General features: G+C 67.3%; 49 protein-coding genes, 4 tRNA genes, 1 other RNA gene, 1 pseudogene and 1 riboswitch (2 of these 56 running past the window's edge). Of the genes and pseudogenes, 32 read left to right on the forward strand and 23 right to left on the reverse strand.

The genetic code is table 11. The features are described from left to right. The 6 genes from aroA to gyrA form a co-directional block, all read right to left on the reverse strand. Positions 1-627 carry the start of a 3-phosphoshikimate 1-carboxyvinyltransferase gene (gene aroA, locus PL79_RS26885; protein WP_044844837.1) on the reverse strand. It extends 678 nt beyond the left edge of the window, so only the first 627 of its 1,305 coding nucleotides appear in the window; the start codon lies at positions 625-627; its stop codon lies off the left edge, out of view. Between the two features lie 20 nt (positions 628-647). After that, positions 648-1,574: a prephenate dehydrogenase/arogenate dehydrogenase family protein gene (locus PL79_RS26890; protein WP_044844838.1), complete on the reverse strand. Its 927-nt coding sequence runs from the start codon at positions 1,572-1,574 to the stop codon at positions 648-650. Between the two features lie 187 nt (positions 1,575-1,761). Then, positions 1,762-2,844, reverse strand: coding sequence for a prephenate dehydratase (gene pheA / locus PL79_RS26895; protein ID WP_044844839.1), 1,083 nt, complete (start codon positions 2,842-2,844; stop codon positions 1,762-1,764). A 33-nt stretch (positions 2,845-2,877) separates the two neighbouring features. Then, the gene (gene serC, locus PL79_RS26900; RefSeq protein ID WP_044844840.1) at positions 2,878-3,960 is read right to left on the reverse strand and encodes a 3-phosphoserine/phosphohydroxythreonine transaminase; all 1,083 of its coding nucleotides are present in this window, start codon (positions 3,958-3,960) and stop codon (positions 2,878-2,880) included. Between the two features lie 172 nt (positions 3,961-4,132). Further along, positions 4,133-4,732: a DUF2059 domain-containing protein gene (locus tag PL79_RS26905; protein ID WP_044844860.1), complete on the reverse strand. Its 600-nt coding sequence runs from the start codon at positions 4,730-4,732 to the stop codon at positions 4,133-4,135. An 83-nt stretch (positions 4,733-4,815) separates the two neighbouring features. Next, positions 4,816-7,419, reverse strand: a complete 2,604-nt coding sequence (gyrA, locus tag PL79_RS26910) for a DNA gyrase subunit A (protein ID WP_044844841.1) — start codon at positions 7,417-7,419, stop codon at positions 4,816-4,818. Positions 7,420-7,955: 536 nt separating this feature from the next. Here gyrA and ompA point away from each other — a divergent pair. The 4 genes from ompA to ssrA all read left to right on the forward strand — a co-directional run bounded on the left by ompA (position 7,956) and on the right by ssrA (position 10,595). Continuing rightward, entirely contained in the window at positions 7,956-8,627 is a 672-nt protein-coding gene (ompA, locus tag PL79_RS26915; protein ID WP_044844842.1) for an outer membrane protein OmpA, read from the forward strand. Positions 8,628-8,779: 152 nt separating this feature from the next. Continuing rightward, positions 8,780-9,478: a bifunctional 2-polyprenyl-6-hydroxyphenol methylase/3-demethylubiquinol 3-O-methyltransferase UbiG gene (gene ubiG, locus PL79_RS26920; RefSeq protein ID WP_044844843.1), complete on the forward strand. Its 699-nt coding sequence runs from the start codon at positions 8,780-8,782 to the stop codon at positions 9,476-9,478. 13 nt (positions 9,479-9,491) lie between these two features. Then, entirely contained in the window at positions 9,492-10,208 is a 717-nt protein-coding gene (gph, locus tag PL79_RS26925; RefSeq protein ID WP_044844844.1) for a phosphoglycolate phosphatase, read from the forward strand. Between the two features lie 17 nt (positions 10,209-10,225). Continuing rightward, positions 10,226-10,595, forward strand: a transfer-messenger RNA (tmRNA) gene (ssrA, locus tag PL79_RS26930). Positions 10,596-10,864: 269 nt separating this feature from the next. On the opposite strand, the gene PL79_RS26935 is transcribed toward ssrA, so the two are convergent. The 3 genes from PL79_RS26935 to PL79_RS26945 form a co-directional block, all read right to left on the reverse strand. After that, positions 10,865-11,218 (reverse strand): DUF4148 domain-containing protein, encoded by a 354-nt coding sequence (locus PL79_RS26935; RefSeq protein WP_044844845.1) that lies wholly within the window; start codon positions 11,216-11,218, stop codon positions 10,865-10,867. 308 nt (positions 11,219-11,526) lie between these two features. Beyond that, entirely contained in the window at positions 11,527-11,796 is a 270-nt protein-coding gene (locus PL79_RS26940; protein ID WP_044844846.1) for a hypothetical protein, read from the reverse strand. A 101-nt stretch (positions 11,797-11,897) separates the two neighbouring features. Continuing rightward, the gene (locus PL79_RS26945; RefSeq protein ID WP_044844847.1) at positions 11,898-13,004 is read right to left on the reverse strand and encodes a substrate-binding domain-containing protein; all 1,107 of its coding nucleotides are present in this window, start codon (positions 13,002-13,004) and stop codon (positions 11,898-11,900) included. 130 nt (positions 13,005-13,134) lie between these two features. Between PL79_RS26945 and PL79_RS26950 the strand changes: the two genes are divergently transcribed. Genes PL79_RS26950 through PL79_RS26965 form a run of 4 tightly spaced genes read left to right on the forward strand, consistent with a single transcriptional unit; the run spans position 13,135 to position 18,437 of the window. After that, positions 13,135-13,635 (forward strand): NAD(P)H-dependent oxidoreductase subunit E, encoded by a 501-nt coding sequence (locus tag PL79_RS26950; protein ID WP_044844848.1) that lies wholly within the window; start codon positions 13,135-13,137, stop codon positions 13,633-13,635. Further along, positions 13,632-15,209: a formate dehydrogenase beta subunit gene (locus tag PL79_RS26955; protein WP_044844849.1), complete on the forward strand. Its 1,578-nt coding sequence runs from the start codon at positions 13,632-13,634 to the stop codon at positions 15,207-15,209. Before PL79_RS26950 ends, PL79_RS26955 begins: the two co-directional genes overlap by 4 nt. 17 nt (positions 15,210-15,226) lie before the next feature. Continuing rightward, positions 15,227-18,178, forward strand: coding sequence for a formate dehydrogenase subunit alpha (gene fdhF / locus PL79_RS26960; protein ID WP_044844850.1), 2,952 nt, complete (start codon positions 15,227-15,229; stop codon positions 18,176-18,178). 7 nt (positions 18,179-18,185) lie between these two features. Beyond that, complete coding sequence (locus PL79_RS26965; RefSeq protein ID WP_044844851.1) at positions 18,186-18,437, forward strand: formate dehydrogenase subunit delta; 252 nt, start codon at positions 18,186-18,188, stop codon at positions 18,435-18,437. A gap of 8 nt (positions 18,438-18,445) precedes the next feature. On the opposite strand, the gene PL79_RS26970 is transcribed toward PL79_RS26965, so the two are convergent. Further along, positions 18,446-20,110 (reverse strand): FAD-dependent monooxygenase, encoded by a 1,665-nt coding sequence (locus tag PL79_RS26970; RefSeq protein WP_044844852.1) that lies wholly within the window; start codon positions 20,108-20,110, stop codon positions 18,446-18,448. Between the two features lie 130 nt (positions 20,111-20,240). Here PL79_RS26970 and PL79_RS26975 point away from each other — a divergent pair, with 130 nt between their 5' ends. Then, on the forward strand, positions 20,241-22,079 hold the full coding sequence (locus tag PL79_RS26975; RefSeq protein ID WP_442861573.1) for a tetratricopeptide repeat protein: 1,839 nt from the start codon (positions 20,241-20,243) through the stop codon (positions 22,077-22,079). A gap of 76 nt (positions 22,080-22,155) precedes the next feature. Here PL79_RS26975 and PL79_RS26980 read toward each other — a convergent pair whose 3' ends face one another. Beyond that, positions 22,156-23,451 (reverse strand): MFS transporter, encoded by a 1,296-nt coding sequence (locus PL79_RS26980; protein ID WP_044844854.1) that lies wholly within the window; start codon positions 23,449-23,451, stop codon positions 22,156-22,158. Between the two features lie 168 nt (positions 23,452-23,619). Between PL79_RS26980 and PL79_RS26985 the strand changes: the two genes are divergently transcribed. Further along, positions 23,620-24,771 (forward strand): hypothetical protein, encoded by a 1,152-nt coding sequence (locus PL79_RS26985; protein WP_052664644.1) that lies wholly within the window; start codon positions 23,620-23,622, stop codon positions 24,769-24,771. A 20-nt stretch (positions 24,772-24,791) separates the two neighbouring features. On the opposite strand, the gene PL79_RS26990 is transcribed toward PL79_RS26985, so the two are convergent. The 3 genes from PL79_RS26990 to PL79_RS27005 form a co-directional block, all read right to left on the reverse strand. Next, positions 24,792-26,012: an ISL3 family transposase gene (locus PL79_RS26990; protein ID WP_044844855.1), complete on the reverse strand. Its 1,221-nt coding sequence runs from the start codon at positions 26,010-26,012 to the stop codon at positions 24,792-24,794. 152 nt (positions 26,013-26,164) lie between these two features. After that, positions 26,165-26,878, reverse strand: coding sequence for a DUF2968 domain-containing protein (locus tag PL79_RS27000; protein WP_044849225.1), 714 nt, complete (start codon positions 26,876-26,878; stop codon positions 26,165-26,167). A 114-nt stretch (positions 26,879-26,992) separates the two neighbouring features. Next, positions 26,993-28,177: a gamma-glutamyl-gamma-aminobutyrate hydrolase family protein gene (locus tag PL79_RS27005; protein WP_044849226.1), complete on the reverse strand. Its 1,185-nt coding sequence runs from the start codon at positions 28,175-28,177 to the stop codon at positions 26,993-26,995. A 280-nt stretch (positions 28,178-28,457) separates the two neighbouring features. On the opposite strand from PL79_RS27005, the gene PL79_RS27010 reads away from it, so the two are divergent. The 8 genes from PL79_RS27010 to PL79_RS27050 all read left to right on the forward strand — a co-directional run bounded on the left by PL79_RS27010 (position 28,458) and on the right by PL79_RS27050 (position 36,498). Beyond that, positions 28,458-29,138 (forward strand): GntR family transcriptional regulator, encoded by a 681-nt coding sequence (locus tag PL79_RS27010; RefSeq protein WP_044849232.1) that lies wholly within the window; start codon positions 28,458-28,460, stop codon positions 29,136-29,138. Between the two features lie 7 nt (positions 29,139-29,145). Then, positions 29,146-30,522 (forward strand): amidase, encoded by a 1,377-nt coding sequence (locus tag PL79_RS27015; RefSeq protein WP_044849227.1) that lies wholly within the window; start codon positions 29,146-29,148, stop codon positions 30,520-30,522. Between the two features lie 149 nt (positions 30,523-30,671). Continuing rightward, positions 30,672-31,184, forward strand: coding sequence for a disulfide bond formation protein B (locus PL79_RS27020; protein ID WP_044849228.1), 513 nt, complete (start codon positions 30,672-30,674; stop codon positions 31,182-31,184). A 615-nt stretch (positions 31,185-31,799) separates the two neighbouring features. After that, complete coding sequence (xdhC, locus tag PL79_RS27025) at positions 31,800-32,804, forward strand: xanthine dehydrogenase accessory protein XdhC (protein WP_044849229.1); 1,005 nt, start codon at positions 31,800-31,802, stop codon at positions 32,802-32,804. Positions 32,805-32,822: 18 nt separating this feature from the next. Beyond that, entirely contained in the window at positions 32,823-33,848 is a 1,026-nt protein-coding gene (locus PL79_RS27030; RefSeq protein WP_044849230.1) for an adenosine deaminase, read from the forward strand. A gap of 133 nt (positions 33,849-33,981) precedes the next feature. Further along, positions 33,982-34,302 (forward strand): hypothetical protein, encoded by a 321-nt coding sequence (locus PL79_RS27035; RefSeq protein ID WP_235879339.1) that lies wholly within the window; start codon positions 33,982-33,984, stop codon positions 34,300-34,302. Beyond that, positions 34,299-35,615: a guanine deaminase gene (guaD, locus tag PL79_RS27040; RefSeq protein ID WP_044848552.1), complete on the forward strand. Its 1,317-nt coding sequence runs from the start codon at positions 34,299-34,301 to the stop codon at positions 35,613-35,615. Before PL79_RS27035 ends, guaD begins: the two co-directional genes overlap by 4 nt. 94 nt (positions 35,616-35,709) lie before the next feature. Then, positions 35,710-35,847: riboswitch (yybP-ykoY riboswitch) on the forward strand. Between the two features lie 78 nt (positions 35,848-35,925). Continuing rightward, positions 35,926-36,498, forward strand: a complete 573-nt coding sequence (locus tag PL79_RS27050; protein ID WP_044848551.1) for a TMEM165/GDT1 family protein — start codon at positions 35,926-35,928, stop codon at positions 36,496-36,498. Between the two features lie 52 nt (positions 36,499-36,550). Here the strand turns inward: PL79_RS27050 and PL79_RS27055 are convergent. Continuing rightward, positions 36,551-37,251: pseudogene (locus PL79_RS27055) on the reverse strand (DUF4136 domain-containing protein). A gap of 186 nt (positions 37,252-37,437) precedes the next feature. Between PL79_RS27055 and pepN the strand changes: the two are divergent. The 7 genes from pepN (at position 37,438) to PL79_RS27090 (ending at position 45,328) form a co-directional block, all read left to right on the forward strand. Further along, the gene (pepN, locus tag PL79_RS27060; RefSeq protein ID WP_044848549.1) at positions 37,438-40,131 is read left to right on the forward strand and encodes an aminopeptidase N; all 2,694 of its coding nucleotides are present in this window, start codon (positions 37,438-37,440) and stop codon (positions 40,129-40,131) included. A 288-nt stretch (positions 40,132-40,419) separates the two neighbouring features. Continuing rightward, positions 40,420-41,439, forward strand: coding sequence for a class 1 fructose-bisphosphatase (locus PL79_RS27065; RefSeq protein ID WP_044848548.1), 1,020 nt, complete (start codon positions 40,420-40,422; stop codon positions 41,437-41,439). Between the two features lie 206 nt (positions 41,440-41,645). Beyond that, positions 41,646-41,721, forward strand: a tRNA-Thr gene (locus PL79_RS27070). Positions 41,722-41,907: 186 nt separating this feature from the next. After that, positions 41,908-42,717: a helix-turn-helix transcriptional regulator gene (locus PL79_RS27075; RefSeq protein WP_044848547.1), complete on the forward strand. Its 810-nt coding sequence runs from the start codon at positions 41,908-41,910 to the stop codon at positions 42,715-42,717. Between the two features lie 175 nt (positions 42,718-42,892). Further along, the gene (locus PL79_RS27080) at positions 42,893-44,638 is read left to right on the forward strand and encodes an FAD-dependent oxidoreductase (RefSeq protein WP_044848546.1); all 1,746 of its coding nucleotides are present in this window, start codon (positions 42,893-42,895) and stop codon (positions 44,636-44,638) included. Beyond that, positions 44,635-44,847, forward strand: a complete 213-nt coding sequence (locus PL79_RS27085) for a hypothetical protein (RefSeq protein WP_044848545.1) — start codon at positions 44,635-44,637, stop codon at positions 44,845-44,847. Before PL79_RS27080 ends, PL79_RS27085 begins: the two co-directional genes overlap by 4 nt. A 226-nt stretch (positions 44,848-45,073) precedes the next feature. Continuing rightward, positions 45,074-45,328, forward strand: a complete 255-nt coding sequence (locus PL79_RS27090; RefSeq protein ID WP_044848544.1) for a GlsB/YeaQ/YmgE family stress response membrane protein — start codon at positions 45,074-45,076, stop codon at positions 45,326-45,328. A gap of 83 nt (positions 45,329-45,411) precedes the next feature. Here PL79_RS27090 and PL79_RS27095 read toward each other — a convergent pair whose 3' ends face one another. The 4 genes from PL79_RS27095 to PL79_RS27110 all read right to left on the reverse strand — a co-directional run bounded on the left by PL79_RS27095 (position 45,412) and on the right by PL79_RS27110 (position 50,003). Continuing rightward, on the reverse strand, positions 45,412-45,894 hold the full coding sequence (locus PL79_RS27095; RefSeq protein ID WP_044848543.1) for a TlpA family protein disulfide reductase: 483 nt from the start codon (positions 45,892-45,894) through the stop codon (positions 45,412-45,414). After that, positions 45,891-47,150 carry a sialidase family protein gene (locus PL79_RS27100; RefSeq protein WP_044848542.1) on the reverse strand — a complete coding sequence of 420 codons (1,260 nt, stop codon included), beginning with the start codon at positions 47,148-47,150 and terminating at the stop codon, positions 45,891-45,893. The genes PL79_RS27095 and PL79_RS27100 overlap by 4 nt, the downstream gene beginning before the upstream one ends. Next, positions 47,138-49,486, reverse strand: a complete 2,349-nt coding sequence (locus tag PL79_RS27105) for a TonB-dependent receptor (protein ID WP_044848541.1) — start codon at positions 49,484-49,486, stop codon at positions 47,138-47,140. The genes PL79_RS27100 and PL79_RS27105 overlap by 13 nt, the downstream gene beginning before the upstream one ends. Before the next feature lie 127 nt (positions 49,487-49,613). Then, entirely contained in the window at positions 49,614-50,003 is a 390-nt protein-coding gene (locus PL79_RS27110; protein ID WP_044848540.1) for a DUF2946 domain-containing protein, read from the reverse strand. 198 nt (positions 50,004-50,201) lie between these two features. Between PL79_RS27110 and PL79_RS36270 the strand changes: the two genes are divergently transcribed. Together PL79_RS36270 and PL79_RS27115 are read left to right on the forward strand one after the other, a co-directional pair. After that, on the forward strand, positions 50,202-50,348 hold the full coding sequence (locus PL79_RS36270; RefSeq protein ID WP_009690993.1) for a hypothetical protein: 147 nt from the start codon (positions 50,202-50,204) through the stop codon (positions 50,346-50,348). Between the two features lie 227 nt (positions 50,349-50,575). Beyond that, complete coding sequence (locus PL79_RS27115; RefSeq protein WP_044848539.1) at positions 50,576-51,169, forward strand: chorismate mutase; 594 nt, start codon at positions 50,576-50,578, stop codon at positions 51,167-51,169. Positions 51,170-51,200: 31 nt separating this feature from the next. Here PL79_RS27115 and PL79_RS27120 read toward each other — a convergent pair whose 3' ends face one another. Next, positions 51,201-52,328 carry an exonuclease domain-containing protein gene (locus tag PL79_RS27120; RefSeq protein WP_044848538.1) on the reverse strand — a complete coding sequence of 376 codons (1,128 nt, stop codon included), beginning with the start codon at positions 52,326-52,328 and terminating at the stop codon, positions 51,201-51,203. 161 nt (positions 52,329-52,489) lie between these two features. After that, positions 52,490-52,693, reverse strand: coding sequence for a cold-shock protein (locus PL79_RS27125; RefSeq protein ID WP_006476615.1), 204 nt, complete (start codon positions 52,691-52,693; stop codon positions 52,490-52,492). Positions 52,694-53,086: 393 nt separating this feature from the next. Here PL79_RS27125 and PL79_RS27130 point away from each other — a divergent pair, with 393 nt between their 5' ends. Together PL79_RS27130 and PL79_RS27135 are read left to right on the forward strand one after the other, a co-directional pair. Next, a complete protein-coding gene (locus tag PL79_RS27130) occupies positions 53,087-53,356 on the forward strand; it encodes a hypothetical protein (RefSeq protein WP_044848537.1) in 270 nt (89 codons plus the stop codon). A gap of 509 nt (positions 53,357-53,865) precedes the next feature. Then, positions 53,866-55,008 carry a porin gene (locus PL79_RS27135; protein ID WP_044848536.1) on the forward strand — a complete coding sequence of 381 codons (1,143 nt, stop codon included), beginning with the start codon at positions 53,866-53,868 and terminating at the stop codon, positions 55,006-55,008. Positions 55,009-55,116: 108 nt separating this feature from the next. Here the strand turns inward: PL79_RS27135 and greB are convergent, their stop codons facing one another. After that, positions 55,117-55,680: a transcription elongation factor GreB gene (gene greB, locus PL79_RS27140; protein ID WP_044848535.1), complete on the reverse strand. Its 564-nt coding sequence runs from the start codon at positions 55,678-55,680 to the stop codon at positions 55,117-55,119. A 131-nt stretch (positions 55,681-55,811) separates the two neighbouring features. Here greB and PL79_RS27145 point away from each other — a divergent pair. From PL79_RS27145 to PL79_RS27155, 3 genes are all read left to right on the forward strand, one after another. Continuing rightward, positions 55,812-55,888, forward strand: a tRNA-Arg gene (locus PL79_RS27145). 67 nt (positions 55,889-55,955) lie between these two features. Beyond that, positions 55,956-56,032, forward strand: a tRNA-Arg gene (locus PL79_RS27150). Positions 56,033-56,093: 61 nt separating this feature from the next. Continuing rightward, positions 56,094-56,170: transfer RNA gene (locus PL79_RS27155), tRNA-Arg, on the forward strand. A 196-nt stretch (positions 56,171-56,366) separates the two neighbouring features. Here the strand turns inward: PL79_RS27155 and PL79_RS27160 are convergent. After that, positions 56,367-57,671 carry the 3' portion of a RelA/SpoT family protein gene (locus PL79_RS27160; protein WP_044848534.1) on the reverse strand. Its footprint extends 1,062 nt past the window's final position, so only the last 1,305 of its 2,367 coding nucleotides appear in the window; its start codon lies beyond the right edge, outside the window; the stop codon is at positions 56,367-56,369.

Raw genomic sequence — 57,671 nt, forward strand, 5'->3', positions numbered from 1 at the left:
CAGCCGGATCGTGATGTCGATGTACGGCTTCGAGATCAGTTCGCCGTCGACTTCGACGACGATCCTGCCGTCCTTCGCCTTCACGAGCGGCAGCGTCATCAGCAGCGCGGTGAGGAACTGGCTCGACACATCGCCGCGAACGCGGATCGGCGCGTCGACCGTGATCGCCGCAGGCTTGATCCGCAGCGGCGGAAAACCGTCGTTCTGCTCGTAGTCGATCTGCGCGCCGATCTGCCGCAGGCCGTCGACGAGATCGCCGATCGGCCGCTCGTGCATGCGCGGCACGCCATGCACGCGATAGTCGCCGCCATTGACCGCGAGCGCCGCCGTCAACGGTCGCACCGCGGTGCCCGCGTTGCCGAGGAACAGGTCGGCGGTCTTCGCGGTGAACGCGCCGCGCGTGCCGGTGACGACACAGGTGTCGCCGTCGCGCGCGAGCTTCACGCCGAGCTTGCCGAGCGCATCGAGCATCACGCGCGTGTCGTCGGAATCCAGCAGGTTGGTGATCGTCGTATCGCCTTCGGCAAGCGCCGCAAGCAGCAGCACGCGGTTCGAGATGCTCTTCGAGCCGGGCAGGCGCACGGTGCCCGACGCACTGGAATACGGGCCGAGATCGAGATAGTCCATGGGAATCGTCCTGTTTCCTGTTATTTCTTGACCGGTTCGGCAGCGGGCTGCGCGCCGCGTTCCTGCCATGCCTTGCGGGCCGCGCGCGAGCGCGTGAACACGGCTTCGAGCGCCGCGCCGTCGCCGGCGTCGATCGCCGCACGCAGCCGGGCGAGCACGCGCGTGTAGCCGTCGAGCTCGTCGAGCAGCGCCGCGCGATTCGCGACACACACGTCGCGCCACATCTCCGGGCTCGACGCCGCGATCCGCGTGAAGTCGCGGAAGCCGCCCGCCGCATACGAGAATTTCAGTTCGGCATCCGTCTCGCCGAGGATCTGCTCGACGAGCGCGAACGACAGCACGTGCGGCAGATGGCTGATCGACGCGAACACGCGATCGTGCTGCGCCGTGCTCATCGTGCGCACGTCGGCGCCGGTCGCCCGCCACATCGCGTCGATCCGCGCGACCGCGTCGGGCGAGTTCTCCGGCAGCGGGCACAGCACGACGTTGCGGCCGACGTACAGATCCGGCAGCGCGGCCTCGACACCGCTCGACTCGCGCCCGGCGATCGGGTGGCCCGGCACGAATTGCGCGATCCGCGCACCGAGCACGTCGCGCGCCGCCGCGACGACATCGGACTTGGTGCTGCCCGCGTCGGTGACGAGCGTCGCGGCGTCGAGCCACGGCGCGATGCGCGCGAGCAACGGGCCCGTTTGCGCGACGGGCGCGGCCAGCAGCACGAGATCGGCGCCGGCAAGCGCGTCGCGCAGTTGCGCATCGTCGTCGAGCGCCGCCGCGCGATCGATCACGCCGAGCGCGAGCGCGCGCTCGACCGACGCACGGGAACGGCCGACGCCGACGACTTCGCCCGCGCCGCCCGGCGCGCGCTCGCGCAGCGCGCGCGCCAGCGATCCGCCGATCAGGCCGACGCCGAAGATGACCAGTTTGTTGAATGCAAAGCCTGACACGACAAGAGCCAAGTGACGCGCGCGGAACGACGCCCCGCGCGCGGAAGTCCAGATTCCGGGCAACGGGCCCGCACCCGGCACGACCTGCACCGGATACCGCCCGAGCCCGCCTTGGGCAGCGCCGCCCGGCCTGCCCTGCCCGCTTCGCCGCGCCGCCTGCGCGGTGCAGGCGACGGGCCGCTGCGCGTCAGCGCGCGCGCGGATACGAACCGAGTACCTTCAGGAACGCGGCCTTCTGGCCGAGCTCCGCGAGCGCGGCGGCCACGGCTGGCTCGTCCCGGTGCCCTTCGATGTCGATGTAGAAGTAATACTCCCACGTGCCGACGCGCGCCGGGCGCGACTCGAAGCGGGTCATCGACACCCCGTGCCGCGCGAGCGGTTCGAGCAGCTTGAACACCGCGCCCGGCTCGTTCTTCACCGACACGATCAGCGAGGTCTGGTCGTGACCGCTCGGTCCGGCCGGCTGCTTGCCGATGATCACGAAGCGCGTGCGGTTGTGCGGATCGTCCTGAATCAGCGAGAACGCGATCTGCAGCCCGTAGTGCGCGGCCGCGCGGTCGCCCGCGATCGCCGCGACGCTCGGGTCGGCCGCCGCGAGACGCGCGGCCTCCGCGTTGCTCGACACCGCTTGCCGCTCGAGCTGCGGTGCGTTCGCGGCGAGCCACTGCTGGCATTGCGCGAGTGCCTGCGCATGCGCGCAGACGCGCTTCACGCCGTCGAGCGTGCCGCTCTGCGTGAGCAGGTTGTGATGGATCGGCAGCGCGAGTTCGCCGCTGATCAGCAACTGCGTCTGCAGCAGCAGGTCGAGCGTGCGCGACACCGCGCCTTCGGTCGAATTCTCGACCGGCGCGATACCGAATGCGGACGCGCCCGCCTCGACCGAGCGGAACACCTCGTCGATCGACGGACACGGCAGCCCTTCGATCGACTGGCCGAAATACTCGAACATCGCCTGTTCGCTGTACGTGCCGACCGGCCCGAGGAACGCGACGTGGATCGTCTGCTCGAGCGCGCGGCTCGCGGCCATGATCTCGCGCCAGATGGCGCTGATGTGCTCGCTCGCGAGCGGCCCCGCGCTCATGTCCTGCAGGCGCGCGATCACCTGCAGCTCGCGTTCCGGCCGGAACACCGGCGCATTGAAATGCTTCTTGACCTCGCCCACCTCGAGCGCCACCGCGGCGCGCTGGTTGAGGAGCGCGATCAGCTGCGCGTCGATCGCATCGATGCGGTCGCGCAGCGGTTTCAGGCGGGAATTCAGTTCGTCGTCCATGCGTTTTGCCGTGCTGTTTGAACAGCGCCGCCGTCAGGCGCCGCGCCGTTCGAAGTCCTTCATGTACTCGACGAGCGCTTGCACGCCCTCGAGCGGCACCGCGTTGTAGATCGACGCCCGCATGCCGCCGACGGACTTGTGGCCCTTCAGCTGCAGCAACCCGCGCGCCTTTGCGCCGGCAAGGAAGTCTTCATTGCGCGTTTCGTCGGCCAGGAAAAAGGGCACGTTCATTCGCGAACGCACCGCCGGCTCGACCTTGTTCAGATAGAAGCTGCTCGCATCGATCGTGTCGTAGAGCAGCTTCGCCTTCTCGATATTGCGGGCCTCGATCGCCTCGAGGCCGCCCTGCCGCTTCAGCCACTGGAACACGAGGCCCGCGACGTAGATCGCATAGGTGGGCGGCGTGTTGTACAGCGAGTTGTTCTCGGCGACGGTTTGCCATTCGAATGCGGACGGGCAGATCGACAGCGCGCGATCGAGCAGATCCTCGCGCACGATCACGACCGTCACGCCGGCCATCCCGATGTTCTTCTGCGCGCCGCCGAACAGCACGCCGTACTTCGCGACGTCCATCGGGCGCGACAGGATGTGCGACGAGACATCGGCGACGAGCGGCACGTCGCCGAGGTCGGGAATCTCGAACGTCTCGACGCCGTCGATCGTCTCGTTCGTGCACAGATGCACGTAGGCCGGATCGTCCGACAGCTGCCATTCGGCACGGGCAGGCGCGCGCGTGAAACCGTCGGCCGTCTTGCCGGAGGCGGCCAGATGCGGCGTGCCGTATTTCTTCGCTTCGTTGAACGACTTCTGCGACCACGAGCCCGTCACGACGAAGTCGGCGGTCTTGCGCGCGCCGAGCAGGTTCATCGGCACGATCGCGTTCTCGGCGATGCCGCCGCCCTGCAGGAACAGGATCCGGTGGCTGGCCGGCACATCGAGCAGGTCGCGCAGGTCGGTCAGCGCCGCCTCGTGGATCGACATGAATTCCTTGCCGCGATGGCTCATCTCCATCACGCTCATGCCGCTGCCGTGCCAGTCGAGCATTTCGTCGGCGGCCTGCCGCAGCACTTCCTCGGGGAGCGCCGCAGGACCGGCGGAGAAATTAAAGACGCGCATCGTGAAAACCTCGGGAGGGACGCGACCGGCTTGCGACCGGCTTGCCGCCGGCAGAAAGAACCGCGCCTGAAAAGAAATGGCCGCTTGCGCTCGCGCGCAAACGGCCATTATCGCACTGTCATCAGGCTCCCGCCAAACCCGGCCGAACGGCCGGGCGGCGTGCCCGGACGGCTTACTTGCCCGGCTTGACTGCCGCGACTTCCTTGTCAGCCTGCGCGCGCGTCGCCTGGATCGCTTGCGGCATGTACTTCTGCATCAGGCCGTTGACCACGTCGCGGCCGACCTGATCCTGAACCTGGATGAACTTGCGGCCCGTCGGGCTCTTGTAGAACGTCGTCAGATCCTTGATCTCCGACGTGCTGTAGTACTTCGCATAGGCGTCGTACTGAGCCGACATCGCGTCGTTCTGGAACTGCTGCGAGCCGAACACCTTGCCCGCGCCGTCAACCAGCTTCGGCACCGCGTTCTTCTGCAGCGTCGGCACGGCAGCTTGCTTCTGCTTGTCGTTCAGCGACTTGTTTTCCGACAGCGCGTCCGACAGGATCGCCGGCACGAGCTGCTTTGCCTGCATCTCGGCGCTGTTGCCGATAGCCGACACGAGCTTCGGCGCGTCGATCGCGTCGAGCAGATCCTTGATCGCTGCCTTCTTGTCGGCGTCGATCGGCGCAGCTGCCGCGGTCGCAGCCGGTGCGGAATTCGACAGCGCTTGCGCCATCGCGAACGTCGGCACCAGTGCAGCCAGCAGAACCAGTTGCTTGAATTGCTTTTGCATCATCACTCCCTTTTGGAAATATGAATGGTTGCTCGCCGACCGCGGCGCTTTTCGCCCGCGGCGGCTCGAGTCTCATCCGTTCTTCAGGCTTCGCCGTCCGACGCCTCGTCGGCCTCGCCATCGCCCTCTTCGGCTTCCGCGATCTGCTGCAGGCCGGAGAGCTTGGTACCCTCATCGAGACTGATGAGTGTAACACCTTGCGTGGCGCGCCCCATTTCGCGAATCTCGGACACACGCGTCCGGATCAACACGCCGGCGGTCGTGATCAGCATGATCTGATCCTCGGCGTCGACGAGCGTCGCGGCGACGACCTTGCCGTTGCGCTCGGACGTCTGGATCGCGATCATCCCCTTCGTGCCGCGGCCGTGACGCGTGTACTCGGTGATCGGCGTGCGCTTGCCGTAGCCGTTTTCAGTCGCGGTGAGCACGGTCTGCTCCTCGCTGCCGGCAACCAGCAGCGCGATGACCTGCTGCCCGTCCTCGAGCTGCATGCCGCGCACGCCGCGCGCTTCCCGGCCCATCGGGCGCACGTCGTTCTCGTCGAAGCGCACGGCCTTGCCGGCGTCGGAGAACAGCATCACGTCGTGCGCGCCGTCGGTGATCGACGCGCCGATCAGGTAATCGCCCTCGTCGAGGCCGACCGCGATGATGCCCTTCTTCATCGGGCGGCTGAATGCCTCGAGCGGCGTCTTCTTCACGGTGCCGAGCGACGTCGCCATGAACACGAACTTGTCGGCCGAGAACTCCTTGACCGGAAGCACGACGTTGATCTTCTCGCCTTCCTGCAGCGGGAACATGTTGACGATCGGACGGCCGCGCGAGTTGCGCGAGCCTTGCGGCACTTCATAGACCTTGACCCAGTACACGCGGCCGCGGTTCGAGAAGCACAGGATGTAGTCGTGCGTGTTCGCGATGAACAGCGTCTCGATCCAGTCGTCTTCCTTCATCTGCGTCGCCTGCTTGCCGCGACCGCCGCGCTTCTGCGCGCGATACTCGGACAGCGGCTGCGACTTCACGTAGCCCGCGTGCGACATCGTGACGACCATGTCCTGCGGCGTGATCAGGTCTTCGGTATTCAGCTCGGTCGCGTTCAGCTCGATCTTCGAGCGGCGCGCGTCGCCGAATTCGGCCTTCACCGACGTCAGCTCTTCGCCGATCATCGTCGTGATCCGCTCCGGGCGCGCGAGGATGTCCAGCAGGTCGGCGATCTGCGCCATCACTTCGCGGTACTCGCCGATGATCTTGTCCTGCTCGAGACCGGTCAGGCGCTGCAGACGCATCTGCAGGATTTCCTGCGCCTGCGTGTCGGACAGACGGTACAGCCCGTCGGTCTGCATCCCGAACGCCGGGTTCAGGCCTTCCGGACGGTACGCGGAGCGGCCGCCCGCGGATGCGTTCTCGGTCTCGGCGCGCGTCAGCATCTCGCGCACGAGCGACGAATCCCACGGCTTCGCCATCAGTTCCTGCTTCGCGATCGGCGGCGTCGGCGCGGCCTTGATGATCGCGATGAACTCGTCGATGTTCGCGAGCGCGACCGCGAGACCTTCGAGCACGTGGCCGCGTTCGCGGGCCTTGCGCAGTTCGTAGATCGTGCGGCGCGTCAGCACTTCGCGTCGATGCGACAGGAAGCACTGCAGGATTTCCTTCAGGTTCAGCAGCTTCGGCTGGCCATCGACCAGCGCGACCATGTTCATACCGAACGTGTCCTGCAGCTGCGTCGCCTTGTACAGGTTGTTCAGCACCACTTCGGGCACTTCGCCGCGCTTCAGCTCGATCACGACGCGCATGCCGCTCTTGTCGGACTCGTCGCGGATGTCGGAGATGCCCTCGAGCTTCTTCTCGTTGACGAGCTCGGCAATGCGCTCGAGCAGCGAGCGCTTGTTCACCTGGTACGGCAGCTCGTCGACGATGATCGCCATCCGCTGGCCGCGGTCGATCTCCTCGAAGTGCGTGGCCGCGCGCATCACGACGCGGCCGCGCCCGGTGCGGTAGCCGTCGCGCACGCCGGCGACGCCGTAGATGATGCCGGCCGTCGGGAAGTCCGGCGCCGGGATGATCTCGATCAGCTCGTCGATCGTCGCTTCCGGGTTGCCCAGCAGGTGCTGGCACGCGTCGACGACTTCGTTCAGGTTGTGCGGCGGGATGTTGGTCGCCATGCCGACCGCGATGCCCGACGAGCCGTTGATCAGCAGGTTCGGGATGCGCGACGGCAGGACCGACGGCTGCATCTCGTTGCCGTCGTAGTTCGGCTCGAAGTCGACCGTTTCCTTGTCGATGTCGGCGAGCAGCTCGTGACCGATCTTCGCCATGCGAATTTCGGTGTAACGCATCGCCGCGGCGTTGTCGCCGTCGATCGAGCCGAAGTTGCCCTGCCCGTCGATCAGCATGTAGCGCAGCGAGAAGTCCTGCGCCATCCGCACGATCGTGTCGTACACCGCGGTATCGCCGTGAGGGTGATACTTACCGATCACGTCACCGACGATACGCGCCGATTTCTTGTACGCGCGGTTCCAGTCGTTGTTCAGTTCGTGCATCGCGAACAATACGCGCCGGTGCACGGGTTTCAGGCCATCGCGGACATCCGGAAGGGCACGTCCGACGATCACGCTCATCGCGTAATCGAGATACGAACGGCGCATTTCCTCCTCTAGGGAGGTGGGCAGGGTCTCTTTGGCGAATTGATCCATGTATCCGTATCGTTTCGGAGCGAAGACGGCGAACGCCTTTCGCGTGGGCGCTGCATGCGCAACGCAACGCGAGATTCTAACATGCGCCCATCAGCCGCCGATTCGCCACCCCCTCTATATGTAAACAGCAAAAATCGCGATCACGGCAGCAGCACGGCGAACCGGCCGCGATCGCGCCCCTTCAGGCGGCTCGGGGGCCGCGCGGATCCCAGTCGCGCACGCGGGTAAACATTTGCGGCCTTTCGCGCAATTTCGCGGACCCACTCTTGACAATCTCTAAAAGTTACGGCAGGCCGGTGTTGCGCATGCACCACAAAGTTGAAGCGATCTTAGGGTGGGGAGGATTTTTTTTCGTAGGAAGGGAACGATATGGCAAAATGCCAACGCACTGAAAGTTAGACGCTGCTCGAAGTCTACACAGAGCGGTGCCGCGTTTTTTGTGCCGCACCAATGTTATACTTCGAGCAATGTATGACTTGTCACCGTCAACAGGCTCGCAGTAAACCTGCGGTAATCTCAATTTCGAGAGGAGAAATATGAATAAACTTTCAAAGCTCGCGTTCATTGCAGCTACCGCAGTTATGGCTGCATCCGCTTCGGCACAGTCGGTGCCGGCGTCGCGTCAAGCCGTCAACGACAACTGGGTGAACGGCACGGGCGAATGGGTGTGGATGAACGGCACGAACGAGCTCTGCTGGCGTGACGCGTTCTGGACGCCGGCCACCGCCAACGCGAAGTGCGATGGCGCACTGGTCGCCCAGGCACCGGCACCGGCACCGGTCGCTCCGGTCGCTCCGGCAATCACGAGCCAGAAGATCACGTATCAAGCCGACGCACTGTTCGACTTCGACAAGGCAACGCTCAAGCCGCTGGGCAAGCAAAAGCTGGACGAACTGGCTTCGAAGATCCAGGGCATGAACACGGAAGTGGTCGTCGCTACGGGCTACACGGACCGCATCGGTTCGGACAAGTACAACGACCGTCTGTCGCTGCGCCGTGCGCAAGCCGTCAAGTCGTACCTGGTCAGCAAGGGTGTCCCGGCCAACAAGATCTACACGGAAGGCAAGGGCAAGCGCAACCCGGTCACGACGGGCTGCAACCAGAAGAACCGCAAGCAACTGATCGCCTGCCTCGCACCGGACCGCCGCGTGGAAGTCGAAGTGGTCGGTACGCAAGAAGTCCAGAAGACGACCGTTCCGGCACAGTAAGCCGCGGTTTTCGACTGCTTCAAAGCCCCGCTCCGGCGGGGCTTTTTCTTTGACGCCCGCCCAGGCGCTCGCTGGCCTCGTTGTGCGCCCCCTTATATACTCGGGGCTGACGTACCGACGCATCGCCCTCCTTCCGTAGCCCGTTTGCCGACATGACCAACGCCGATCCGCACGAACTCCAGAAATTCAGCGACCTCGCCCATCGGTGGTGGGATCCGAATGCCGAATTCAAGCCCCTGCACGACCTGAACCCGGTCCGGCTCGGCTGGATCGATTCGCATGCGCACCTCGCCGGCAAGCGCGCGCTCGATATCGGCTGCGGCGGCGGCATCCTGTCCGAATCGATGGCCGGACTCGGCGCGCAGGTGAAAGGCATCGACCTGTCGACCGAAGCGCTCGGCGTGGCCGACCTGCACAGCCTCGAAAGCGGCATCACGGTCGATTACGAGGCGATCGCCGCCGAAGCGATTGCCGAACGCGAGCCCGGCACCTACGACGTCGTCACGTGCATGGAAATGCTCGAGCACGTCCCGTCGCCGGCCGGCGTCGTCGCCGCGTGCGCGACGCTCGTGAAGCCGGGCGGCTGGGTGTTCTTCTCCACGCTGAACCGCAACCTGAAGTCCTACCTGTTCGCAGTGATCGGTGCGGAGTACATCGCGCAGATGCTGCCGAAGGGCACCCACGACTACGCGCGCTTCATCCGCCCGTCGGAACTGGCGAGCTTCGTGCGCGGGACCGATCTGCATATCGTGGAGATCAAGGGCATCACCTATCACCCGATCGGCAAGCGCTTCGCGCTGTCGAACGATACCGACATCAACTATCTCGTCGCGTGCCGCCGCGGCGCGTGACCTTCCGACCGGCATGACGACTCCCCTTTCGACCGGGCGGCCCGCACTCGACGAGCCGCGCCTGCTGCACTGCGATGCCGTGCTGTTCGACCTCGACGGCACGCTCGCCGACACGGCACCCGATCTCGCCGCCGCCGTCAACAAGATGCAGCGCGTGCGCGGCCTGCCCGAAACATCGCTCGACGTGCTGCGGCCGCTGGCATCGGCCGGTGCGCGCGGCCTGCTTGGCGGCGCATTCGGCATCGACCCGCAATCGGCCGGCTACGAAGCGATGCGCGACGAGTTCCTGACCAATTACGCGACGGACATCTGCGTGCATACCGTGCTGTTCCCCGGCATCGGCGACGTGCTCGACGAACTCGATGCGCGCGGCGTGCGCTGGGGCATCGTCACGAACAAGGCGATGCGCCTCACCGCGCCGCTCGCCGACCTGCTCGGCCTTGCGCCGCGCGCGGCCTGCATCGTCGGGGGCGACACAACGCCGCACTCGAAACCGCATCCGGCCCCGCTGCTGCACGCGGCCGGACAGATGACGCTCGCGCCCGAGCGCATCGTCTATGTCGGCGATGACCTTCGCGACATCCAGGCCGGCAGCGCGGCAGGGATGGCAACCGTCGCGGCTGCCTATGGCTACTGCGGCGACGGTGCCGCGCCGGCCGACTGGCAGGCGCAGCATCTCGTCGGCTCGACGCAGGAACTGCGCGAACTGCTGCGCGATGTTGGGCTATAATGTTTGATCTTATCCGCGGGGGCGACCTGGTTTCGACAGGGGTTGTGAAGCGGCTAGGGCATGTCGAGGACCCGTCACCTCGTTAATCAATGGGAAAATCGTAACTGCAAACGACGATACGTTCGCACTGGCAGCCTAACGGCCGCCGTCCTCTGCCTAGTTCACTGACGGGCTAGTGTCGCAAGACCGGTAGCAATACCGCCAGAGGTCATTTACGTCAGTTAAGCCCTGTCGGCGTCGCGACGCCAGGGTCGAAAACCTAGCGAATCGCCGTAGTGCAGCGTGTTCGTCCGCGTCGCTGCGGTTAAATCAAATGACTGAACTAAACATGTAGAACTAGTCGTGGAGCGCTTCTGGACGCGGGTTCGATTCCCGCCGCCTCCACCAAATTCCGCGCTTGACGCACGAACCCCGCACGACGCGAGTCTGCGGGGTTTTTTGTTGCCGGTGCGCCCCACCTCCCGCGCCCTCCGAAAAAGCGCCCGGCCCGGGCGGGCCAGGCGGAATGCCACCGATACGCCGGCGACAGGAGGTGACGGAGGTTCGGCGCCGTCCGCGCAGCGTTTGAGCGCAGTGGACGGCACCTGCCCGGCACCGCGACCGGGACGCAACGCATCGTCGCACCGGCCGCGCGGCCCCGCCAGGCAATGCGCAGCTTAGCTGCCGCGATACAGCGACTTCATTTCTTCCGCGCTGGCCGGACGCACGCCCATCGCACGCGAGCCCGCTGCCGATGCGCCCTGCACCTGCGCGCCGTAGCCGCTGGCGTCGGCGCCTTGCGCCTGGGCCAACGCGCTGCGCTGCTGTTCTGCAACACGCGCGGTTGCGGCCTGGATCGCTTCCGGATAGTGCGGATCTTCGCCGCGGGCGGTGTTGTAACCGGCCTGCTGGAGCTGAACCAGTTCGGCGCGAACCTGTGCGCGGGTGAGTGCCGAGCCGGACTGTGCAAACGAAACGACCGGAGCAACGAGAGCGGCAGCAACGACAACGGCTTGAACGAGCGACTTCATGATGACCTACCTCCAGATTTGTCTGATTTCGCGGTGAACACCCGTTCATCGCTGACAAACCGAAGTTTATGTAGGCGGATGCTTAAGAATAAGGCAGGTTTCAGGAAGACATCCTTCCTGGATTACGGGTTAACCCTAGAATCCCGACAGGCACCCGATCCGGCATCGCACGATCGCACTGGACTGCGACCGGCCATAAAGCACGAGCCCCGCAAGGCAGCATGCCCTGCGGGGCTCGAAAAGAATCGCGCGGCATCGGCGCGGCCGGACAGACGCGTCGACGACGACCCGCGCGCGCCTGCGTTGGTTTATTGAGTGTCCAGCGGGCACTTCAGGTTGCAGCCGTTCGGATCCCCCATATCGCCCTTGCGGCGCAATGCCGACTTCTTGCCGCTCTGATATTTCTGCGACGGCGCAGACGCCGCGAACGGCATCTGCGGATGCTCGTTCAGGCGGAACTGTTCGCTCAGGATGCCGCCAGGCACGCCCGGGGAATTCTGCGCAAGCGCAAACGGCGAAACAGCGACGAGAAGCCCTGCGGTCAACGCTGCCGCGGCGAAGGGAACGGAAAGTTTCATGGCGGGATGACGCCTGAACGGCGTGCTTGTTGGAACGTTGATCAAGCGGCAAGCGTAGCGCAAATCCCTCGCTGCTGCAGCGCGGCTCGCGTGCATTCCCGTTACCGTGCGTTGCCGTCCGGCGTACCGGCCGCGACCGTACCGGCGAAGCCCTCCGCGACACCGGCCAGCGTCCCGCACGCCGCCGGATCGTAGCCGTCGAGATGCGCGACGCGCTCGACGAAACGCGCATCGCGCAGCAAGGCGAGCACGCCTGCGAGCGGTCGCGAGTCGAGCTGCGCGCGTTCGCACGCGAAGTAGTAGTCCTCGTCGACGACCGGGATGAAATCGAGCCCGAAATGACGGGCGGCCGGCTCGACGCCGAAGCCGAGATCGGCCATCCCGCTCGCGACGAACGCGGCGATCGCCGAGTGCGTGAGTTCGGCCGACGCATAACCGTCGATACGCTCGGGATCGATACCGATCGCGCGCAACGCGAGATCGAGCAGCATGCGCGTGCCCGACCCCGGCTGCCGATTGACGAAGCGGATGTCGTTACGGGCGAGATCGGCGAGCCCGCCGACCTGCTTCGGGTTGCCGCGCGGCACGAACAGCCCCTGCTGGCGACGCGTCAGATGAATCAGCACGTGACGCGTGTCGTCGAGCCACGGCCGGTAGATCTGCGCGCACCGTTCGCGGAACGCGCCGCGCGGCAGATGGAAGCCGGCCAGCTCGCATTCGCCGCGCGCGAGCGCCTGCACGGCCTCGACGCTCTCGCGATACTTGATGTCGACGGCGGCCTGCGCATCGACGAGCGCGGAAACGAGCGCCGCAACCGCATAGCCGTGCGACGCATGGATGCGCACGGCGCCGTCGCGCTGTGCGAGCCGCCGGTTCAGGTCGCTCGCCACCTCGGCCGCCAGCGCGCGCAGGTTCCCGTCGAGACGGCTGCGCGCGAGCCGCTGCGCGTCGACGACCGCCTGCCCCAGCTCGGACAATGTCGATCCCTTGCCGCGCGCGGTCTCGATCAACTCGCCGCCGACGCATGCCTCCAGCGCCCGCAGCATGCCCCACGCGTGCCGATACGACAGCCCTTTCGCCTGCGCGGCCTGTGCAATGCTGCCCGTATCGGCCACGAGCTCCAGCAACGGGGCGACATCCGACAGGCTCGCCGTGCGGCCCTCCGTGTCGCGTACGGTCAGATACGCGTCGCATTCGATTCGAATCAATTATGTACTCCGATTTCCTATTGCGACTGCGAAATCTTCCGCTTATCGTTGCTCAAAATCAATCAGGACGAAGTCCCGGTGTGCACTATATGAATCAAGGGCACATATGAGACTTTGGAGGAGCACAACGATGTCCCCGAATTCCCCTGCGCCCGACGCGCTCGTCGAGCGTCATGCGCGCGCCGGCCGCTCGCTCGTCGCGATCCTGCATGCGATCCAGGACGAGGCCGGCTACGTACCGGCAGGCTGCGTCGCGCCGCTCGCGAAGGCGCTGAATCTGTCGCGTGCCGAAGTGCACGGCGTGCTCACCTACTATCACCACTTCCGCACCGCGCCGCCCGCGCGCGTGACGATCCAGATGTGCCGCGCCGAGGCGTGCCGCAGCATGGGCTGCGAAGCGCTGGCCGCACACGCGGAAGCGCGCACGGGTTGCCGGTTCGACGCCGCGCACGGCGATGGCGCCGACGCGCACGCGCCGGGCGACGTCGCGCTCGAGTCGGTCTACTGCCTCGGGCTGTGCGCACAATCGCCGTCGATGACGGTCAACGGCGTGCTGCACGCAAAGGTCACGCCGGAGAAGTTCGACGCCCTGCTCGCCGACGCGGCCGCCCACACCCCGGAGGCCGCATGACGACCCGCATCTACGTTCCGCGCGATTCGTCCGCGCTGGCGCTCGGCGCCGACGCCCTCGCCGCCGCGATCGTCGCGGAAGCCGAGCGGCGCGGCGTCGCGATCGAACTGATCCGCAACGGTTCACGCGGGCTGCTGTGGCTCGAGCCGCTCGTCGAGGTCGGCACGGCCGCCGGGCGCGTCGGCTACGCGAACCTGTCGGCGGCCGATGTGCCCGCCCTGTTCGACGCAAACTGGCTCGACGGCGGCACGCACCCGAGCGGCGTCGGCCTCGTCGACGCGCTGCCCTATCTCGCGCGCCAGCAGCGCCTCACGTTCGCGCGTATCGGCCTGACCGATCCGCTGTCGATCGACGACTACCTGAAGCATGACGGTCTCGCCGGCCTGAAGAACGCGCTCGCACTCGACGGCGACGCCGCGTGCGAGCAGCTGATCGAATCGGGACTGCGCGGCCGCGGCGGCGCGGCCTTCCCGGCCGGCATCAAGTGGCGCACGGTCCGGCAGGCGCGCGCCGCGCAAAAGTACATCGTCTGCAACGCGGACGAAGGCGATTCGGGCACGTTCTCCGATCGCCTGCTCATGGAATGCGATCCGTACTGCCTGATCGAAGGGATGATCATCGCGGGCATCGCGACGGGCGCGACACTCGGCTACATCTACGTGCGCAGCGAATACCCGCATGCGATCGCGGCACTCGAAACAGCGATCGAGCGCGCTCGCGAAGCCGGCTGGCTCGGCGAACGCGTGCTCGGCTCCGCGCATGCGTTCGACCTGCACGTCGCGAAGGGCGCCGGTTCGTACGTGTGCGGCGAGGAAACGGCGCTGCTCGAATCGCTCGAAGGCAAGCGCGGCGTCGTGCGCGCGAAGCCGCCGCTGCCGGCGCTCGCCGGCCTGTTCGGCCAGCCGACCGTGATCAACAACGTGATCACGCTCGCGACCGCGCCGGTGATCTTCGCGCGCGGCGCCGCGTTCTATCGCGACTACGGGATGGGCCGCTCGCGCGGCACGCTGCCGTTCCAGCTCGCGGGCAACATCCGTCACGGCGGCCTCGTCGAGCTCGCGTTCGGCGTCACGCTGCGCGAGCTGCTGTTCGACTACGGCGGCGGCACGGCCAGCGGCCGGCCCGCGCGCGCCGCCCAGGTCGGCGGCCCGCTCGGCACCTACCTGCCCGAACACCAGTGGGACGTGCCGCTCGACTACGAGGCGTACGCGGCGATCGGCGCGGTGGTCGGCCACGGCGGCATCGTGCTGCACGACGACACGTCGAATCTCGCGGAGCTCGCCGAATACGCGATGAAGTTCTGCGCGATCGAATCGTGCGGCAAGTGCACGCCGTGCCGGATCGGCTCGACGCGCGGCGTCGAGACGATCGCACGGATTCGCGAAGGCGACACGTCGGAGCGCCAGGTCACGCTGCTGCGCGACCTGTGCGACACGATGCTCGCCGGCTCGCTGTGCGCGATGGGCGGGATGACGCCGTATCCGGTGCTGTCCGCGCTCGACCATTTCCCCGAAGATTTCGGGCTCGCCGCCGGCAAGCAAGCCGCGTCGGGTCCGGTCAAGGCTGCGGCCTGACCCAGAAGGAGCCCTGCATGTCCCTCGACACGAACAACGTCCGCCAAGGCGGCTGCGGCTCGGGCCAATGCGCGTGCAAGAGCGCCGCTGAGGCGCGCGTGCGCGATCCGTTCGACGAAACCGACTACGGCACGCCGCAACGGCATGCCGATACCGACGTCACGCTCGAAATCGACGGCCAGCCGGTCACGGTGCCGGCCGGCACGTCGGTAATGCGCGCCGCGATCGAAGCCGGCGTCAACGTGCCCAAGCTCTGCGCGACCGATTCGCTCGAACCGTTCGGCTCGTGCCGTCTGTGCCTGGTCGAAATCGAAGGCCGGCGCGGATATCCGGCATCGTGCACGACGCCCGCCGAAGCCGGGATGAAGGTGCGTACGCAGTCGGACCGGCTGCAGTCGCTGCGCCGCAACGTGATGGAGCTGTACATCTCCGACCATCCGCTCGACTGCCTCACCTGCCCCGCCAACGGCGACTGCGAACTGCAGGACATGGCGGGCGTGGTGGGCTTGCGCGAAGTGCGTTACGGCAACGACTGCGCCAATCACCTGCGCGACCAGAAGGACGAATCGAATCCGTACTTCACGTACGATCCGTCGAAGTGCATCGTCTGCAACCGCTGCGTGCGGGCATGCGAGGAAACGCAAGGCACGTTCGCGCTGACGATCGCCGCACGCGGTTTCGAATCGCGCGTCGCCGCCGGCGAAAGCGAATCGTTCATGGCATCGGAATGCGTATCGTGCGGCGCGTGCGTCGCCGCGTGCCCGACGGCCACCTTGCAGGAAAAGACCGTCGTCCAGCTCGGCCAGGCCGAGCATTCGGTCGTCACGACCTGCGCGTACTGCGGCGTCGGCTGCTCGTTCAAGGCCGAGATGAAGGGCACGCAGGTCGTGCGCATGACGCCGCACAAGAACGGCCTCGCGAACGAAGGCCACGCGTGCGTGAAGGGCCGCTTCGCGTGGGGCTACGCGACGCACAAGGACCGCATCACGAAGCCGATGATCCGCGAGAAGATCACCGACCCGTGGCGCGAAGTCAGCTGGGAAGAGGCGCTCACCTATGCGGCGACGCAGTTCCGCAAGCTGCAGCAGAAGTACGGCCGCGATTCGATCGGCGGCATCACGTCGTCGCGCTGCACGAACGAGGAAACCTACCTCGTGCAGAAGCTCGTTCGCGCCGCGTTCGGCAACAACAACGTCGACACCTGCGCACGCGTGTGCCACTCGCCGACCGGCTATGGCCTGAAGACGACGCTCGGCGAATCGGCCGGCACGCAAACCTTCGCGTCGGTCGGCCAGTCCGACGTGATCGTCGTGATGGGCGCGAACCCGACCGACGGGCACCCGGTGTTCGGCTCGCGCATGAAGCGGCGCATCCGCGAAGGTGCGAAGCTGATCGTGATCGACCCGCGCCGCATCGACGTGGTCGACGGCCCGCACGTGAAGGCCACGCATCACCTGCAGTTGCGCCCGGGCACCAACGTCGCGATCGTCAACGCGCTCGCGCACGTGATCGTCACCGAAGGGCTCGTCGCCGACGCATTCGTCGCCGAACGCTGCGACACGCGCGCGTTCGAGCAATGGCGCGACTTCGTATCGCGCGCCGAGAACTCGCCCGAAGCGACCGCCGACGTAACGGGCGTGCCGGCCGCGCTGGTGCGCGACGCCGCGCGCCTCTATGCGACGGGCGGCAACGCCGCGATCTACTACGGCCTCGGCGTGACCGAACACGCGCAAGGCTCGACGACGGTGATGGGCATCGCGAACCTCGCGATGGCGACCGGCAACATCGGCCGCGAAGGCGTCGGCGTCAATCCGCTGCGCGGCCAGAACAACGTGCAGGGTTCGTGCGACATGGGCTCGTTCCCGCATGAACTGCCCGGCTACCGGCACATCAGCGACGAAGTCGTACGCACGCAGTTCGAACAGGCATGGTCGGCCACGCTGCAGCCGGAACCGGGGCTGCGCATCCCGAACATGTTCGACGCGGCGCTCGACGGCAGCTTCAAGGGGCTCTACTGCCAGGGCGAGGACATCGTCCAGTCGGACCCGAACACGCAGCACGTCGCGGCCGCGCTGTCGTCGATGGAATGCATCGTCGTGCAGGACATCTTCCTGAACGAAACCGCGAAATACGCGCACGTGCTGCTGCCGGGCTCGACGTTCCTCGAGAAGGACGGCACGTTCACGAACGCGGAGCGCCGCATCTCGCGCGTGCGCAAGGTGATGCCGCCGCTCGCGGGCTACGCGGACTGGGAAGTGACGCTGCTGCTGTCGCGGGCGCTCGGCTACGACATGCACTACACGCATCCGTCGGAAATCATGGACGAGATCGCGCAGCTCACGCCGACCTTCTCCGGTGTGTCGTACGAGAAGCTCGATGCGCTCGGCAGCATCCAGTGGCCGTGCAACGAGCAGGCGCCGGACGGCACGCCGACGATGCACATCGACGCGTTCGTGCGCGGCAAGGGCCGGTTCGTGATCACGCAGTTCATTCCGACGCCGGAAAAGGTCACGCAGCGCTATCCGCTGATCCTGACCACGGGTCGCATCCTGTCGCAATACAACGTCGGCGCGCAGACGCGCCGGACCGAGAACGTGCAGTGGCACGAAGAGGACCGTCTCGAGATCCATCCGCACGACGCGGAGGATCGCGGAATCCGGACCGGCGACTGGGTCGGCATCGAATCGCGGGCGGGCCAGACCGTGTTGCGCGCGCTCGTGTCCGACCGCATGCAGCCGGGTGTCGTGTACACGACGTTCCACTTCCCCGAATCGGGCGCGAACGTGATCACGACGGACAGCTCCGACTGGGCGACGAACTGCCCGGAATACAAGGTGACGGCCGTGCAGGTGATGCCGGTCGCGCAGCCGTCGGACTGGCAGCGCGCGTATGCGCGCTTCAACTCGGAGCAGCTCGACCTGCTCGAGCGCCGCGCCGCCACGCCGGCCGCCGTGACGACGGGCAAGTGAGGACGCGATGGACAACGGACACCTGGTCGACATGGCCAACCAGATCGGCGCGTTCTTCGAATCGATGCCCGATCGCGAAGAAGCGCTGACCGGGATCGCCGAGCATATCCGGCGCTTCTGGGAACCGCGGATGCGTCGTGCATTGCTCGCCGCGCTCGACGATCCGTCGAGCGAGGCCGGACAACGCGCGGCGCCGATCGTGCGCGACGCGATCGCCGCGCACCGCGCATCGCTCGTACCGGCCGCGGCCTCCGCCTGAGCGCCCCGCTACGCAGGCACCGACATGCCCGCGAACCAGCTTTCGCAGTGGCGTAGCAGCGCGTTCGCGTCGGTGGCGGTACGGCCGCGCACCGCGATGTAGCCGTCGGGCCGCAGCAGGTAGAACGACGGCCTCGAGCGGCCGTATACCTGCGCAAGCCCATCCGTGCCGTCGCTTTCGGCATCGGCGACGCGCCATGTTCGCACGGCGCCCGGCATGATCCGCTCCAGGCCCTGCACCAGCGCCTGCGCATCCGCGGGCATCGGCGGCACGTCGCCCGTCTCGCCGGCGTCGGCACCTGCCGGTTCCTCGAGCAGCAGCAGCGTAAAGCTCGCCGGGTCGTGCAGGTCGTATAGCCGCGCGGTTCCGGGCGCCCGGCCGAGCGGCCCGTCGACCACGTGCACGAGCGCGTCGGGCGCGCGCTCGCCTGCGCGCGGCCCGCCGTCGAGCACGCGTTCGAGCGTGAGCGGGCTTTTCCGGTATTGCACGCCGAGCTCGCTGACGGTGCGGCGCACCGCGTCGCGCACCGGCCCGAACGACGCCAGCAGCGGCACGACGTGATCGCGCAGCAGCTTCATCGCGCCGTGGTCGGCTTCGACGATCTGCGTGACGAGGCCGGTCTGACGCAATACGTCACGCTCGATCGGGTGGCGCTCGGCGTGATACGTGTCGAGCAGGCGCTCCGGCGTGCCCGCGCCGAGCACGCGCGCGAGCTTCCAGCCGAGATTGAACGCTTCCTGGATGCCCGTGTTCATGCCCTGCGCGCCCGCCGGGCTGTGAACGTGCGCGGCGTCGCCCGCGAAGAATACCCGCCCGTGACGCAGTCGCTCGACCATCCGGCTATGCAGGCGGAAATACGTCGACCACGCGAGATCGCTCGGCGCAATCGACGCACCGACGCGCGCGCGCACGATCGCCTCGCATTCGTCGAGCGACGGGGTCGAGGGCGTGAGTCCGTCGGGCGATGCGTCGCTGCCGGGCGGCCGGTCGGCGACGAGCCGGTAGCGGCCGCCGCCCATCGGAAACAGCCCCGCGATGCCGTCGGGCGTCGTGAACAGATGGATCTCCTCGTCCGGCCAGTCGGGTATCGCCGCGAAATCGGCGAGCAGGAAAGTCTGCTCGAACGCATGCCCGGCGAAGCCCAGGCCAAGCAGGTGGCGCACCGTGCTGTGCGCGCCGTCGGCGGCGATCAGGTACGAGGGCGCGAACGCCTGTTCACGACCGTCGGCATCGCGGATCGTCACGTCGAGCGACGGTCCGCCCGCATCGCATGCGGTGAGCGTGACGCCGCGTTCGACGGTCACGCCGAACCCGGCCAGATGCTCGGCGAGCAGCCGCTCGGTGATGCTCTGGTCGAGAAACAGCAGATACGGATAGCGCGTTTGCAGCGGATCGAAATCGAGCCGCGCGATCACGCGGCCGTCCGCATGCAGCGCGGCCGCATGGGCGCGATGACCCAGCGCGAGAAACGGTTCGACCGCGCGATGCTGCTCCAGCAGTTCGAGCGTGCGTGCCTGGATGCCGATCGCGCGCGAATACGGCGCGGGCACGGCCAGCCGGTCGATGATGCGCACCGGCACGCGGGCGCGCGCGAGACTCATCGCTGCGGCAAGGCCGGTGGGGCCTGCGCCGACGATCAGCACGGGCGGGATATCGAGCAGTGTGTCAGCCATGAGAACCTCGATGACACGCGATTGTGCAAGTCTACGCCGCTCCGCGTGACGGGGCCATATGCCGACCGGCCGATCTGGGGTGCCCGCGCGCAGTGTGGGAAAATACGCGCTTTCCGTCAGTTTTCGCGTCATGGAATCCGCATTCGACCGAGCGTATGCCGCGCACCGCGCGGGCCGCCTCGCCGAGGCCGAGCACGGCTATCGCGCCGCACTTGCCACCCATCCCGCCGACGCCGACGCGCTGCATCTGTTCGGCGTGCTGCGGCATCAGCAGGGCCAGCATGCCGAGGCGGCCGATCTCGTCGGGCGTGCGGTCGAGTTGCGCCCGAACGACGCCGCGCTGCAGCTCAATCTCGGCAACGCGCTGAAGGCACTCGGCCGGCTCGACGAAGCGATCGACCGCTTTCGCAACGCGCTGACGCTCGCGCCCGAATTTCCGCTCGCGCACTACAACCTCGGCAACGCCTATGCGGCACTGCAGCGCCACGAAGATGCGGTCGACGCATTTGCCCGCGCACTTCGGCTCACACCGGACGACGCATCGATCCACAACAACCTCGGCAACGCGCTGAATGCGCTCGGCCGTCACGACGATGCGCTCGCCGCGTTCCATCGCGCGCTCGAGCTGCGGCCCGGGCATGCCGGCGCGCACAACAATCTCGCGATGGCGCTGAACGCGATGGGCCGGGCCGACGACGCGATCGCCCATTTCCAGGCGGCGATCGCCGCACAGCCACGCTTCGTCGCCGCGCATTTCAATCTCGGCAACACGCTCGAGGCGCTCGGCCGTCATGGGGAAGCCGCCGCCGCATTCGAAGCCGCGCTCGCGCTGCACCCGCCGTTTCCGCTCGCCCTCTTCGGGCTCGCGAACGCGCTGTGCGCGCAGGCACGCCACCGCGAAGCGCTGCCCTACTACGAACGCGCGGTCGGTCTCGATCCGTCGTTCAGTCTCGCGTGGTTGAACCTCGGCAACGCGCATCACGCACTCGGCGCGCACGAGATGGCGCTGCGCGCGTTCGACCAGGCGCTGCGCGTCGCCCCCGACCTGAAACTCGCGCAGCTGCACCGCGCCGTCACGCTGCTGACGCTGGGCGACTTCGCCCGCGGCCTGTCCGCGTACGAAACGCGCCACGACACGCCGGGCGCGACGCCGCTCGGCACGCTGCCGCGCTGGCAAGGCGAGCCGATTGCCGCGCGCACGCTGCTGATCCGCGCGGAACAGGGCTTCGGCGACACGCTGCAGTTCGTCCGCTTCGTGCCGCTCGCCCGCGCGCGCTGCGCGCGCGTCGTGCTCGAAGTGCAGCCGGAACTCGTCGCGCTGCTCGCACCGGCCGCGGCACGCTGGCGCGTGACGCTCGTCGCGCAGGGCGCCGCGAAGCCGCCGGCGGCGGACATCGCATGCACGCTGATGAGCCTGCCGTTCCTGCTCGGCCTGCAGCCGGCCGACATCGTCGCGGGCACACGCTACCTCGACGTGCCGGACAGCACGCAGCGGCGCTTTCGCGGCTCGCTGGGCGGCCAGTCGAAGCGCAAGTTCGGCCTTGCGTGGACGGGTCGCCGGCAGGCACAGGAAAACCGCTCGATGCCGTTCGACGCCCTCGCGCCGCTGCTCGCGCTGCCGGACATCGACTGGATCGTGCTGCAGCCGGCGCTCGACGACGACGAACGGGCACGCGTCGACGCGCATCCCCGCATGCATCGCCTCGACGGGCGGCTGAACGACTTCGCCGACACGGCAGCGCTGATCGAACGGCTCGACGGCGTCGTCACGATCGATACGGCGGTCGCGCACCTCGCGGGCGCGCTCGGCAAGCCGCTGTGGATCATGCTGCCGTTCGCATCCGACTGGCGCTGGTTCACCGGCGACGACTGTCCGTGGTATCCGCGAGCGAGGCTCGCCCGCCAGTCCGCACCGGGACAATGGCTCGACGTGGCGGCGGCGGTCGCCGCCGCGCTGCGCGACGCCTGAATACCCGAGCGCAGACAAAAAAAGGGAGCGCGGCGCGCTCCCTTTTTTCAGTCGACGTGATGCGATACAGGCGGCGTCAGGCCGACTTGTACTGGTTGCGCGCTTCGTGCGTGCGATACAACACGAGCGTCGCGATCAATCCGCAGAATGCGGCGACGCTCAGCCACAGCCCCGGTGCCGCCTTGTTGCCGGTCTGGTGGATCAGCAACGTCGAGATCGCCGGCGTGAACCCGCCGATCGTCGTCGCGAGGCTGTACGCGAGCGAGAAGCCGGCCGTGCGCACATCGGCCGGCATCACTTCGGTCAGCGCGACGACCATCGCGCCGTTGTACGAGCCGTACAGGAACGACAGCCACAGCTCGACCGCGAGCAGCCGCAGGAACGACGGATCCGCCACGAGCCACAGCACGGCCGGATAGGCCGACAGCAGCGTGAGCACCGTGAACGCGATCAGCACCGGGCGGCGGCCGATGCGATCCGACAACGCGCCGGACAGCGGCAGCCAGACGAGATTGGACAGGCCGACGCAGACGGTCACGACGAGTGCGTCGAGCGACGACAGGTGCAGCACTTCCTTGCCGAACGTCGGCGTGTATGCGGTGATCATGTAGAACGACACCGTCGTCATGATCACCATCCCCATGCCGGCGATCACGATGCCCCAGTTTTCCAGCATCGAGCGCATGATCTCGCCCATCGTCGGACGGTGACGCTTCGCGAGGAATTCGTCGGTTTCCTTCAGCGAACGACGGATCAGGAACAGGAACGGAACGATCAGGCAACCGATCAGGAACGGAATGCGCCAACCCCACGCGGTCATGTCCTCGGCCGGCAACGCGCGGTTCAGCAGCACGCCGACGAACGCGGCGAACACGACCGCCACCTGCTGGCTGCCCGATTGCCACGACGTATAGAACCCCTTGTGGCCCTTCGTCGCGATCTCCGACAGGTAGACGGACACGCCGCCGAGCTCGACGCCCGCGGAAAAGCCCTGCAGCAGCCGGCCGAGCAGCACGAGCACCGGCGCGAGCACGCCGATCGTCGCGTAACCCGGTATCGAGGCCACCGTGAGCGTGCCGAGCGCCATCAGCCCGAGGGTCAGGATCAGCCCCTTGCGGCGGCCGTGATGGTCGATGTACGCGCCGAGCACGATCGCGCCGACCGGGCGCATCAGGAAGCCCGCGCCGAACACCGACAGCGACAGCATCAGCGACGCGAACGCGTTGCCGCTCGGAAAGTACGTTTTCGCGATGGCCGACGCGTAATACCCGTAGACCATGAAGTCGTACATTTCCAGGAAGTTGCCGCTGACGACCCGGAACACGGTACGGAATTTCGATTCCTGCGCGACGGCGTGTGTGGCTGTGGACATGGCGTTCTCTCGGCTCGGAAGGCGCGACCTGCGCGCCGTGGGGATCCGACGATGCGCGTCGCGCCGGGCCGGCGCGCACGGGCATCGCTGCCAGCCGGCGGCGCCGCGCGCAACGATGCGCATGCCGGCATGGTTGGCGAATGATGACACGCGAAGCCGACAATTGCCTTGTACCGGGCCCGCGTTGCGGACGCCGCGTCCGGCTCGTACGAATCGCCGCGAAAGGCGCATCAAAATCAGATTGATCCGATCGACCGATCGCGATTGCCTGACCACAATGTCACGATTTGCGACGCACTCCGCGCCGCGGCCGGCCACGCGGCCCGCGTCGCACCGCGTACCGCCCTCATGATTCCATCGCCCCTCGTTTCCGTCGAAGGCTCGATCGCCCGCCCTCGCGTCGCGCCGCTCGACGGCGTGCCGCCGTTCGGCCGCGAATGGCGGTTCGGCGCCGCGTCCGGCAGCCGCTCCGACATCCGCTGCGTGGCAACGTTGACGACTTCGTGCATCGACGTCGACGCGCCGCATCGTGCCTGCCGCTGGCAACCGCTGGCCGCCGTACAGCCGTCGTCAGCGGGCGTACCGGCCGTTGCGGCCGGCGCCGCCGGTCGGCATCGGCACATCGCACGTGCCGTTGATCGAGCACACGACCGGCGGGCACGGCATGCCGCCTGCTGGAGCATCGGCGCACTCGCGATCATCGGCGGGCTGATCGTCGCCCACGAACCGTTTCCGGATGTCGCGCGTTCGCCGGTCATGCAAATCGCCGGCGCCGTGCCGGAGCACGCGACGGAATTCACGGGTCGAGTGCGGAACGCCGGGGCCGAGCCGGCCACGGCCATCACGCCGGCACGGCACCACTCGGCGCGGGCCGTTGCCAGTACACCTATCACATCGTCGCAGCCCGCACGCGACGCTGCGCTCGCGCCGTCGCCGCGACTCGCCGACGCCAACGCCGCGCCGGACGTACGACGCGCCGCCACCGCGGCGGCACCGTCGCCGAATCGACCGAACGGCACGCACGCGACAGCCGCGCAAGTCCACCCGACTTCCGCGCCGCAACTCGCCGGCCGCCCGTGGATCACGCACGTCGCCTCGCGCATGCCAACGCCCGGTCGCGCCGGTTCACTGCCGGTTCCGGACACCCGGCACGACCAGCACGCTTCGCTCGACGATCCACTCACGCTGATCGCGATGGCGAACGCGCTGCGCGCCGATCGCCCGGCATGGGCGGCCGACGCGCCCGCCGCAGACTTCGACTGGACGACGCACCTGTCGCACCGCCGCCTGACCGACACACCCACCACGCTCACCCGCTGACGCGCGGGCAATAAAAAGGTTCATCGAGGATTACCGGGGAACGCGGCGCGAATCTTGAGGAAGAAGTATTCGTCGTCGCGGTACCCGTAAGCTCGACGCTTGATGACCTTGATGGTGTTGTTGATGCCTTCAACGATGCTGGTATTGAGCGGATGGCGGCAGCGAGTCACGATGCCGTGCCAGTAGTCCTGCAGACGCTCGGCGAACTTTTGCAGGGCCGCGATCCCACTTTGCTGAGCCTGCTCGAACCATTGTTCCCAAGCCTTTTGCGCCCAGGCCGGCTTTCGGTAGAACCAGAGCCGCTTGAGCTCGTCGCGTAACACGTAGACGCATAACAGCGCCTGATTGGCCGCCAGCAATTCCTTCAGGTGCACGGCCTGATCCGGCTTGAGGTTGTGGCGGTTGCGCAGCAACAGCCAGCGGCTGGACTTCAGAACCTTGCGGGCTGGCTTGTCATGTCGGAGTTGATTGGCCTGATCGACCCGCACCCGATCGATCACTTCGCGGCCATACTTGGCCACCACGTGGTACAGGTCGAAGACGATTTCCGCCTGCGGACACTGTTCCCTGATTTCGAGTTCATAGGCCGTGGTCATGTCGATCGCGACCGCTTCGATACGCTTGGCCGCGCCTTCGGGAAGCTGTTCGAAGAAGGCCCGGGCCGTCTCACGCGAGCGTCCCGGTCCGATCCAGAGTACTTGCCGGCTGATCGGGTCGACCACCACCGTGGCGTAGCGATGACCTTTATGCAGCGCGAACTCGTCCATCGCCAGATAGCGGATCGTTGACCAATCGGGCTCGCTCACGCGCGCCCGCAGGCGCATCTTGTCGATCGATTTGACCGTGTGCCAGCCCAGATCGTAGAAGGCCGCCACCGCCTGTACGCTGGCCGCTTGCAGCAGTTTCTCGCAAGCCTTGGCGAAGCGCTCCGTCACTCGCTGGTAACGGCCCAACCACGCCAGCTTCTCCAGTCGCGGGCCGCCGCAGCGTTCGCACCAGACCCGGCGACGAGGCACATGCAACACCACCCGGTATTCGAATAGCGGCAAGTCACGCACCCGACGAACCGTCGTCTCGTGGATCTGCTGGCAGCGTGCCCCACATTGCTCGCAGTACATGATCTTGCTGACCGGCTTTAAATACAGCGACAGCGTACGGCCTTCGCCTTCCGGCCATTCCACACGCTCCAGCCGGTAACCTGTCCAGCAGCCCAGTGCCTGAAGTGCCTTGCGATCGAGCAATTGCCTCTCCTGACGTCCTTAAAGTCAGGCGTCAGGTTACGCAATCGCTCTCAAACCCTCCACGGTTTCCTGCGATGAACCAATAAAAAACCCGGCGAAGCACGCTGCGCCGGGTTTTCGTTCGTCGACCGGTCCGTCGGGCCGGCCGCTCGTCACTTGTGCGCGGGCAACCCCGTTTCGGCCTGCCGCTCGAGTTGCCGTACCTGCTCCTGCAGATCGCGCAATTGCAGCTGCGCCGCCCGCTTCTCGACCTGCAGCGCCTGCGCCTGTTCGTGCGCCGACTTCTGCCGCTGCGCGACCTCGGCCTGCTGGCTGCGCGCGACGCTCAGGTCGGCCTGCAGTTGCTGCGCACGATTCGCCTGCAGCGCGATCACGCGCTCGAGAAACGCCTTCTGCGCCTGCAGTTCGGTGCGGCGGATTTCGACGTCCGCGAGTTGCGTCGTCTGCTGGACGAAGTTCGCGTACACCATTTCCGCGCGGGTCTTCTCCTGCGACTTGACCACGCGCCACAGATGCTTGTCCTGGAACAGCGCGACGTAATACGTCATCTCGCGCGGATCGAACATCAGGCTCGCGCCGTAGCTCCCGTTGTAGGTGGTGCGCATCTCGACGATTCGCCCGTCGTGCAGCATCTGCGTGAGCTCGGCGACGTTGCCTTGCGCGGTCGCATCCGTCGCGGAGGCGGCGGACGCGTCGGAAGGAGAAGCCGCCTGCGCGGCATCGCCGCGCAGGCTCGTCACCGCGGGGCGCGAGCCCGCGACCGGCGCGGTCGCGTCGACGGACCACGCCGCGCCCGCGTGCACGCAGGCGGCCAGCGCAACGATCCACGTTGCGCACCGTGCAGGGGAAAAATCTCGGAAGGCCAACGTCAGACTCCGGCGAACGAATCGAGAGTCGCGATTATCGTTCAAAACGAAACGGCCGCATCTCGAATTTAACGGGATGCGGCCGGCCTTCCTGCTCGGTACTGCAAACGCCGGCTACAGGCGCGTTTCGCGTGCCGCGCGCAGGAATGCATCGAGCAGCGGCGTGCAGTCGAGCAGTTCGGCGCCGCCCGCGCGATGAAACTCCGGGTGCCATTGCACGCCGACGACGAACGGCGCGCGCCGGTAGCGAATGCCTTCGATGATCCCGTCGCCGGCCGACACGGCCTCGATGTTCAGATCGCGGCCGAGATCGCGGATCGCCTGATGGTGGATCGAGTTCACGATCGCTTCGCTGCGCCCGGGAAACATGCTCGCCAGCGTCGACGAGTCCGGGAAGCGGATCGCGTGGCGATGCTGGTCGTAATGCTCGCTCACGTGCGCGTTCGCGGTCGGTACGTCGGTCGCGATGTCCTGGTACAGCGACCCGCCGAACGCGACGTTGATCAACTGGCAGCCGCGGCACACGCCGAGCACCGGCTTGCCGGACTCGACGAACTCGTGAAACAGCTCGAGCTCGTACATGTCGCGCACGCGATCGCCCGGCCATTCGGGGCGCGCGTCCGACGCCGCGTAGGTTTGCGGCGACACGTCGGCGCCGCCTTGCAGCAGCAGGCCGTCGAGATGCTTCGCGTAGTCGCGCAGGCGGATGTTGCTCGGATGCAGCATGCCCTGGTGACCGACGGTCGGGATCATGAACACGAGCACGTCGCGCGACATCACCCAGTGCGCGATCGATTCCTCGAGATACTGCAGCGTCTTGCCGCGCAGCCCCTTCGCGCCGGGCTCCGGATGGAAGATCCGCGCCGACACGCCGATGCGCAGCGTGCGCTGCGTGATCCGCTGGCCGGCGCGATCGAACATCCGGCGTGCGCGCGCCGCGATGATCCGGCCGAATACCGACCACGGCGTGTCGCTTTGCTTCAGATAAGCCGGCGGCACGTTCTGCGCGCTCGCGGGCGGCGGGCGCGGCGTGTCGAAATCGGGCTGCGCGCCGAAACCGGGCGGCGCTGCACCGGGTTTCGGCGGCGCTGCACTGCCTTCGGCGGCGGCCGTCGTGCCCGCGGCGCCCGGCTCGGACGCCGCCGCGACCGGCGCTGCGCCATTCGCCGCGGCGACCTGCGCAGCGGCAGCCTGCGTGGCGGGCGCCTCCGGCGTGGGCGCCGGACCGGAACGGGGGGAATCGGTGGAAGCGGAAGAAGTGCCGGGCAGACCGGCCGGGGAAGGCGTGTTTTCGCTCATGACGATGGTCTGGTACGTCGCTCGCGCGTATTGGATTGACGAGGATTCATTATGCTTCAGTGCACGATCGCGCGGTAAACCTGCAACATCCTGTCGAAGTTGTTGCAAGTCGTCGCATCCCCCGCCCGGACGTGCCACCGGCCTCCATTCGACGGTATCGACGGTCGTCCGGGCAAGCTGGACATCAGTGATATATCACAATAATATTCACGGATCGTCCACGTTGCCCGATCCGCCCGCGCATGACCGCACCCTGTCCGGCCACCGCGCCCCCGCCTGCATGAACGCCCTGACCGACGCCCTCCACGACCGGCCCGCCGCATCGGCGGTCAGCCTCGCCGACCGCGCGTACGCGCTGATCCAGCGCGACATCATCACGATGCGCCTGAAGCCGGGCGCCGCGCTCAACGAAGCCGACCTCGTGGCCCGCACCGGCATCGGCCGCACGCCCGTCCATCAGGCCGTCCACCGGCTGGTGCTCGAAGGGCTGCTGTCCGTGATGCCGCGCAAGGGGCTGATGGTGCAACCGCTGTCGCTCGACGACATCGCCGCGGTGATCGACGTGCGCCGCATCAACGAAGCGCATTGCGTCGAACTCGCCGCCCGCCACGCAACGCCCGACGATCTCGCGCGCATGGCCGCGCTGCTCGACGACGGCCAGGCCTGCGTCGACTCGCACGACGTCGAGGGCATGATGGAGCTCGACCGCGCGTTTCATCAGACGATCGCCGCGGCGGCACGCAACACGGTGCTCGCGGAAATCCTGCGCGCGCTGCACGAACGCTCGCTGCGCTTCTGGTTCGTCACGCTGTCCGAGCCGCATCACCTGTCCGACGTCCAGCACGAACACCGCGAACTGTTCGAGCGGCTGTCCGCGCGCGACGCCGCCGGCGCACGCACGGCCGTCGAACGCCACATCGATTCGTTTCGCGCCACCCTTGTCCAACACCTTCGCCCCTGAGCCGCCCATGACCACCTTCACGCCCTTCCCTCCGCTCGCCCAGCTCGCCGCCGACCTCGCCGCCGGCCGGACCACGAGCCGCGCGCTCGTCGACGTCGCGCTCGACCGGATCGCCGATCCGGCCGGCCAGGGTGCCGCCGTCTTCACCGAAGTCGACGCCGACAACGCGCGCGCGGCCGCCGACGCGCACGACCGCCTGCGTGCCGCGGGCACCGTGCTGTCGCCGCTCGCGGGCATCCCCGTATCGGTGAAGGATCTGTTCGACGTCGCGGGCCAGGTGACGCGCGCCGGTTCGCGCGTGCTCGACGGGGCGCCGCCCGCCAAGGCCGACGCGGTCGCCGTCGCGCGGCTCAAGCGCGCGGGCGCGGTGCTGGTCGGCCGCACCAACATGAGCGAGTTCGCGTTCTCGGGGCTCGGGCTGAATCCGCACTTCGGCAATCCGCGCTCGCCGTACCACCGCGACGTGCCGGGCGATGCACGGATTTCCGGCGGCTCGTCGTCGGGCGCGGCCGCGTCCGTCGCCGACGGGATGGCCGCCGTCGCGCTCGGCACCGACACCGGCGGCTCGATCCGCATTCCGGCCGCCCTGTGCGGGCTGACCGGCTTCAAGCCGACCGCGAGCCGGATCCCGACGCAAGGCGGCGTGCCGCTGTCGACCACGCTCGACTCGTTCGGCCCGATCGGCCTGACGGTTGCCTGCTGCGCACTCGTCGACCGGATGCTCGCGGGCCTCGAACCGCACGTGCCGGCCGCGCGGCCGCTCGAAGGCGTGCGGCTCGGCGTGCTGACCAATTACGTGACCGACGGCGTCGACGCCGACGTCGCCGCCGCGCTCGACGCATCGCTGAAGCACCTCGAAGCCGCGGGCGCGATCGTCACGGAAGTGCGCTTCTCCGCGCTCGACCGGCTGCCGGACATCAACCGCTTCGGCTTCTCGCCGATCGAGGCGTACGCGTGGCATCGCCCGCTGCTCGCGCAGCACCGCGACCAATACGACCCGCGCGTGCTGTCGCGCATCCTGAAGGGCGAGCCGGCGAGCGCGGCCGACTATCTCGACCTGCTCGCCGCCCGCCACGCGATGCTGGAAGAAGCGGCACACACCGTCTGGTCGCGCTTCGACGCACTCGTCGCGCCGACGGTGCCGGTCGTGCCGCCGCGCATCGCCGAACTCGAAGCGGACGACGCCGCGTTCACGCGCACCAATGCGCTGATCCTGCGCAATCCGAGCGCCTTCAACTTCCTCGACTCGTGCGCGCTGTCGCTGCCGTGCCATCCGCGCGACGCGGCGCCGGTCGGCCTGATGCTCGCGGCCGCGCCGCATCGCGACGACGCGCTGCTCGCGATCGGCCAGGCGGTCGAGGCCGTGCTGAACACGATCCGGTGACCGCCCGCGCGGCATGACGGCGGGCTATGGTCCGGACGAAGCGACGGCGGCCGGGTGCCGCACGCGCGCTGTCAGTTTCGTGCCAGATCGTTCGCGCTAAAATCGCGCGATTGTTTATCGGACCGACCAACGACAGGAATCCCGCCGACATGAACGACTCCACGCTCGCACTCCGCCGTGAACGCCGCCTGCTGATGCTGCTCGGCTGGGTGTGCATCGCCCTGCTGGCCGGCGCACTGTATCTGCAGTACGTGAAGAACGAAGATCCGTGCCCGCTGTGCATCATCCAGCGCTACTTCTTCGCGGCGATCGGGATCTTCGCGTTCCTGGCCGCGGGGATGCGCAACTGGCGCGGCATCTGGGTGCTCGAGCTGCTGATCGCGATCGCCGCGGCCGGCGGCGTCGGCACCGCCGCGCGGCATCTGTCGATCCAGATGAATCCGGGCTTCAGCTGCGGCTTCGACACGCTGCAGCCGATCGTCGACAGCCTGCCGCCCGCCCAGTGGTTCCCCGGCATGTTCAAGGTTGCCGGCCTGTGCGAGACGGTCTACCCGCCGATCTTCGGGATCCTGCTGCCCGGCTGGGCGCTGATCGGCTTCGTCGTGATCCTGATTGCCGTCGCCTCGAGCCTCTGGCGCCATCGCCGCAAGCTGGCGGGCTGACCGGCCGCGCCGCGCGAACCGGCCGACCGGTCGAGGCCACGTGGCCGCTTCGTCCGGCTCGGCCCACGACACCGGCGCGACCCCGATGCGGCCGCACCCTGCCGGCCGCGCGTAAACACCTATCCCCGCCGCCGTCCCGATTCACGGGCGAACGCGCGTCGCGCGACATCCGCGCGCACGCCCCGCCACGCATGCGTTTCGGCCCGACGCCCGCGCGTCGGCGCCCCGATCCCGCGCGGCGGGCCTATGATCGACATGATCGCCGTCTGATAGCCCGGATCACCGCCCGGCAATGTTCCCGCCGCCTTGCGGTGCTATCTTCACGACTGGATGGCGATCTACGTGCGCGAGGCCAGGCGGTCTCACCTCCTGCGTAACGCGCGCCCGATCCGCAATGTCGACTGGATTCATCATGACAACGCAAACCATCCGCATCCGTCACCCTCATGGCGTCCGCACGTTGCGCGGCGTCGTTCGCGCGCGCCTTCGGCGCACGGCCACCGCACTGAACCCGTCGTGCGGCCGGCCCGCCTCGCTCCCGTCCGTCCTCGTTACCGCCGCGCCCGCCAGCCCGCGCCGCGCGTCGTGCCGAATCGTCCGGAACGGAGCGTGCTGATGGAAGCCTGGCTCGGCGATCTGCAGCAACTGCTCGCACACGGCGAAGCGGCCGTGCTCGTGACGGTCGCGCATACCGACGGCTCCGCGCCGCGCGAGGCCGGCACCAAGATGCTCGTCACGCGCGACACGGCCCGCCATACGATCGGCGGCGGTCATCTGGAATGGAAGGCGATCGAGATCGCGCGGCACCTGCTGAAGGACGGCGCGCACGTGCCCCACGCGCGCCGGCTCGAACGGCTCGCGCTCGGCCCGAGCCTCGGCCAGTGCTGCGGGGGCGCGGTCGTGCTCGCGTTCGAGCGGCTCGACGTCGGCGACCTCGGCTGGATCATGTCGCTCGCGAAGCGCGTCGCGGCCGGCGCCGCGACCGTGCGTAGCGTATCATTCGGCCCCTCGCCGGGCGCGCCGCTGCTGAGCGAGCCCGAATCGCCGGCCGCGCGTGCCGATTGCCTGCTGTGGGAAACCGGCGGTGTAGCGTTGATGACCGAAACGATCGCGCCGTATGCGTTCCCCGTCATGCTGTTCGGCGCCGGGCACATCGGCACCGCGCTCGTGAAGGTGCTGGCGACGCTGCCGTGCCACGTGCGCTGGATCGACGGCCCCGATGCGGTGTTCCCGCAGGCCGAGGCACTCGCCGGGATCGGCAACCTCGCGATCGACGCGCTTGCCAGCCCGGCCGATGCCGTCGACACGGCGCCGCCGCACGCGTACTTCGTCGTGATGACGCACGACCACGCACTCGATTTCACGCTGGCCGAGCGCATCCTGCGGCGCGGCGACTATGCATACTTCGGGATGACCGGCTCGCAAACCAAGCGCGCGCAGTTCGATCATCGGCTGGCGGCGATCGGCATCGACCCGGCCCAGGTCGCGCGGATGCGCTGCCCGATCGGCGTCGAAGGCATCATCGACAAGGCACCCGAAGTGATCGCGATCTCGGTGGCCGCGCAGTTGCTGCAGGCCGTCGAGGCGAACGCACCCGTGCAGGCTTCCCCAACATTCTGACCGACCAAGAACAACGCCATGACCCCGACATTCAAGGACAAGATCGCCCGCGCTCCGAAAGCGGAGCTGCACATCCATATCGAAGGCTCGCTCGAGCCCGAACTGATTTTCGCGCTCGCGCAGCGCAACGGCGTGAAGCTCGCGTACGAATCGATCGACGCACTGCGTGCCGCATACGCGTTCACCGACCTGCAGTCGTTCCTCGACATCTATTACGCCGGCGCGAGCGTGCTGCTGACCGAGCAGGATTTCTACGACATGACGGCCGCGTACTGCGAACGCGCGCTCGCCGACAACGTCGTCCACACCGAGCTGTTCTTCGACCCGCAGACGCACACCGAACGCGGCGTGCCGATCGAGACGGTGGTGGCCGGCATCGACCGCGCGCTCGCCGATGCCGAGCAGCGCGGGCTGTCGAGCAAGCTGATCCTGTGTTTCCTGCGCCACCTGCCGGAAGAAGATGCGCTCGCGACGTTCGACGCCGCGCTGCCGCTGTTCGAACGCTATCGCCATCGGCTGATCGGCGTCGGGCTCGACTCGTCCGAACTCGGCCATCCGCCGACGAAGTTCGCGCGCGTGTTCGAGAAGGCGCGCGCGCTCGGGCTGAAGCTCGTCGCGCATGCGGGCGAGGAAGGCCCGCCCGCCTATATCTACGAAGCGCTCGACGTTCTGAAGGTCGACCGGATCGACCACGGCGTGCGCAGCATCGAGGATGCGGCGCTCGTCGAACGCCTCGCGCGCACGCGCACGGCGCTGACCGTATGTCCGCTGTCGAACCTGAAGCTGTGCGTGTTCGACGACATGGCGAAGCACACGCTGAAGGCGCTGCTCGATCGCGGCGTCGCGGTGACGATCAACTCCGACGATCCGGCCTATTTCGGCGGCTACGTCAACGACAACTACTTCGCGACGGTCGACGGGCTGCAGCTGACCGATGCCGAAGTGCACGCGGTGATTCGCAACGGCTTCGAGGCGTCGTTCGTCGACGCCGCGCAGCGCGATGCGCTGATCGCGCGTCTCGATTCGTACTGGCAGGCCGCGTGACGGCCGGCATCGAGGTTCGCTAGACAGATGAAACACCGCAACGACATCCGCTTCGCGACGACCGGCCCGGCGTCGTGCCGCACCGCCGCCTGCGTGCGCCGGCACGCTGGCCGGCATCGCGTCCGTCGTACGCGTGGCGACGGTGTTGTGCGTCGTCGCGCGCCGAAGCCCGCCGCTGCGCGTCGTGCAACGACTGTCGCGGCTCGCGATGCTGCTCGCCGGCGAGCCGGTCGCCGTGATCGCGATCGCCATCGCGATTGCGGCGCTGTCCGCTGTACGTCGGGCCATCGCGGCCACGGCCGCCGCGGTTGCGTGCGCGATCGCACGCGCGCGGCGCCGCCTGCGCGGCTCGCGCATCGCGCGCGCCCGGGCCGCCCCCGCCGCGTCGTCGCCCGCGCGGCACCGACCGTTTTCTTCTGTTCGCCTTACCTTGATGCAGGACCCTTCGTCATGACGCAAACCGCTTTCCGTTCCCAGCTGCTGACCTTCAACGGCGACCCGGCGCAGTCGAGCCAGGCCGCGAACCACGAGACCGACGGCCTCCTGATCGTCGACGACGGCAAGGTCGTCGCAGCCGGCCCGCATGCACGGCTGGCCGCGACGCTCGCGCGCGACGCGGTCGTCCACGACCTGCGCGACAAGCTGATCGTGCCCGGCTTCATCGATACGCACATCCACTATCCGCAGACGGACATGATCGCGTCGCCGGCCCCCGGCCTGCTGCCGTGGCTCGACAAGTACACGTTCCCGACCGAGCGCCAGTTCGGCGATCCGGAACATGCGCGCGAAGTCGCCGACTTCTTCGTCGACGAATTGCTCGCGTGCGGCACGACGAGCGCGCTCGTCTACTGCACCGTGCACAAGCAGTCGGCCGACGCGCTGTTCGCGGCGAGCGATGCACGCGACCTGCGGATGATCGCGGGCAAGGTGCTGATGGATCGCAACTGCCCCGAGTTCCTGCGCGACACCGCGCAGTCGGGCTACGACGACAGCGCCGAGCTGATCGGCCGCTGGCACGGCAAGGGCCGTCAGATGTACGCGCTCACGCCGCGCTTCGCGCCGACCTCCACCGAGGCGCAGCTCGAGGCGTGCAGCGAACTCGCACGCCGCCATCCGGACGTGTTCGTGCAGAGCCACGTCGCGGAAAACGTCGACGAAGTGAAATGGGCGGCCGAGCTGTTCCCGGGCCACCGCAGCTATCTCGACATCTACGATCGTTACGGGCTGCTGCGCCCGCGCGCGGTGTACGGCCACTGCATCCATCTCGACGACGAGGACCGTCGCCGGATGGCCGAGACGCGCACCGTCGTTGCGCACTGCCCGACGTCGAACTTCTTCCTCGGCAGCGGGCTGTTCGACTTCGACAAGGCCGGCGAATACGACGTGCCCGTCACGCTCGCCACCGACGTCGGCGGCGGCACGTCGTTCTCGATGCTGCAGACGATGAACGAGGCGCACAAGGTGGCGCGGCTGTCGGGCCACCACCTGAGCGCGACGCGGATGTTCTGGCTCGCGACGGCCGGCGCCGCGCAGGCGCTCGATCTCGCCGACACGGTCGGCACGCTCGCGCCGCGCACCGAAGCCGACTTCGTCGTGCTCGACCCGCAGGCCACGCCGCTGCTCGCACGCCGCACGAAGCGCGCGGAGTCGCTCGAGGAACTGCTGTTCGCATTCGCGCTGCTCGGCGACGACCGCGCCGTGTACCGCACGTACGCGGCCGGCCGGCTCGTGCACGAGCGCGGTGCCGCACGCCGCGCCGCCGCGTAACCGGCGCACCTGGGCCCCACCCTGCGCCGGCATGCGCTGCGGCGCATGCCGGCGCCGTCGAATTCGCCGCGCGCGGCACGCGCCGTGCTAGAATTCGCCGCTCATTGGGGAGTAGCCGCTCCGCTCGATGTCCCGCGCCCCCGGCGCGCATCGTGACGGAGGCGTCCGTCAACAGACTTGGCCGTTCGGCCATGGCGGGCGCAGCCACCAAGGCCTGGCGAGACCGATGGTTCACTGCGCGCCGCATCAGGGCCCGGCGCGCGGCGGATCGTCGCTCGCACGCACAACATCGGCCCGTGGAACCCCGTACGTGTCCCAAGCATTCCTGATCTCCACCGGCGCCGTCGCCCTCGCTGAAATCGGCGACAAGACCCAACTGCTGTCCCTCGTGCTGGCCGCGCGCTATCGCAAGCCCGTGCCGATCATTCTCGGCGTGCTGGTTGCGACGGTCGTGAACCACGGCTTCGCCGGTGCGCTCGGCGAATGGCTCGGCATTCTCGTCACGCCGTCGATCATGCGCTGGGCGCTCGCGTTCTCGTTCATCGCGATGGGCTTGTGGATCCTCGTGCCGGACAAGCTCGATGCGGACGAAGCCAATGCGAACCGCTCGCGGCTCGGCGTGTTCGGCGCGACGCTCGTCGCGTTCTTCCTCGCGGAAATGGGCGACAAGACGCAGATCGCGACCGTCGCGCTCGCCGCGCGCTTCCAGGATTACATCGGCGTGGTGGCCGGCACGACCTTCGGGATGATGCTGGCGAACGTGCCCGCGATCCTGCTGGGCGACCGTTTCGCGCACCGCCTGCCGACCAAGCTGGTGCACGGCATCGCGGCCGTGCTGTTCGTCGTGCTGGGGGCGCTGGCGCTGCTGGGCGTCGGCGTCTGACGCACACAGGCAAGTGGCGCGGCCGGGCGGCCGCGCCGCTGTCGATACCGCGTTACTTCGCGACCGCCGCACCCGATGCCGGCGCCGCCGGCACGCGCGCTCGCTGGCGGCCGGCGCGGCCGGCCCGCCGCGCTTGTCGACCGGCAGCCGCACCGTGCGGATCGCGCCCGTTCGACAACGGGAAATCGGCGAGCGCGCTGCGCGCGAGAAACGCATCGCATTCAGCAGCGCGCCGTTGTCGCCCGTGGTGCGCGCAGTCACGTTATAGACCTCCTTGCCGGTCGCGCGCTCGGTGATCCGGATGCCCAGCGTGTAGTCGAACACCTGGTAGGTCTGCGCGACGTAGCCGGCCGGCATCGGCCCCCAGGGCCCCCACGGGCCCCACGGCCCGCCCCGCCAGTACGGCCCCGGCCCCATGAACCACGGGTCGTAGTAGACCGGCTGCGGCACCGTCACCAGATCGCTGCCGACCCCGTAGGCCAGCCCGACCAGATAGCGTGCCTGCGCGGCCGGCACCTGGCGGAACGCATACGCGGACAGTTCGTTCGCGACGATCGGCTCGTAGGTCGACTGCTCGATGCTGTGCTTCTGCGCGTCGCTGCGCGTGAAGGCGTAAGTGCGCGTCGCGTCGCTGCCGCTCCAGTCGGAGAAGGCCGTGACCTGTGTCGTCACGTAGCTGGTGCAGCCCGTCAGCAGCGCCACGCACAGCACCGCCGCCCAGCCCGCACCGCGTTGAATCCATTCATGTTTCATGTCGATCCTCGTCGATCCGTCACCCGTTCGTCGCACCGCGCGAACCGCACGGGATGCCGATAATACGCGGACCGCCGGAACCGGTAAAAAGTTCGCGCGGCACGCGGCCGCAAGCCTTTGTACAATGGCCCGGTTCAGCCGGCCCGTGCTGCGGGCCCGATCCCCACTCCACCGATCTCGACGACCATGTCCGACAACGCCTCCTCCACCGTGATCCGCCGCGCCGACTACACGCCGCCGGCCTTCCTCATCGATTCCGTCGCACTCGAATTCGATCTCGCGCCGGCCCGCACGATCGTCAGGAACACGATGCGCGTGCGCCGCAATCCGGACGCGGCGCCCACCCCGCATCTGGAGCTGATGGGCGAGGCGCTCGAATTCCTCGGCGCACGGCTCGACGGCGCGCCGTATGGTCCGGTGCGCGCGCACGACCACGGGCTGACCGTCGAAAACGTGCCCGATGCGTTCGAGCTTACGCTCGACAGCGCGTGCGCGCCGGACCAGAACACGACGCTGTCCGGGCTGTACGTGTCGAGCGGCAACTTCTTCACGCAGTGCGAGGCCGAAGGCTTTCGCCGCATCACCTACTTCCTCGACCGCCCCGACGTGATGGCGTCGTACACCGTCACGCTGCGCGCCGACAAGACCGCGTACCCGGTGCTGCTGTCGAACGGCAATCTCGTCGACTCAGGCGAGCTGGCCGACGGCCGCCACTTCGCGAAATGGGAGGATCCGTTCCGCAAGCCGAGCTACCTGTTCGCGCTGGTCGCGGGCAAGCTCGTCGCGATCGAGGAGAAGATCACGTCCGGCTCCGGCAAGGAGAAGCTGCTGCAGGTGTGGGTCGAACCGGCCGATCTCGACAAGACCCGTCACGCGATGGATTCGCTGATCCATTCGATCCGCTGGGATGAAAAGCGCTTCGGCCTCGAGCTCGATCTCGACCGCTTCATGATCGTCGCGGTCGGCGACTTCAACATGGGCGCGATGGAAAACAAGGGGCTCAACATCTTCAATACGAAGTACGTGCTGGCGAACCCCGAGACCGCGACCGACACCGACTTCGCGAACATCGAATCGGTGGTCGGCCACGAGTACTTCCACAACTGGACCGGCAACCGCGTGACCTGCCGCGACTGGTTCCAGCTGAGCCTGAAGGAAGGGCTGACCGTGTTCCGCGACCAGGAGTTCTCGGCCGACATGGCCGCGGGCGACGACGTCGAGTCGGCGGCCCGCGCGGTCAAGCGCATCGAGGACGTGCGCGTGCTGCGCCAGCTGCAGTTCGCCGAGGATGCGGGCCCGATGGCGCATCCGGTGCGTCCGGAAAGCTACGTCGAGATCAACAACTTCTACACGATGACCGTCTACGAGAAAGGCTCGGAAGTCGTGCGGATGTACCAGACGCTGTTCGGCCGCGACGGCTTCCGCAAGGGGATGGACCTGTACTTCCAGCGCCACGACGGTCAAGCGGTGACGTGCGACGACTTCCGTCACGCGATGGCCGACGCGAACGGGCGCGACCTCGCGCAATTCGAGCGCTGGTACAGCCAGGCCGGCACGCCGCGCGTGTCGGTGCGCACCGCGTACGACGCGGCTGCACGCCGCTACACGGTCACGCTCGCGCAGGGCTACGGCGACGCGTCGCCGGCCGCGCGCGAGACGCAGCAAGGGCCGCTGCTGATTCCGTTCGCGATCGGCCTGATCGGCCGCGACGGCCGCGACCTGCCGTTGCGCCTCGACGGCGAAGCCGCCGCATCGGGCACGACGCGCGTGCTCGACTTCACCGACACCGAGCAGACCTTCACGTTCGTCGACGTGCCGGCGGAGCCGCTGCCGTCGCTGCTGCGCAATTTCTCCGCGCCGGTGATCGTCGAATACGACTACGGCGACGACGACCTCGCGTTCCTGCTCGCGCACGACAGCGACCCGTTCAACCGCTGGGAAGCCGGCCAGCGCCTCGCGACACGCGCGCTGCTGACGCTCGCCGCGCGCGCCGCCGCGAACGAACCGCTCACGCTCGGCGCGAATTTCGTCGCCGCGTTCCGCCGCGTGCTGACCGATGAAAACCTGTCGCCCGCGTTCCGCGAGCTCGCACTGACGCTGCCGTCGGAAACCTATCTGGCCGACCAGATGGCGGAAGCCGATCCGGCCGCCGTGCATCGCGCCCGCCAGTTCGTGCGCCGCCAGCTCGCGACCGCGCTGCACGCCGAGTGGCTCGCCGCGTACGAGCAGCACCAGACGCCGGGCGCGTACGAGCCGACGCCTGAAGCCTCCGGCCGCCGCGCGCTGAAGAACCTCGCGCTCGCGTATCTCGCCGAACTCGAGGATCCGGCCGACGCCGTGCGCATCGCGACCGCGCAGTACGACGCGGCGAACAACATGACCGATCGCGCCGCCGCGCTCGGCGCGCTGCTGTCCGCCGCGGCGGCCGGTGCGAACGACGCGGCCGCGCGCGCGCTCGACGACTTCTACCGCCGCTTCGAAAGGGAAGCGCTCGTGATCGACAAGTGGTTCGCGATGCAGGCCGCGCAGCGCGGCACGCCGGCCCAGCCGACGCTCGCGAAGGTCCGCACGCTGATGGCCCACCCCGCGTTCAACCTGAAGAACCCGAACCGCGCGCGCTCGCTGATCTTCAGCTTCTGCGCGGCGAACCCGGCGCAATTCCACGCGGCGGACGGCTCGGGCTACGCGTTCTGGGCCGAACAGGTGCTCGCGCTCGACGCGATCAACCCGCAGGTCGCCGCGCGCCTCGCCCGCTCGCTCGAACTGTGGCGCCGCTTTACGCCGGCGCTGCGCGACCGGATGCGCGAAGCGCTCGAGCAGGTCGCGGCCGGTGCCAAATCGCGCGACGTGCGCGAGATCGTCGAGAAGGCGCTCGCGTAACGTCACGCACGCGACTCGCCGCGCGCGCGAGCGCGACGAAGCCGGCGCCGCCCCGTTGCGGCGCCGGCTTTTTTGTCGTCTGAAGGTTGGCGGGATCCGAGCCGGACCGCGCGTTCGGCCCCCCGGTTTTACCGCCGCTGCCCGGCCGATCCGCCGCGCCGTGCACGCCGGAGCCCGGCCGAACCGCGCGGCCGACCATGTAACCGGACGAAAAAAGGCGGCGGCTCGGGAGGCGCGCCGGGTAAAATTGCGGCAATTCAAGGATTCTTTGGCCTCTCGGAGTCTGTCATGTCCATTGCCCGCCGCACCACGCTGTCCAAGTTCCTGATCGAGCAGCAGCGTGAGACCAACAACCTCCCCGCCGACCTCCGCCTGCTGATCGAAGTCGTCGCCCGCGCGTGCAAGGCGATCAGCTACAACGTGTCGAAGGGCGCGCTCGGCGATGCACTCGGCACCGCCGGCAGCGAGAACGTCCAGGGCGAAGTGCAGAAGAAGCTCGACATCCTGTCGAACGAGATCCTGCTCGACGCGAACGAATGGGGCGGCAACCTCGCCGCGATGGCATCGGAGGAAATGGAAACGTTCTTCCCGATCCCGGCGAACTACCCGCGCGGCGAATACCTGCTCGTGTTCGACCCGCTCGACGGCTCGTCGAACATCGACGTGAACGTGTCGATCGGCACGATCTTCTCGGTACTGCGCTGCCCGGACGGCAAGCTGGCCACCGAGGAATCGTTCCTGCAGCCGGGCACGGAGCAGGTCGCGGCCGGCTACGCGGTGTACGGCCCGCAAACCGTGTTCGTACTGACGACCGGCAACGGCGTGAACTGCTTCACGCTCGACCGCGAAGTCGGCTCGTGGGTGCTCACGCAAAGCAACATGCAGATCCCGGCCGATACGCGCGAATACGCGATCAACGCATCGAACGCACGCCACTGGTACGAACCGGTCCAGCGCTACGTCAACGAACTGAACGCCGGCAAGGAAGGCCCGCGCGGCGACAACTTCAACATGCGCTGGATCGCGTCGATGGTGGCCGACGTGCACCGGATCCTGAACCGCGGCGGCATCTTCATGTACCCGGCCGACAAGCGCACGCCCGATCGTCCGGGCAAGCTGCGCCTGATGTACGAAGCGAACCCGATGTCGTTCATCGTCGAACAGGCGGGCGGCGCCGCGACGACGGGCACGCAGCGCATCATGGAAGTGCAGCCGACCGGCCTGCACCAGCGCGTGCCGGTGTTCCTCGGTTCGAAGAACGAAGTCGAGCGCGTGACCGGCTATCACAAGGAAGGCGAAGGCAAATAAATTTGCACTGCAGCACTAGACGGAGGTGCGAGAGGTCAGTACAATCGCGCCTTCGCGATGTGGCCCTGACAGGCTGCATCGCAGTGAAGTGAAAGCGGGAAGTCCGCCGGATCGAGGGTTTCGCGAAGCAGCAGCAAGCTGAAAAAAATTTCGCAAAACCTATTGCCAAGATCTCGGATTTGACCATATAATTTCATTTCTCTGCTGCCGGTGTAGCTCAGTTGGTAGAGCAGCGCATTCGTAATGCGAAGGTCGTAGGTTCGACTCCTATCTCCGGCACCAAGATATAAAGGCCTGACAAGCATCGCTTGTCAGGCCTTTTCTCTTTTCCGGCCGCAATTCCGATCCCGGCCACGATTTCCGATACGCGAAGTCGTGCGCCATCATTTCCGCTTGCGGGCATCCCCCGACTCCCGCGCCGCGCGCCGCCGATTACAATCGCCGGACCACCGGCCCCTTCCCAGCATCATGCGCACCTGGCGTCTCGAGCGACCGAACCTCGGCGGACAACTGGACGTGTCCCGTGCGACCGGTCTCGTCGCCGCGATCGGCGGCAGCGAGCCGAACGCGTTCGCCGCGGAAATCCTGAAGCTGTTCGACGATGCGCTGGCCGTCACGCAGTGCACGATCTTCGCGTACGAGTTCGGCAACCGGCCGCGCACCGTCTCGGTCGCCGATCATCGCGGCGGCCGCTACCTGCGCGACGTTGCCGACACCTACGCGCGCCATTTCTATGCGCTCGACGGCAACCAGCGAATCGTCTCGGCCGCCGGTCGCCGCACGCAGCGCCGCGACGTGCTGCTGCATCAGCAGGCCGGCGCCGAGATCGGCCACGACGCGTATCGCACGGCCTGCTACCGCGGCCCCGACGTCTCCGATCGCCTCGCGTTGCTGATGCAGCCGAACGACTCGACCTGGCTGTCGATCAATCTGTATCGCGCGCACCGCAGCGGCACGTTCCAGCCGCGCGAGATCACGGCCATCGAAACGCTCGCACCGCTGATCGCGCAGGCCGCGCAGCATCACTATGCGCTCGCGGGCTCGGCGCAGATCGGCATCCCGCAACAGATGCTCGCGCGGCTGCGCGGCGCATGCCCGACACTGTCCAAGCGCGAGCTCGACGTGCTGCGCGGCGTGCTCGAAGGCCAGACCGCGCAGGAGATCGGCGAGACGATCGGCGTGAAGGCTTCGAGTGTCGTCACCTATCAGAAGCGCGCGTACCGGCGCCTCGGCATCTCGAGCCAGCGCCAGCTGTTCGCGCTGTGCCTGCAACCCTGAACGTCGCCTGCCGATCCTGAACGCGTCGGGGTAAATCCCGGCCTGCCGCCAGCCGTTCGCCGTACCCGGAATGGGGACAGCGGTGTCCGGCGCGGCTTCCATACTGCATCCAACCTGCCGCACGCATCGCGTCGCCGAGCGTGCGCGTTCGATCAGCACAACCTGGAAGCCAACGATGGGCATCGAATTCAAACCCTACCCGTTCGTCGCCGTGCGTCATCCCCCGCACCTGCCGACCTGCAGCGCCGGCGTCGATACGCAGCGGCACCGCGTCGCGATCGTCGGCGGCGGCCCGGTGGGCCTCGCTGTCGCACTCGGCCTCGCCAATCACGGCGTCCGCAGCGTGCTGCTCGAAGCCGATGATTCGGTCTGTCACGGCAGCCGCGCGATCTGCATCTCGCGACGCAGCCTCGAGATCATCGAGCGGCTCGGCGCGCTCGACAGCTTCATGCGCGTCGGACTGCCGTGGAGCGGCGGACGCAGTTTCCATCGTCACGACGAAGTGCTGCATTTCACGATGCCGCAGGACGAGAACCAGAAGCTGCAGCCGATGCTGAACCTCGCGCAGTATCACATCGAGCAGTTCCTGCTCGATGCCGCGCTGCGCCGCCCCGAGCTCATCGAGATCCGCTGGCAGACGAAAGTCGCGGGCGTCACGCAGCACCAGGCCGGCGCGCGCCTCGACGTCGATACGCCGCTCGGCCGCTATGCACTCGATGCCGACTGGGTCGTCGCGAGCGACGGCGGGCGCAGCACGATACGCGATGCGCTCGGGCTGTCGCTGCAGGGCACAAGCTATGAAGGCCGCTACGTGATCGTCGACATCGCGCTCGACAGCGACCGGCCGACCGAGCGGCTCGCGTACTTCGACCCGGCGTCGAACCCCGGCTCGACGGTACTCGTCCACAAGCAGCCGGACAACGTATGGCGGATCGACTATCAACTGCGCGACGATGAGGATCCCGAAGCGGCCGTGAAACCCGAGAACGTGATCCCGCGCGTGCAGAGCCTGCTCGACATGATGGGCGAGCGCGGCGACTGGTCGCCGATCTGGATCACGATCTACAAGGCGAACGCGCTGACGCTCGAACGCTATCGGCACGGCCGCGTGCTGTTCTGCGGCGACGCCGCCCACCTCGTGCCGATCTTCGGCGTGCGTGGCGCGAACTCGGGCATCGACGACGCCGACAACGTCGCGTGGAAACTCGCGTACGTAATTCGCGGCCTCGCGTCGGAGGCGCTGCTCGACAGCTATTCGGACGAGCGCGTGTTTGCGACGCACGAGAACCTGCGCTACGGCACCAAGAGCACCGAGTTCATGGCGCCGCCGTCGTTCGCGTTCGACCTGATGCGCAAGGCCGTGCTGACGCTCGCGGTCAGGCATCCGGCGTTGCGTTCGCTGATCAATCCGCGCCAGACGTCGGCCATCGCCTACACGGCGTCACCGCTCAATGCGGACGAGCGCGATGCGTTTTCGGCCGGGCCGTCGCCCGGCATGGTACTCGCGGAATGTCCGCTGATGCTGCACGCGTCGGGCGACATCGGCACCGACGAAGGCATGCGTCGCGGCCACCTGACGGATCTCGTCGGTTCGCGTTTCACCGCGTTCCGCTTCATGCGCGACGGTACGTCCGATCCGTCGTTCGCCGATCTCGAACGACACCTGCACGACGCCGGCATACCGTTCGCGCTGGTCACGCTCGCACGGCACGCGGCACCGCAACAGCCGGGATGCGGCGGCTTCGATGCCGACGGCCGGCTGTTCGACCTGTACGGCGCGCGCGACGGCACCCTCTATCTCGTACGTCCGGACGGACACGTGCTCGGCCGCTGGCACGATGCACGCGCCGCCGACGTGACCGCGGCACTCGAACGCGCGCTGCACCCGCGCACGCCGGCCAACATTCAGGAGCACGCATGATCACCGACACCGAACGCGACATCCTCTATACCGACCTGTGCCGCACGATGACCGGCATCGGCGAAGCCGATGCGGCGCTCTTTCTTGCCCGCTTCGCGTTGCTGGCGATCGAGGCGATCGGCGATACGGCAACCGTCAACCGCCTGATTGCCGACGCCGGCGACGGCCTGCCCGACACGGGCACACCGGCGCCGACGCACGGACGATGACGCATGACGCACCATCGTGCGGCCCGTCCTTACAGATTCATTTCGAATGACAGACGAATCCTCTGGAAAAACCCGTTAAGGGTGCATAACATTACTTAACGATTCCGACCCGTCTATCGCGTTACATTGCGTGGGCGGCGCGGCGAGTCGCATGCCGCCTTCATGCAGGTTGCGGCGAAACAGCCGACGTCCGGTCATTTCGACTCAACACAAGGAGAGGATCACCATGACTCATGGCTTGATTATGTGGCTCATCATCGGCGCGATCGCCGGCTGGCTGGCGGGCGTGCTCGTCAAGGGCGGCGGGTTCGGCCTGATCGTCGACATCATCGTCGGTATCGTCGGCGCGGTGATCGGCGGCTGGCTGGCCGGGCTGCTCGGCATCACCCTCGGCAGCGGCTTCATCGGCTCGGTGATCGTCGCGGTCATCGGCGCCGTGATCCTGCTGTTCGTGATCCGGCTGTTCAGGCGCGCGGCCTGACGATCTTCTCGCGCGCCTTCGGGCGCGCTTTCGTTCGTTGCATCGAAGCGGCGCGCGGGGCATCCCCCGCGCCGCCGTCCGTTTCAGCGGCGCTTGCCGCGCTGCAACCAGCCGTCGAGCACGTCGGTCGTCAGCAAGCCGCTGCGCGCATCGCGTGCGCCGTCGCGGCCAACCCACACGGTACGCGGCATTTCTCCCCGCCATCCCGCATCGAGCGCCGCCCGCAGACGCTCGGGCATCGGCTCGGCGTTCGCATACTGCGCGACCTGCGGCGGCAGGTTCATTTGCGCGAGCGCCTGTGCGATTGCCGCACCGTTGTCGTCGTACGCGTCCATCGAGACCATCGCGAGTTGCACGTCCGGATGGCGGCGCTGCCACGCGACCAGATGCGCGGCGTTCTCGCGGCAGTAGCCACAATCGAGCGACCAGATCTCGACTGCGAGCGGCCGTTCGTGCGCCGTCGCGTAGACCTTCGCGACCTCGGCCGCGCGCAGCGGCTGCAGTTCGCCGGCCCATCCCGGCAGGCTTGCGAACACGGCGCCCATCAACACGATCAGCCGTTTCATAGCGCCCCCTCCACGGCAATCAGCCGGTAGCCGTCGTTACGCGTACGCCACGACAGGTAGATGCGGCCCGCGTCGTCGAGCAGTTGCGGGTTGTCGCTCGCGCCCGACGTCGACGCGATCACGCGCGGCGCCGACCAGTGCTCGCCGCGATCGTCCGAGCGGCGCAGCTTGATCTGCATCGTGTCGCCGTCGAACGCCTTCCATGCGAGCCAGACGACCTCGCCGCGCACGACGAGCGCCGCATGCGATGCCTGCTCGGCCGGCACCGCCGGATTCGCGCCGAACGCCCACGGCGTGCCGCTCGGCCGGCCATCGGCGCCGATGCGCGAATAGAACACGTCGGCGCGGCCGTCGACGACGCCGAACCACGCAAGATGGCGCGTGCCGTCCGGCGTGATCGCGAGCGCCGGCCCGTGCTCGGGGCAAGCCTCGACATGCCAGTTCGAGAACGTCGCACGCACCGGCACGACGGACTCCGATGCCGAAACAGGCAACACCGCGAGCGCATGGTCGCGGATCTGCCCCGGGAACACGTTGCGCCACACGGCTTCGATGTGCCCGGCCGGATCGATCGCCATCGCGATGCGGCAGCATTCGCAGGTGTGATCCGTCACCTTGCGCTCGGGCTCGAACGACGCGCCGCCGTCGCGCGACACCGCGTAGTAGACGGCCGCCCCTTCGTACGCCTGCCCCGCCGCCTTCGCCGCGACGAGATCGCGCTTGTCGATCCACGCGATCGCGATGTTGCCGGCCGGATCGACCGCCATCATGTCGAAGCGGTGCGTGATCGCCTGCCGGTCGCGATGCACGGTGACCGGCACGCTCCAGGTCGCGCCGCCGTCGAGCGAACGCGCGAAGCGCACCATGCCGGTGTACGGCGCATCCAGCGGCATCGACCACGATACGTACACCGCGCGACCGTCCGGGCTCGTCGCAATCTTCGGGCGATTCTCCGCGCTCGTGTAGATCGGCTCGGGCATCGCGTTGACGGTCACGGGCGCGGACAGCGTGCGGCCCGCATCGTCCGAGTGCGCGACGACGACGTGCGCGCCTTCGACCCATGCGACCCACAGCCGGTGCCGCGCGTCGAACGCGGCGCCGGTCGCGAGCGGCTGCTTCTGTTGCGCCGGCGCGGCCTGCATGCTCATGTGCGCCGCATGCGGATCGGCGGCTTTCGGCGCGTCGTGCGCGCCGGCAGGCGACAGCGCCGCGAGCCACAGCGCGCAGCCTGCCGCGAGCGATTTCACAGCGACCATTTCAGTTCTCCAAAGAAAGTGCGGCCCGGATACGGATGGAACACGTAGTAGCGGCGGTCCGTCAGGTTGTCGATGCCGACCGACGCAGTCCAGTGACGATCGAACCGGTAACGCGCCTTCAGGTCGACGACCGTGAAGATGCTCGTGCCGCCGTACACGTCCGGATTCACGTCGCTGTTGTCGAGCGTGTTGAACTGGCGGCCCGAGTAGCGGACGCCGACGCTCGCGAGCCAGTGCTCGTCGAAGCGGTACGACGCGAGCAGGTTCGCGCGCATGCGCGGGATGCGCGGAAAGCGCGAGCCGACGTACGCGGGATTCGCGGTGTCGGCCAGGATCTGCGCGTTGCTCGCCGACACGTTCGCGTCGATGTCGAGCCCGCGCAGCCCGACGTTCTGGCCGCTGAATGCGAGTTCGACGCCGCGCACGCGCACGCGATCGACGTTCGAGATGTTGGTGACGGTCGACGCGCCCGACACCGTCGTCTGGCTGTAGATCGAATCGCGCAGGTCGCTCTGGAACACGCTCGCGCGCAAGACGCCGACGCCCACGTCGCGCTCGGCCGTGAAGTCCCAGTCGATCGCCTTTTCCGGCCGCAGGTTCGGGTTGTTGTTGACGATCGCGTTGTTCGAGATCGTGCCCTGGAACAGCTCGCCGACCGTCGGGAAGCGGGTGCCGGTCGCGAACGACAGCCGGAAACGCCAGACGTCCGTCGCGTCCCATTGCAGCGCGACTTTCGGCGACAGCGCATTCGCGCCGCGGTCCGCGTAGCCGAGCGTGCCGTTCGCGTTGCCGAGCGCGCCGCCGTACGCATCCCAGCGCTCGTAGCGCAGGCCGAGGGTCGCGAGCCAGCCGGGCGCGAAACGCCACGCGTCCTGCGCGAACAGCGCCTGCGTGCGCGTGTCGCCCCGGTAGACGCTCGCGAGCGACGTGGTCGGCCCGGCCAGCCAGTCGGCCGTGTTGTACGTGACGTTGCGCAGGAAATAGTTGTCGTAGTGATAGCCGAACGTGAGCGTGTGTCCCTTCACCTCCGGCGCCTCGGCCTTCAGGTCGAGCGTGCGCCAGCCCGTGCCGTCGCCCTGGAACAGCGTGCCCGCCCCGCCCTGCACGGTCGATGCCGCGCGCAGCACGTCGCGCGACACGTCGTAGGCGGAAACCACGCCCGACAGCCGCCAGCCCGAATCGAGCCGGCCGTTCAGCCCGAGCGCGTACAGCCAGTTCTCCTGGTCGCCGCGCTGCGGCGCGAACGCGCTCGGCGCGACGGTCACGTTCCGGCCGCCGAGCGACACGTTGCCGCCGTACACGGGATTGCCGGCCGCGTCGCGCAGGAAGGTTTCGCCGTGCTGCCGGAAATGGTTCTCCCAGTGCCCGAGCGTCAGCGTCGCGTCGACGCGGTCCGTGAACGCATAGCCCATCCGGACCGTCTCGTTGAGCTGCTCGGTCCGCTCGATGTTCTGCGCACCGACGATCGTGCGCGGCTTGCCGTTGGGGCCGATGTCGGTGGCCGCGCCCGTCACGGGCACCGCGGCACCCAGCCGCGGGTTGTAGGCGGCGTTGGGGCTCGCATATTGCATCGGCTGGCCGTCGTTCTCCAGCCGGTCGAGCGACAGCGAGAACCAGAACTTGCCGACGCGGTTCGCGATCCGAGCGGTCTGGTGATTGCCGCCGAAGCTGTCCGCGAACCCGTAGCCGTCGTGATAGCGCTGCGTGAAGAACTGCGTCGACAGGGACGCCTCGAGCTTGTCGGGACGCCGCGTCGTCAGCAGCACGGTCGAGCCGATCGCATTGCCGGGATACAGCGCGGAAAAGGGGCCATACAGCACGTCGACGCGCGCGATATCGTCGGGCGCGATCAGCGACCAGCGCGGCGGATACGCATAGCTCGAGCCGAGCAGGTTCGACAGCAGCAGGCCGTCGGCGTACACGAGCCCGCGCGCGCTCTGCAGTTCGTTGAAGTCGCGGCCGGCGAACACGCTGTTGCGGTCGCCGATGTAGCGCCTGCGAACCATCAGGTTGGGCGCGTACTTCAGCGCGTCCTCGGTGGTGACGTTGGTGTGCGCGTCGATCTGCTCGCGCGTGATCGACTCGACGACGGCCGGCGTGTCCGGATCGACGGGTTGCCGGCTTGCGGTGACGCTGACGGCGCTCAGCGTGTCGCCCGCAGAGGCGAGCGCGGCGACCGGTGCGGCACGGCCGGCCGGGTTGCCGGCGCCGGCGGGCACCGGCGCGGCGGATGCGCCATCGATCGAGGCCGCCTGCGCGGCCGGCCAGGCAAAAGCGGCCGCGCAGGCAAGCGCGAGCCGGCCGCGCGAGGGCCGCGCGGCGAAGGTGAACGACATGGATGAATTCCTGAAAACGTGACCGGACGCCGCCGCACGCAAGCCAACGCGCCGCGCGCAGACGGCACGGCGCGCGGACCGGGCCGCGGGCGGCACGCGCGCCACCGGGGAGCGCGAACGATATCAATCAGATCGGGACGTTTTCAGGCGGACCGCGCGGCTGCGCGAGACGGATGCCCGTGCGGGGAACATCGGGAACGGCCGGGGCGGCCGCCCGGTACGCGAACGCGCGCACGAAACCCGGCAACGCGGGCAGGCTCGTGCCGAGCGCGACGTTCGCCGCGAAGCCGGGACAGTACACGCAGTGCGGCACGCCGGCATGATCGAACGACGCCGCGCCGCGGTCGTCGCCGGACTGCGCGAGGACGACCTCGCGAGCGCCTGCCGCACTGCACAATTCGAGCGTGAGCCCGCCGGAACCGCTCGATGCGAGACGCGCGTAGCCGACGACGGGCGACAGTACGTTCAGTACCAGCGCCAGCCATACGAGGCCGATCCATCGCGTCGTTCGTTTCATCGCGGTCCAGGAAAAAGTGCGCGCAAGTATAGCAAGCGGCCCGATTGTTGCCGATTGTGCAGGGCGTGATAGTCGGCATTGCTCGGCGCGCAGCAGCGCATGTGCCGTTAATACAACAGAGACAAAATCTAACGATTCGCCACTGGCATAAATCCAAGCGCGAGGTTGATAATCATTGAACCCGCTGGAGAAACGAACATGGACGAAAGACCAACCCGCATGCCCCCGCCCGAGCAAGTGATGAGCCCGGATCCGGAACCCGTCGGCGTGGAATTCCTCGCCGAATTGCCCGAGCACGTCCGGGCATTCTTCGACGAGCAGCACAAGCTGTACTCGCCGAAGTGAACCTACGTTCCGTCCTGTAACCGCCACGTGTCGATCGATATCGTGCGGTTCATCGCTGCGTTTTCGGCGCAGATCGCTTCGCACCCCGGCTGCAACGGCCTGACGGTGCCGGATCAGCGCGTCCGCTGATTCTTCTGTCGCGTCGTTCCGCCGCGCGACTGTCTTCGTCTATCCTTCTGGTTTTCCACCTCCGGCCTGTCCGGCTCTCCCCTCTCCCGATCGTTCCGATGAAACAAGCCATTCGTGCCAGCGTCGCTGTCGCCGCGCTCGGCGTCGCCCTTTTTTCGTCACCGCACGTCGCGCGCGCGGACGGCGACGACACGGCGCTCACCAATCTCGTCGCGCTCGCATCGCAGCGGCTCGCGCTTGCCGAACCCGTCGCACGATGGAAATGGGCGAACCACCAGGCGATCGAGGATCGGCCGCGCGAAGCGGCACTGCTCGCATCGGTGGAGAAGCGCGCCGCACAGTCCGGCGTGGATCCGGCGTTCGCGCGCACGTTTTTCGAGGATCAGATCGCGGCCAGCAAGGACGTGCAGAACGCGCTCTTTGCAAAGTGGCGCGCGACGCAGCCGCCGGAAGGCACGCCGCCCGACCTCGCAACCAGCACGCGGCCGGCACTCGACCAGCTCACGCAAAAGATGCTGACGGGCCTCGCGCAAGTCGCACCGCTGCGCGACGCACCCGACTGCCAGGCGCGGCTCGCACGCAGCATCGCGAACTGGAAGACGCTCACCCGCTACGACTCCACCCAGACGCAGGCGCTCGGCACCGCGTTGTCGCACGTTTGCGCCGCAGGCGGCGCCAGCGCGATCGGCTGACGGCGGCGTCGCGCGCCGCGGCCCGCGCTGCTCAGTCGGCAGGCGTAAGTGCCGCGAGCGGAATGAGTTGCAGGCCGCGCGCGAGATGCGTCTGCAGAAGACGATGGGTATGGGGTTCGAACGCGCCGTCCGTGCCGTCGGCCACGAGCCGCACGGCCGCGTCGAGCGATTCGGCCGTACCGAGGTAGCGCCAGCCGTCGATCACATGAAACAGGCGGCGCTCGCCGCTCGCTTCGAAAGCGACCGCACCGTCGAACGGCCAGGGCGCATTGCCCGCACGGGCGTGATCGGCTGCGGGACGCCGGTTGTATGACGGACGCAGGCGGGCGATCCACTGCGCTTCGGCGAGCATCGCGCCCAGTTCGTTGCCGGTCTCCCGCCACTCGACCCGCCGTACCTGCTGCGCAATCCGCATTTCCTTCGACGAGCGCCGCTCGCCGGTCAGCAGCGCGCGCAAGCGCTGCCGCACGCGCACGCTGCGGCCGACATACAGCGCTTGGTCGTCCTCCCCGAACAGCGCGTACGCGCCGCATCCGGCCGGCGCGGTATCGAGCCACGCTTCGGTCATGCCGCCCGCGAGACGGAAGTGGCGCGTCGTACGCGCAATCTGGTCGCGCAGACGCTCGAGCGGCACGATCTCGTGCAATTGCCGCCAGAACTGCCAAAGCAGATCGGCATCTGCGAGTGCCCGGTGGCGGGCGGATGGAACGAGGCCATGCCGCTCGATCAGCGCATCGAGTCCGTGCCGCGCCTCGCGCGGAAACAGCGCGCGCGACAGGCGCACCGTGCACAGCACGTCCGGATTGAACGCGATGCCGGCGCGCTCGAATTCGGCGCGCAGGAAGCCACGGTCGAAGCTCGCGTTGTGCGCGACGAACAGCTTGCCGTCGAGCCGCTCGAACAGCGCGGGCGCGAACGACGCAAACGACGGCGCGTCGCGCACCATCTCGTCGGAAATGCCCGTCAGCTGCTGGATGAACGGCGGAATCGACTGTCCCGGATTGACCAGCGTCGTCCATGTCGATACGCCGAGCGGACCGAGTTCGACCACGCCGATTTCAGTGATGCGGTGCTCGGCGGACGAGCCGCCGGTGGTTTCGAGGTCGACGAAGACGAGCGGCTGGTCGCAGGCGGGATCGGACGGACGGGAATCGGACATGAAAAGACGGGGGAAACGATGCTTTCGTGAGTATGCACCGGCAGGCGTGTTCGCGACCAGTCCGAACCCGAATCGATTCGCCGGCCGCCGGTTTTCGTGCCCCGGAAAGCAAAAAGCCCCCGCGATGCGGGGGCCGGACGTGATCGGCGAAGCGTGGCGCGTCAGACCGCCTGGATATTCGCTGCCTGCTTGCCTTTCGGCCCGACTTTCACGTCAAAGGAAACGCGCTGGTTTTCCTTCAGCGTTTTGAAGCCGTCCATCCGGATTTCGGAAAAGTGCGCAAACAAATCTTCGCCGCCATTGTCGGACGTAATAAAGCCGAAACCTTTAGCATCGTTAAACCATTTTACGATACCGGTATCCATACCTTCGTTCCCCACTCGTTTAGATCAAAAAAGCTACTGTTATAGCCGCTTCCCGAAATCCCGCAACGGCGCGCCGACACTCCCCCCAGCGCTCCGCCCGGGGACGGAGTGCTGACTTTATAAATTGGACAATCCGGGTGCGTCAAGGGAATTTTTAGGGCTTTCTTTATCAAAAAAACGCTAATGCCACTGGAATCGGTACACGATCGCCTTTTATTAATTGATTCGCATCAAGAACCTGTCAATATTACCGGGATCGGATCGCCAATAATCGAAATCGTGAAAAACATACCGGGGACGAATCGCTTCGGTAAATTCCTCGGGTTTTTTCCGGGTTGCGGAAAACGGGGGACGTTGCGATGCTGGTGCAAAGGCAATGGGAAGGAGAAGGCCATGTGGCTGGACGGATTCAAGCGCTTCGCGAGCCGGCTTGCACGCGTACGCCGCAAGTCCCGCGCGCTGGCCGAGACCCGTGAAGCGCCGTGCGACACCGAGTTCGACCCGACCTGGCACGGCGATCATTGGCAGAACCTGCTGGCGTCACCGCTGGACGCCCGTCACTACGTAATGGAAGACTGGACGTACACGCCGCCGCAGGCCGAAGCCGACGACACGCAGCCGACCGGCAAGCGCAAGCGCAAACGACGCTCGTACGCGCAGTAGGGATCGGAACGACAGGGCAAAAAAAAAGCGCGACTGGGAAGTCGCGCCGACAAAGGTTTGGAGATCTTTTCCGTCAACGAAAAAGTCTGCTTCGGAAAGCAGAGATCGCAGTATAGCGAGAGAACATCCTTTCATTATCCATGCCCCGCACAAACCTCTATTGCCGATGTGTCAATAATCGCGCTAGGCCTGCTCTCGCCCGTCATTGATCGCCTGTCGCGATCGCGCAACGCCCGCGACACCCGATACGCAGTCCTGATTGCTTTTTTCGCGTGCTGCAGTGCCGCAAAGTCTTGATGGCCGGGCCTCTCGGCGCATATGCTGATTCTTGCCGGATTCAAAATACAGTATTGCGGGAAGCAATTTTCTTCTACGCCCGGACCGATCCGTACACTGCAAATGGATATCCGACGAGGGTGCCGCGCCCAATGCGCACGGCGTCGCCAACCTGCGACGCCGCCGATACCCGCAGCAGGTTCGATCGACATCATCCTGTTTGGAGACAGATCATGAAAAAGACCCTGATCGTCGCGGCATTGGCGGGCGCGTACGCCACCGGCGCCCATGCGCAAAGCGCCGTCACGCTGTACGGCCTGATCGACGCCGGCATCACCTACACGAACAACCAGGGTGGTCACAGCGCGTGGCAGGAGACGAGCGGCTCGATCAACGGCAGCCGCTGGGGCCTGCGCGGCACCGAGGATCTCGGCGGCGGGCTGAAGGCGATCTTCACGCTGGAAAACGGCTTCGGCATCAATAACGGTTCACTCAAGCAGAACGGCCGCGAATTCGGCCGCCAGGCGTTCGTCGGGCTCGCGCACGAGAGCTACGGCTCGCTCACGCTCGGCCGCCAGTACGACAGCGTCGTCGATTTCCTCGGCCCGCTGTCGCTGACCGGCACCCAGTATGGCGGCACGCAGTTCGCGCACCCGTTCGACAACGACAACCTGAACAACTCGTTCCGGATCAACAACGCGGTCAAGTACCAGAGCGCGAACTACGGCGGCCTGAAATTCGGTGCGCTGTACGGCTTCTCGAATTCCAGCAATTTCTCGAACAACCGCGCGTACAGCGTCGGCGCGTCGTACAGCTACATGGGCTTCAACGTCGCGGCCGCGTACATGCAGCTGAACAACAACGTCAACGCGCTGGCGCTCGCGGCCAGCGACCCGGGCGCGGTAGCCGGCGACTGGACGTTCGGGGCCAGCCGTCAGCGCACCTGGGGCGCGGGCCTCAACTACGCGTTCGGGCCCGCGACGGCCGGCTTCGTGTTCACGCAGACACGCCTGACCGATTCGGCCAGGATCAGCGCCGGGCAGTCCGGCGTGTCGGGCGGCATCCCGCTCATCGGCGGCACGCGGTTCAACAATTACGAAGTGAACGGCCGCTACGCGCTGACGCCGGCGTTCTCGCTCGCCGGCTCGTACACGTACACCGACAGCCGCCTCGACGGCCAGACGCCGAGCTGGCACCAGTTCAACCTGCAGGCCGACTATGCGCTGTCGAAGCGCACCGACCTGTACCTGCAGGGCGAATACCAGCGGGTCAATGCGGACGGCCTGGCGATCGGCGCGAACATCAACGGGCTCGGCACCGCGTCGTCCACCAACAAGCAGATCGCCGTCACGGCCGGCATGCGCCATCGCTTCTGAGCGATGCGCGTGAGCCCGGTCGTTCGGCCAGGACCGTCATGACGAAGCGCCCCACCCGGGGCGCTCGTTCGTTTCAGCGCTGCACCGCACGCATGCGCCGCGCCATGCTCACGCGCTGCCCGATGCCGGATAGCGAACGTCGAGCACGTCGATCGGCTGGGGACCGGCCGGCGTCATCAGCGTGACGGTATCGCCGATCTTCGCCTTGATGAGCGCCCGCGCGACCGGCGAGATCCAGCTGACGCAACCGCGATCGAGATCGACCTCGTCGATCCCGACGATGGTAACGGTATGATCCTCGCCGTCCGGCGTCGCGTAATCGACGGTCGCGCCGAAAAACACCTGGTCGACGTTCTCCTGGCGGCTCGCGTCGACGACTTCGGCGAGATCGAGCCGCTTCGTCAGGAAGCGGATCCGGCGGTCGATCTCGCGCAACCGCCGCTTGCCGTAGATGTAGTCGCCGTTCTCCGACCGGTCGCCGTTCGACGCGGCCCACGACACCAGCCGCACGACCTCGGGACGCTCGACGTCGATCAGGTTCAGGAGCTCGTCCCTGAGCCGCTTGTGGCCGGCCGGGGTGATGTAATTCTTCGTGCCCGCCGGAATCGCGGGCTGACTCGGGTCGAGATCGTCGTCGTCGCCGTCCGACTCTTTGACAAACGCCTTGTTCATGATGCAGATTCAACACATGGATGACTGATGCTTCAAGGGTACACGAAGGCGGCCTTCCCAAGATCGGGTGACATTTTTTGCGAATAAGGCTTCCCTTTTTATACAACCCTGCTATACTTCCCCTTCTGCGTGCGGCTGTAGCTCAGTTGGATAGAGTACTTGGCTACGAACCAAGGGGTCGTGGGTTCGAATCCTGCCAGCCGCGCCACCTTTTTCGAGGGCCTTCCCAACCGAAGGCCCTTTCAGTTCGATGTTGTAGCGTTTTGTTGTTGCGTGCGGCTGTAGCTCAGTTGGATAGAGTACTTGGCTACGAACCAAGGGGTCGTGGGTTCGAATCCTGCCAGCCGCGCCACCTTTTTGGGAACCTTCCCACCGTAGAAGGTTCCGACAGTTGAAGTAGTACCGCTTTGCGTGCGGCTGTAGCTCAGTTGGATAGAGTACTTGGCTACGAACCAAGGGGTCGTGGGTTCGAATCCTGCCAGCCGCGCCACCTCAGAAGGGCCTTCCTCCGGGAAGGCCCTTTTTTCTTTTCCGCTTCCCCTCCTCGCCTCCCCTCCTCTTCCCGGCAACACCGATCGCGCCCGAATCGTGCGGGAGCTGCCGCCACACAACGCCAAGCCCACATCACAAACGAAAACGGCGGCCCGTGGCCGCCGTCTCATTCCGCTGCATCGCAACGCGCACCGTCAGTAATCCTGCCGCTCGCGCTCGATGCGCATGCCGCCGTCGTGACGCGCGTGCACGCTGTCGTCGGTCGAGCGCTCGCGCATGATCCGCATCACGTCCGGATTGGTCCGCACGCGCCGCATCACGTTCGCGAGATGCACGCGATCGCTCACCTGGATCACGAAGCGCAGCACCGTCGATTCGTGCGTCAGATCCTCGTCCATCGCGATGTGAACGATGTTCGCGTCCGCCGACGTGATATCCGCCGCGACGCGCGCGAAGATGCCCTTCGTATTCTTCACGAGCGCCTTCACCGCGACGTCGAACAGACGACCGGGCTGCGGCGCCCATTCGACGTCGATCCAGCGGCCCGGGTCGCGGCGATGGATGCGCTGCGCGACGCGGCAATCCGTCGTATGAATCGCCATCCCGAGACCGATGCCGATATAGCCCATGATCGCGTCGCCCGGAATCGGCCGGCAGCACGCCGACAGCTGCACGGACATCCCTTCGGTGCCGGTAATCACGACCGGCGGCGCATTGTGCGCGGGGTGCCGCTCTGACTTCGGCAGATCGTCGTCCGCATCGCGACCGCTCATCAGCACCTCGATGCGCTTGGCCATCACCGCGGCGACGCGGCGGCCGAGGCCGATGTCCGCGAAGATTTCCTGGCGGCTCTTGTTGCCCGTCCACTGGACGAGCTTCTCCCACACTTCCGGCCCCACATCGGCCAGCGCGAGCCCGTACCCCTTCAGGCTCTGGTCGACGAGCCGCTCGCCGAGCTGCACCGACTCGTTCAGGCGCATCGTCTTCAGGTAGTGACGAATCGCCGAACGCGCCTTGCCGGTGCGCACGAAGCCGAGCCATGCGGGGTTCGGCTTCGAATACGGCGCGGTGATCACCTCGACGATGTCGCCGCTCTTCAGCTCGGTACGCAGCGGCAGCAACTCGTTGTTGATCTTCACGGCCACGCACTGGTTGCCGAGATCGCTGTGGATCGAATACGCGAAATCGAGCGCCGTCGCGCCGCGCGGCAGCGCCATGATCTTCGACTTCGGCGTGAACACGTAGACCGCATCCGGGAACAGGTCGATCTTCACGTGTTCGAGGAACTCGCTCGAATCGCCGGCTTCGCTCTGGATGTCGAGCAGCGACTTCAGCCACTGGTGCGCGCGCTTCTGCACGTCGTTCAGGTCCGCGCCGCCGTTCTTGTACAGCCAGTGCGCGGCCACGCCGGCCTCGGCGATCTCGTGCATCTTGCGCGTGCGCACCTGGAACTCGATCGGCGCGCCGAACGGGCCGACGAGCGTCGTGTGCAGCGACTG

The organism is Burkholderia sp. USMB20, assembly GCF_000949135.2.
GTDB lineage: Bacteria > Pseudomonadota > Gammaproteobacteria > Burkholderiales > Burkholderiaceae > Burkholderia.

Coding starts and splice junctions, on each gene's coding strand:
- pheA (WP_044844839.1), bottom strand. CDS start 2,844: ATGGACGACGAACTGAATTCCCGCCTGAAACCGCTGCGCGACCGCATC.
- PL79_RS27080 (WP_044848546.1), top strand. CDS start 42,893: ATGGGCATCGAATTCAAACCCTACCCGTTCGTCGCCGTGCGTCATCCC.
- PL79_RS27120 (WP_044848538.1), bottom strand. CDS start 52,328: ATGTCCGATTCCCGTCCGTCCGATCCCGCCTGCGACCAGCCGCTCGTC.
- PL79_RS27115 (WP_044848539.1), top strand. CDS start 50,576: ATGAAACAAGCCATTCGTGCCAGCGTCGCTGTCGCCGCGCTCGGCGTC.
- PL79_RS26940 (WP_044844846.1), bottom strand. CDS start 11,796: ATGAAACTTTCCGTTCCCTTCGCCGCGGCAGCGTTGACCGCAGGGCTT.
- PL79_RS27005 (WP_044849226.1), bottom strand. CDS start 28,177: ATGAGCGAAAACACGCCTTCCCCGGCCGGTCTGCCCGGCACTTCTTCC.
- PL79_RS27030 (WP_044849230.1), top strand. CDS start 32,823: ATGACCCCGACATTCAAGGACAAGATCGCCCGCGCTCCGAAAGCGGAG.
- PL79_RS27105 (WP_044848541.1), bottom strand. CDS start 49,486: ATGTCGTTCACCTTCGCCGCGCGGCCCTCGCGCGGCCGGCTCGCGCTT.
- ompA (WP_044844842.1), top strand. CDS start 7,956: ATGAATAAACTTTCAAAGCTCGCGTTCATTGCAGCTACCGCAGTTATG.
- PL79_RS26955 (WP_044844849.1), top strand. CDS start 13,632: ATGACGACCCGCATCTACGTTCCGCGCGATTCGTCCGCGCTGGCGCTC.
- PL79_RS27085 (WP_044848545.1), top strand. CDS start 44,635: ATGATCACCGACACCGAACGCGACATCCTCTATACCGACCTGTGCCGC.
- PL79_RS26970 (WP_044844852.1), bottom strand. CDS start 20,110: ATGGCTGACACACTGCTCGATATCCCGCCCGTGCTGATCGTCGGCGCA.
- PL79_RS27110 (WP_044848540.1), bottom strand. CDS start 50,003: ATGAAACGAACGACGCGATGGATCGGCCTCGTATGGCTGGCGCTGGTA.
- guaD (WP_044848552.1), top strand. CDS start 34,299: ATGACGCAAACCGCTTTCCGTTCCCAGCTGCTGACCTTCAACGGCGAC.
- PL79_RS27130 (WP_044848537.1), top strand. CDS start 53,087: ATGTGGCTGGACGGATTCAAGCGCTTCGCGAGCCGGCTTGCACGCGTA.
- PL79_RS27015 (WP_044849227.1), top strand. CDS start 29,146: ATGACCACCTTCACGCCCTTCCCTCCGCTCGCCCAGCTCGCCGCCGAC.
- greB (WP_044848535.1), bottom strand. CDS start 55,680: ATGAACAAGGCGTTTGTCAAAGAGTCGGACGGCGACGACGACGATCTC.
- gph (WP_044844844.1), top strand. CDS start 9,492: ATGACGACTCCCCTTTCGACCGGGCGGCCCGCACTCGACGAGCCGCGC.
- PL79_RS27135 (WP_044848536.1), top strand. CDS start 53,866: ATGAAAAAGACCCTGATCGTCGCGGCATTGGCGGGCGCGTACGCCACC.
- ubiG (WP_044844843.1), top strand. CDS start 8,780: ATGACCAACGCCGATCCGCACGAACTCCAGAAATTCAGCGACCTCGCC.
- PL79_RS27090 (WP_044848544.1), top strand. CDS start 45,074: ATGACTCATGGCTTGATTATGTGGCTCATCATCGGCGCGATCGCCGGC.
- gyrA (WP_044844841.1), bottom strand. CDS start 7,419: ATGGATCAATTCGCCAAAGAGACCCTGCCCACCTCCCTAGAGGAGGAA.
- PL79_RS26965 (WP_044844851.1), top strand. CDS start 18,186: ATGGACAACGGACACCTGGTCGACATGGCCAACCAGATCGGCGCGTTC.
- PL79_RS27075 (WP_044848547.1), top strand. CDS start 41,908: ATGCGCACCTGGCGTCTCGAGCGACCGAACCTCGGCGGACAACTGGAC.
- xdhC (WP_044849229.1), top strand. CDS start 31,800: ATGGAAGCCTGGCTCGGCGATCTGCAGCAACTGCTCGCACACGGCGAA.
- fdhF (WP_044844850.1), top strand. CDS start 15,227: ATGTCCCTCGACACGAACAACGTCCGCCAAGGCGGCTGCGGCTCGGGC.
- serC (WP_044844840.1), bottom strand. CDS start 3,960: ATGCGCGTCTTTAATTTCTCCGCCGGTCCTGCGGCGCTCCCCGAGGAA.
- PL79_RS27065 (WP_044848548.1), top strand. CDS start 40,420: ATGTCCATTGCCCGCCGCACCACGCTGTCCAAGTTCCTGATCGAGCAG.
- PL79_RS26950 (WP_044844848.1), top strand. CDS start 13,135: ATGTCCCCGAATTCCCCTGCGCCCGACGCGCTCGTCGAGCGTCATGCG.
- PL79_RS26935 (WP_044844845.1), bottom strand. CDS start 11,218: ATGAAGTCGCTCGTTCAAGCCGTTGTCGTTGCTGCCGCTCTCGTTGCT.
- PL79_RS26905 (WP_044844860.1), bottom strand. CDS start 4,732: ATGCAAAAGCAATTCAAGCAACTGGTTCTGCTGGCTGCACTGGTGCCG.
- PL79_RS36270 (WP_009690993.1), top strand. CDS start 50,202: ATGGACGAAAGACCAACCCGCATGCCCCCGCCCGAGCAAGTGATGAGC.
- PL79_RS27095 (WP_044848543.1), bottom strand. CDS start 45,894: ATGAAACGGCTGATCGTGTTGATGGGCGCCGTGTTCGCAAGCCTGCCG.
- PL79_RS26975 (WP_442861573.1), top strand. CDS start 20,241: ATGGAATCCGCATTCGACCGAGCGTATGCCGCGCACCGCGCGGGCCGC.
- PL79_RS26980 (WP_044844854.1), bottom strand. CDS start 23,451: ATGTCCACAGCCACACACGCCGTCGCGCAGGAATCGAAATTCCGTACC.
- pepN (WP_044848549.1), top strand. CDS start 37,438: ATGTCCGACAACGCCTCCTCCACCGTGATCCGCCGCGCCGACTACACG.
- PL79_RS27020 (WP_044849228.1), top strand. CDS start 30,672: ATGAACGACTCCACGCTCGCACTCCGCCGTGAACGCCGCCTGCTGATG.
- PL79_RS27125 (WP_006476615.1), bottom strand. CDS start 52,693: ATGGATACCGGTATCGTAAAATGGTTTAACGATGCTAAAGGTTTCGGC.
- PL79_RS27100 (WP_044848542.1), bottom strand. CDS start 47,150: ATGGTCGCTGTGAAATCGCTCGCGGCAGGCTGCGCGCTGTGGCTCGCG.
- PL79_RS27010 (WP_044849232.1), top strand. CDS start 28,458: ATGAACGCCCTGACCGACGCCCTCCACGACCGGCCCGCCGCATCGGCG.